Origin of the sequence: Streptomyces sp. NBC_00400, from assembly GCF_036048035.1 — a bacterium.
In the GTDB taxonomy this organism is placed as follows: domain Bacteria; phylum Actinomycetota; class Actinomycetes; order Streptomycetales; family Streptomycetaceae; genus Streptomyces.
Window position 1 is genome coordinate 686,452 of sequence record NZ_CP107940.1, and the last position, 57,671, is coordinate 744,122.

47 protein-coding genes (1 of these 47 running past the window's edge) are annotated in these 57,671 nt (G+C 71.0%); 20 read left to right on the top strand and 27 right to left on the bottom strand.

The annotated features are described in order from the left end of the window. The first annotated feature begins 64 nt into the window (after window positions 1–64). A complete protein-coding gene (locus tag OHS81_RS03080; protein ID WP_328382187.1) occupies window positions 65–1,570 on the top strand; it encodes a PepSY-associated TM helix domain-containing protein in 1,506 nt (501 codons plus the stop codon). Between the two features lie 188 nt (window positions 1,571–1,758). On the opposite strand, the gene OHS81_RS03085 is transcribed toward OHS81_RS03080, so the two are convergent. Continuing rightward, a complete protein-coding gene (locus OHS81_RS03085) occupies window positions 1,759–1,914 on the bottom strand; it encodes a DUF6131 family protein (RefSeq protein WP_328382189.1) in 156 nt (51 codons plus the stop codon). Between the two features lie 433 nt (window positions 1,915–2,347). Here OHS81_RS03085 and OHS81_RS03090 point away from each other — a divergent pair, with 433 nt between their 5' ends. From OHS81_RS03090 to OHS81_RS03125, 8 genes are all read left to right on the top strand, one after another. Next, on the top strand, window positions 2,348–4,363 hold the full coding sequence (locus OHS81_RS03090; RefSeq protein WP_328390865.1) for a SpoIIE family protein phosphatase: 2,016 nt from the start codon (window positions 2,348–2,350) through the stop codon (window positions 4,361–4,363). Window positions 4,364–4,524: 161 nt separating this feature from the next. Beyond that, complete coding sequence (gene asnB, locus OHS81_RS03095; protein WP_328382191.1) at window positions 4,525–6,369, top strand: asparagine synthase (glutamine-hydrolyzing); 1,845 nt, start codon at window positions 4,525–4,527, stop codon at window positions 6,367–6,369. A 126-nt stretch (window positions 6,370–6,495) separates the two neighbouring features. Then, a complete protein-coding gene (locus tag OHS81_RS03100; protein WP_328382193.1) occupies window positions 6,496–7,464 on the top strand; it encodes a cyclase family protein in 969 nt (322 codons plus the stop codon). Window positions 7,465–7,657: 193 nt separating this feature from the next. Continuing rightward, window positions 7,658–10,576, top strand: a complete 2,919-nt coding sequence (locus OHS81_RS03105; RefSeq protein ID WP_328382195.1) for a SpoIIE family protein phosphatase — start codon at window positions 7,658–7,660, stop codon at window positions 10,574–10,576. 48 nt (window positions 10,577–10,624) lie between these two features. Further along, window positions 10,625–12,169, top strand: coding sequence for a sugar ABC transporter ATP-binding protein (locus tag OHS81_RS03110; RefSeq protein WP_443058644.1), 1,545 nt, complete (start codon window positions 10,625–10,627; stop codon window positions 12,167–12,169). Further along, window positions 12,166–13,206 carry an ABC transporter permease gene (locus OHS81_RS03115; protein WP_328382196.1) on the top strand — a complete coding sequence of 347 codons (1,041 nt, stop codon included), beginning with the start codon at window positions 12,166–12,168 and terminating at the stop codon, window positions 13,204–13,206. The genes OHS81_RS03110 and OHS81_RS03115 overlap by 4 nt, the downstream gene beginning before the upstream one ends. A gap of 44 nt (window positions 13,207–13,250) precedes the next feature. Then, window positions 13,251–14,402 (top strand): substrate-binding domain-containing protein, encoded by a 1,152-nt coding sequence (locus OHS81_RS03120; protein ID WP_328382197.1) that lies wholly within the window; start codon window positions 13,251–13,253, stop codon window positions 14,400–14,402. A gap of 284 nt (window positions 14,403–14,686) precedes the next feature. Continuing rightward, window positions 14,687–15,826 carry an RICIN domain-containing protein gene (locus tag OHS81_RS03125; protein ID WP_328382198.1) on the top strand — a complete coding sequence of 380 codons (1,140 nt, stop codon included), beginning with the start codon at window positions 14,687–14,689 and terminating at the stop codon, window positions 15,824–15,826. 126 nt (window positions 15,827–15,952) lie between these two features. Here the strand turns inward: OHS81_RS03125 and OHS81_RS03130 are convergent, their stop codons facing one another. Further along, window positions 15,953–18,781 carry a helix-turn-helix transcriptional regulator gene (locus OHS81_RS03130; protein WP_328382200.1) on the bottom strand — a complete coding sequence of 943 codons (2,829 nt, stop codon included), beginning with the start codon at window positions 18,779–18,781 and terminating at the stop codon, window positions 15,953–15,955. Between the two features lie 294 nt (window positions 18,782–19,075). Here OHS81_RS03130 and OHS81_RS03135 point away from each other — a divergent pair, with 294 nt between their 5' ends. Next, window positions 19,076–19,870 (top strand): oxidoreductase, encoded by a 795-nt coding sequence (locus OHS81_RS03135; RefSeq protein ID WP_328390869.1) that lies wholly within the window; start codon window positions 19,076–19,078, stop codon window positions 19,868–19,870. 121 nt (window positions 19,871–19,991) lie between these two features. Here OHS81_RS03135 and OHS81_RS03140 read toward each other — a convergent pair whose 3' ends face one another. The 8 genes from OHS81_RS03140 to OHS81_RS03175 form a co-directional block, all read right to left on the bottom strand. Further along, complete coding sequence (locus OHS81_RS03140) at window positions 19,992–20,612, bottom strand: L-threonylcarbamoyladenylate synthase (protein ID WP_328382202.1); 621 nt, start codon at window positions 20,610–20,612, stop codon at window positions 19,992–19,994. A 111-nt stretch (window positions 20,613–20,723) separates the two neighbouring features. Continuing rightward, a complete protein-coding gene (locus tag OHS81_RS03145; protein ID WP_328382204.1) occupies window positions 20,724–22,445 on the bottom strand; it encodes an acyl-CoA dehydrogenase family protein in 1,722 nt (573 codons plus the stop codon). Between the two features lie 125 nt (window positions 22,446–22,570). After that, entirely contained in the window at window positions 22,571–23,146 is a 576-nt protein-coding gene (locus tag OHS81_RS03150) for a PadR family transcriptional regulator (protein WP_328382206.1), read from the bottom strand. A 139-nt stretch (window positions 23,147–23,285) separates the two neighbouring features. After that, window positions 23,286–23,669, bottom strand: coding sequence for a hypothetical protein (locus OHS81_RS03155; protein WP_328382207.1), 384 nt, complete (start codon window positions 23,667–23,669; stop codon window positions 23,286–23,288). A 39-nt stretch (window positions 23,670–23,708) separates the two neighbouring features. Then, complete coding sequence (locus OHS81_RS03160; RefSeq protein WP_328382208.1) at window positions 23,709–24,095, bottom strand: hypothetical protein; 387 nt, start codon at window positions 24,093–24,095, stop codon at window positions 23,709–23,711. A 44-nt stretch (window positions 24,096–24,139) separates the two neighbouring features. After that, window positions 24,140–24,835: a hypothetical protein gene (locus tag OHS81_RS03165; protein ID WP_328382210.1), complete on the bottom strand. Its 696-nt coding sequence runs from the start codon at window positions 24,833–24,835 to the stop codon at window positions 24,140–24,142. A 91-nt stretch (window positions 24,836–24,926) separates the two neighbouring features. Further along, entirely contained in the window at window positions 24,927–25,307 is a 381-nt protein-coding gene (locus OHS81_RS03170; protein ID WP_328382212.1) for a hypothetical protein, read from the bottom strand. 315 nt (window positions 25,308–25,622) lie between these two features. After that, complete coding sequence (locus tag OHS81_RS03175; protein ID WP_328382214.1) at window positions 25,623–28,541, bottom strand: helix-turn-helix transcriptional regulator; 2,919 nt, start codon at window positions 28,539–28,541, stop codon at window positions 25,623–25,625. A gap of 386 nt (window positions 28,542–28,927) precedes the next feature. On the opposite strand from OHS81_RS03175, the gene OHS81_RS03180 reads away from it, so the two are divergent. Further along, window positions 28,928–29,353, top strand: a complete 426-nt coding sequence (locus tag OHS81_RS03180; protein WP_328382216.1) for a DUF779 domain-containing protein — start codon at window positions 28,928–28,930, stop codon at window positions 29,351–29,353. Window positions 29,354–29,556: 203 nt separating this feature from the next. Here OHS81_RS03180 and OHS81_RS03185 read toward each other — a convergent pair whose 3' ends face one another. Both OHS81_RS03185 and OHS81_RS03190 read right to left on the bottom strand, forming a co-directional pair. Further along, the gene (locus OHS81_RS03185; protein WP_328382218.1) at window positions 29,557–30,504 is read right to left on the bottom strand and encodes a hypothetical protein; all 948 of its coding nucleotides are present in this window, start codon (window positions 30,502–30,504) and stop codon (window positions 29,557–29,559) included. A gap of 267 nt (window positions 30,505–30,771) precedes the next feature. Beyond that, complete coding sequence (locus tag OHS81_RS03190; protein WP_328382220.1) at window positions 30,772–31,833, bottom strand: LacI family DNA-binding transcriptional regulator; 1,062 nt, start codon at window positions 31,831–31,833, stop codon at window positions 30,772–30,774. 347 nt (window positions 31,834–32,180) lie between these two features. On the opposite strand from OHS81_RS03190, the gene uriH reads away from it, so the two are divergent. Continuing rightward, a complete protein-coding gene (gene uriH / locus OHS81_RS03195; protein WP_328382222.1) occupies window positions 32,181–33,128 on the top strand; it encodes a uridine-preferring nucleoside hydrolase UriH in 948 nt (315 codons plus the stop codon). Beyond that, complete coding sequence (gene uriT / locus OHS81_RS03200) at window positions 33,125–34,567, top strand: uridine transporter UriT (protein WP_328382224.1); 1,443 nt, start codon at window positions 33,125–33,127, stop codon at window positions 34,565–34,567. Before uriH ends, uriT begins: the two co-directional genes overlap by 4 nt. Window positions 34,568–34,730: 163 nt before the next feature. On the opposite strand, the gene OHS81_RS03205 is transcribed toward uriT, so the two are convergent. Beyond that, window positions 34,731–35,870: a baeRF2 domain-containing protein gene (locus tag OHS81_RS03205; RefSeq protein ID WP_328382226.1), complete on the bottom strand. Its 1,140-nt coding sequence runs from the start codon at window positions 35,868–35,870 to the stop codon at window positions 34,731–34,733. Window positions 35,871–36,196: 326 nt separating this feature from the next. On the opposite strand from OHS81_RS03205, the gene OHS81_RS03210 reads away from it, so the two are divergent. The 3 genes from OHS81_RS03210 to OHS81_RS03220 all read left to right on the top strand — a co-directional run bounded on the left by OHS81_RS03210 (window position 36,197) and on the right by OHS81_RS03220 (window position 38,759). Further along, a complete protein-coding gene (locus OHS81_RS03210; RefSeq protein WP_328382228.1) occupies window positions 36,197–36,613 on the top strand; it encodes a DUF2795 domain-containing protein in 417 nt (138 codons plus the stop codon). Between the two features lie 118 nt (window positions 36,614–36,731). Continuing rightward, complete coding sequence (locus OHS81_RS03215) at window positions 36,732–37,214, top strand: DUF5709 domain-containing protein (protein ID WP_328382230.1); 483 nt, start codon at window positions 36,732–36,734, stop codon at window positions 37,212–37,214. 237 nt (window positions 37,215–37,451) lie between these two features. Further along, on the top strand, window positions 37,452–38,759 hold the full coding sequence (locus tag OHS81_RS03220; protein ID WP_328390871.1) for an NAD(P)/FAD-dependent oxidoreductase: 1,308 nt from the start codon (window positions 37,452–37,454) through the stop codon (window positions 38,757–38,759). Window positions 38,760–38,845: 86 nt separating this feature from the next. Here the strand turns inward: OHS81_RS03220 and OHS81_RS03225 are convergent, their stop codons facing one another. From OHS81_RS03225 to OHS81_RS03240, 4 genes are all read right to left on the bottom strand, one after another. After that, a complete protein-coding gene (locus OHS81_RS03225; protein ID WP_328382232.1) occupies window positions 38,846–39,256 on the bottom strand; it encodes an Asp23/Gls24 family envelope stress response protein in 411 nt (136 codons plus the stop codon). Window positions 39,257–39,578: 322 nt separating this feature from the next. Then, window positions 39,579–39,932, bottom strand: a complete 354-nt coding sequence (locus OHS81_RS03230; protein WP_328382233.1) for a hypothetical protein — start codon at window positions 39,930–39,932, stop codon at window positions 39,579–39,581. A 12-nt stretch (window positions 39,933–39,944) separates the two neighbouring features. Next, on the bottom strand, window positions 39,945–41,678 hold the full coding sequence (gene ctaD / locus OHS81_RS03235; RefSeq protein WP_443058645.1) for an aa3-type cytochrome oxidase subunit I: 1,734 nt from the start codon (window positions 41,676–41,678) through the stop codon (window positions 39,945–39,947). Between the two features lie 166 nt (window positions 41,679–41,844). Next, window positions 41,845–42,057, bottom strand: a complete 213-nt coding sequence (locus OHS81_RS03240) for a hypothetical protein (RefSeq protein ID WP_328382234.1) — start codon at window positions 42,055–42,057, stop codon at window positions 41,845–41,847. A gap of 99 nt (window positions 42,058–42,156) precedes the next feature. On the opposite strand from OHS81_RS03240, the gene OHS81_RS03245 reads away from it, so the two are divergent. Continuing rightward, the gene (locus OHS81_RS03245; protein ID WP_328382235.1) at window positions 42,157–42,480 is read left to right on the top strand and encodes a hypothetical protein; all 324 of its coding nucleotides are present in this window, start codon (window positions 42,157–42,159) and stop codon (window positions 42,478–42,480) included. Then, window positions 42,461–43,318, top strand: coding sequence for a hypothetical protein (locus OHS81_RS03250; protein ID WP_328382237.1), 858 nt, complete (start codon window positions 42,461–42,463; stop codon window positions 43,316–43,318). Before OHS81_RS03245 ends, OHS81_RS03250 begins: the two co-directional genes overlap by 20 nt. 700 nt (window positions 43,319–44,018) lie before the next feature. Here OHS81_RS03250 and OHS81_RS03260 read toward each other — a convergent pair. From OHS81_RS03260 to OHS81_RS03285, 6 genes are all read right to left on the bottom strand, one after another. Then, complete coding sequence (locus OHS81_RS03260) at window positions 44,019–44,393, bottom strand: DUF2267 domain-containing protein (RefSeq protein ID WP_328382238.1); 375 nt, start codon at window positions 44,391–44,393, stop codon at window positions 44,019–44,021. Window positions 44,394–44,590: 197 nt separating this feature from the next. Continuing rightward, window positions 44,591–45,712 (bottom strand): NADH:flavin oxidoreductase, encoded by a 1,122-nt coding sequence (locus OHS81_RS03265; RefSeq protein WP_328382239.1) that lies wholly within the window; start codon window positions 45,710–45,712, stop codon window positions 44,591–44,593. 201 nt (window positions 45,713–45,913) lie between these two features. Continuing rightward, complete coding sequence (locus tag OHS81_RS03270; RefSeq protein ID WP_328382241.1) at window positions 45,914–46,600, bottom strand: DUF5825 family protein; 687 nt, start codon at window positions 46,598–46,600, stop codon at window positions 45,914–45,916. An 87-nt stretch (window positions 46,601–46,687) separates the two neighbouring features. Continuing rightward, entirely contained in the window at window positions 46,688–48,616 is a 1,929-nt protein-coding gene (locus OHS81_RS03275) for a RiPP maturation radical SAM C-methyltransferase (protein WP_328382243.1), read from the bottom strand. A 268-nt stretch (window positions 48,617–48,884) separates the two neighbouring features. Further along, entirely contained in the window at window positions 48,885–50,732 is a 1,848-nt protein-coding gene (locus tag OHS81_RS03280; protein ID WP_328382245.1) for a S9 family peptidase, read from the bottom strand. After that, window positions 50,729–52,252, bottom strand: coding sequence for an MFS transporter (locus OHS81_RS03285; RefSeq protein WP_328382246.1), 1,524 nt, complete (start codon window positions 52,250–52,252; stop codon window positions 50,729–50,731). Before OHS81_RS03285 ends, OHS81_RS03280 begins: the two co-directional genes overlap by 4 nt. Before the next feature lie 350 nt (window positions 52,253–52,602). On the opposite strand from OHS81_RS03285, the gene OHS81_RS03290 reads away from it, so the two are divergent. Further along, window positions 52,603–53,322, top strand: coding sequence for a DinB family protein (locus OHS81_RS03290; protein WP_328390875.1), 720 nt, complete (start codon window positions 52,603–52,605; stop codon window positions 53,320–53,322). A 112-nt stretch (window positions 53,323–53,434) separates the two neighbouring features. On the opposite strand, the gene OHS81_RS03295 is transcribed toward OHS81_RS03290, so the two are convergent. The 4 genes from OHS81_RS03295 to OHS81_RS03310 are packed head-to-tail and all read right to left on the bottom strand — an operon-like array spanning window position 53,435 to window position 57,124. Continuing rightward, window positions 53,435–54,631 (bottom strand): ABC transporter permease, encoded by a 1,197-nt coding sequence (locus OHS81_RS03295; RefSeq protein WP_328382248.1) that lies wholly within the window; start codon window positions 54,629–54,631, stop codon window positions 53,435–53,437. After that, window positions 54,628–55,401, bottom strand: coding sequence for an ABC transporter ATP-binding protein (locus OHS81_RS03300; protein WP_328382250.1), 774 nt, complete (start codon window positions 55,399–55,401; stop codon window positions 54,628–54,630). The genes OHS81_RS03295 and OHS81_RS03300 overlap by 4 nt, the downstream gene beginning before the upstream one ends. Beyond that, window positions 55,398–56,504 carry a peptidoglycan-binding protein gene (locus OHS81_RS03305; protein ID WP_328382252.1) on the bottom strand — a complete coding sequence of 369 codons (1,107 nt, stop codon included), beginning with the start codon at window positions 56,502–56,504 and terminating at the stop codon, window positions 55,398–55,400. The genes OHS81_RS03300 and OHS81_RS03305 overlap by 4 nt, the downstream gene beginning before the upstream one ends. Next, entirely contained in the window at window positions 56,501–57,124 is a 624-nt protein-coding gene (locus tag OHS81_RS03310; protein WP_328382254.1) for a hypothetical protein, read from the bottom strand. The genes OHS81_RS03305 and OHS81_RS03310 overlap by 4 nt, the downstream gene beginning before the upstream one ends. A gap of 134 nt (window positions 57,125–57,258) precedes the next feature. Here OHS81_RS03310 and OHS81_RS03315 point away from each other — a divergent pair, with 134 nt between their 5' ends. Next, window positions 57,259–57,671, top strand: the 5' portion of a protein-coding gene (locus tag OHS81_RS03315; RefSeq protein ID WP_328382256.1) for a response regulator transcription factor. Its footprint extends 274 nt past the window's final position; only the first 413 of its 687 coding nucleotides appear in the window; it begins with the start codon at window positions 57,259–57,261; its stop codon lies off the right edge, out of view.

The following is a 57,671-nucleotide window of genomic DNA, read 5'->3' on the forward strand; positions in this document are numbered from 1 at the left end:
CCGACTCCCTGAAGCGGCACGGCAGAGGACTGGGCCACACCGCCTTCGAGCTGGGAGCATCCGGGTGACCACTGAACAACGTCTCGCATCGGGCCGTGCCGACGATGCCCCGGACGCCGTCGGCTCCGGTGCGCAGCGGGCCGCCGCACGGCGGACCGGGTGGTCCGTCCTTCGCCCGCTGGTGTGGCGACTGCACTTCTACGCCGGTGTGCTCATCGCGCCTTTTCTTCTGGTCACCGCGGTCACCGGACTGCTGTACGCCGGAGCGTTCCAGGCGGAGAAGGTGGTCTATGCGCATGAGTTGAACGTCCCGGCCGGTGAACACACGATGCCGCTGTCGCGGCAGGTCGCCGCCGCCCGCAAGGCCCACCCGGAGGGCAAGATCGCTGCCGTACGCCCGGCACCGCAGCCGGGCGACACCACGCGCGTCCTGCTCGCCGGCGCGCCAGGGGTCTCCGCCGAGCACCAGCTCGCCGTCTTCGTCGATCCGCACACCGGCAGCATCCGGGGAGCACTGCCGACGTACGGCGCCACGGGTGCGCTGCCGCTGCGCACCTGGCTCGACGATCTCCATCGCAACCTGCATCTGGGCGAGAACGGCCGCCTCTACAGCGAACTGGCCGCCAGCTGGCTGTGGGTGGTCGCCGGCGGCGGGCTCGCGCTGTGGATCGGCCGGAAGCGTACGAGCCGCAAGCTGCGGGCTCTCACCCTGCCGGATCGCACCGCCACCGGACGGCGCCGGACGCTGTCATGGCACGGCGCGGTGGGTGTGTGGGCGGCGGTCGGCCTGTTCTTTCTGTCCGCAACCGGCCTGACCTGGTCCACCTACGCCGGAGGGAACATCGACGAGCTGCGTCAGGCCCTGGGGCAGGCAACACCGGCGGTCTCGACGGCAGTGGCGCAGGACCATGCGCACCACGGTGGCGCCGGCGGGACGGCGGGGATGCCCGACATGCCGGGGATGGACGGGAAGAAGGGCGGCGCGTCGGGCGGATCGGCATCCGCTGACGTGGGCATCGACAAGGTACTCGGGGCGGCCCGCGCGAAGGGGCTCTCCGACCCCGTCGAGATCGGCCTCCCGACGGGCAAGGGCACTGCTTATGTCGTCAAGCAGGTCCAGCGCAGCTGGCCCGAGAAGCAGGACGCGGTGGCGGTGGACCCGGGCACGGGCAAGGTCACCGACGTCTCGCGCTTCGCCGACTATCCCGTCCTGGCCAAGCTCACCCGCTACGGCATCGACCTGCACACCGGCACCCTCTTCGGCATCGTCAACCAGCTCGCGCTGGCCGCGCTCGCCCTGGCGCTGATCTTCCTGATCCTCTGGGGATACCGGATGTGGTGGCAGCGTCGTCCCACCCGCGAGGGCACCCTGTCCTTCGGACGGCCGATTTCTCGGGGCGCCTGGCGGCAGGTTCCGCTGCCCCTGCTGGTACCGCTCGCGCTCGTCGTCGTGGGGGTGGGCTGGGCGGTGCCGCTGCTCGGCATATCGCTCGCCGGGTTCTTGGTCGTGGACATCGTTCTGGGCGCGCTCGCACGCCGCCGGGCTCCCGCTCCGGCCTCCGTGGACTGACCGGTCTCGGAGACCGGAGGCCGTCAGTACGCGGGGGCGGGGCCGGAGGCCGGAGGCCGGCACGTCGCCGGGAAGCTGGTGGTCGTCGCCGCGCGGCGGGCGCGTGGCGTTAACCGAAAGTGCGGTGGCGCTGCCCGAAGTGCCATGGCGCTGCCCGTAGTGCGGTGGTGCTCCGTGGTGCGGTCGCGCTACCAGTAGTGCTTTCGGCCGGCGACCGCGTGCCCCATCGCGCCGAGGAGCCACAGAATCGCGCCGATAACGGCAAGAATGACCCCGATGGTCCACAGGATGGAAATGCCGGTCACAAATCCGATGACGAGCAGAATGACTCCGAGAACGACCACGGTGCGCTCCGATCTCGCATGGGTGTGGCTTCAACTTTGATCCTCGGTTGCCGGATCGGCAAGTCTTGGTGATGCGGCGATAAAGGTGGATCGGGGCAGCTCGGCCGCCGCTTTCCTTTCTCACGGATTTCCCGGGGACCTGAGCGGCGCGGGCTGCTTGAGGCGCGTAAGCCGTTCGGGACGCGTGGACACGGCGGCGACGAGTGTGCCGACGAGTATGCGGGCGGACGATCCGGGGGGACCATGGAAGCCACAGCACTCACCTGCCAGGGGCAGGCCACAAAGGCACGTGGGCAGGTCAGGCCACGGAACGGGGTGTGGGCACACCCCACGTGGTCCGGCAGACGGAAGGAGTGCCGGGGTGAGCGCAGACGAGGCGCGGCCGGCCGGCGCCGGTGGACCGGTGGGTAAGTCGTCGCAGCCGAGCGGGCTGATGGACCTCCTCGCCGTCGCCGCGGTGCTGGTGGATGCCGAGGGACGGATCGTGCTGTGGAGCCCGCAGGCCGCGGATCTGTACGGCTACTCCGCCGAGGAAGCGCTCGGGCAGTACGCGGCGCCGCTGCTCATCCACGAAGAGCACCGGGATCTGGTGATCAAGAAGTTCGCCGAGGTCATGGAGACCGGCCGGAGCTGGGGCGGCACCTTCCCCGTCCGCCACAAGGACGGCGCCGCACGGCAGGTGGAGCTGCGCAATATGCGGTTGATGGACGACCACGGCGATTTCTACGCCCTCGGGCTCGCCACCGACTCACCGACGCTTCGCGCGGTGGAGCGGGATGTCGCACTGTCCACCCGGCTGATTTCCCAGTCCCCCATCGGGCTGGCGATTCTCGACACCGAGCTGCGCTACGTGGCCGTCAATCCCGCGCTGGAACGGATGCACGGCATTCCCGCGGAAGACCACCTCGGCCGGCGCTACCGCGAGATCATGACCGCCGCGAAGTTCGAGGTGCCCGAGACCGCGATGCGGCAGGTGCTCGAAACGGGCGTCCCCATGGTCGACCAGGCCACGGTCGTCGGCCGCAGTCCCTCCGACCCGGACCAGCAGCGCGCCTGGTCCATCTCGTTGTACCGGCTGGAGGACCCCCAAGGGCGGGTTCTCGGGGTGGCCGACCTGGTGGTGGACGTCACCGACCGGTACCAGTCCGCCATGGAGGCCAGCGAGGCCCGTCGGCGCCTGGCCCTGATCGCGGACGGCTCGGCCCGTATCGGCACCACCTTGGAGGTGGAACAGACCGCGCGGGAGCTGGCCGAGGTCACCGTTCCCGAACTCGCCGACGTGGTCACCGTCGATGTGCTCGACTCCATCCTGGCCGAGCACCGCCCGGCCCGTGACGAGGGCCCCGCGGTCTTCCGCGCCCTCGCCGTGAAGGGCGCCTATCCCACCGAAGCCCTCCAGGCCGCCGACCCTCCCGGCCAGACCGCCGCCTACGAAGCCGACCGCCTGGCCACCCGGTGCGTACGCACCGGCCGCCCGATCCTGGTCTCCCACGCGGATGACGACGATCTGGCGCGCATCGCCCGCGACGGCCACGCCGCCACGCTGCTGGCCCGCGCCGGGGTGCACTCCTACCTGCTGGCCCCGCTCACCGCACGCGGCCAGATCCTCGGCTGTCTGGGGCTCACCCGCGCCCGCAATCCGCTGCCCTTCGACGAGGACGACCTCGCCCTCGCCGCCGAACTGGCCTCCCGCGCCGCCGTCTGCATCGACAACGCACGGTCGCACCAGAGCGTGCGCAACGCCGCCGAGACCCTGCAGCGCAGCCTGCTCCCCGACCATCCGCCCCACCTTCCCGGCCTGCAGATCGCCTCCCGGTACCGGCCCGCGCAGGCCACCTATGAGATCGGCGGCGACTGGTACGACGTCCTCCCGCTCGAGGGGGACAAGACCGCACTGGTCGTGGGCGACGTCATGGGCAGCGGTATCGACGCCGCCGCCACCATGGGCCGCCTGCGCACCGCCACCAGCGCCTTCGCCGACCTCGATCTCGACCCCGCCCAGGTCCTCCAGCACCTCGACAAGATCACCTCAGGGCTGGAGCACTACATCGCCACCTGCGTCTACGCCGTCCACGATCCGCATCGCGCCGAATGCCATATCGCCACCGCCGGCCATCTGCCACCCGTCCTCGTCCGCAGCGGCAAGCGCCCCGAACTCCTCGATCTGCCCACCGGCACCCCGCTCGGAGTCGGCGGCGTCCCCTTCGAGACCACCACCTTCCGGCTCGGCCCCGGCGACCAACTCGTCCTGTACACCGACGGGTTGGTCGAAACCCGGCATCACCCCATCGACGAACGCCTCGACACTCTGCTCTGCCTGCTCGACGCCCCCGGCCGCTCCCTGGAAGAGACCTGCGACCGGCTCCTCAGCGACCTCCGGCGGCCCGACGACCCGGATGACGTCGCCCTGCTCATTGCGCGCACACGGCCCTTCACCGCCGGGTCGTAGCATGCCGGCCGGGTTGACGGAGTGGCGGCCGAGGACCACGCTCGTCATATAGGTGCTCGATACAACTGACTCGTCGCGGGACCGCCCGACCGGGAAACCGGGCACCGGCGCTCGCGCCCGTGCTGTCCGGCGGCTTGCGGGCCGGACCGGGAGGACATGGCATGTGTGGCATCACCGGCTGGGTTTCCTTCGACCGTGATCTGCGCTCCGAGCGGGAAACCGTGGACGCGATGACCGAGACGATGTCCTGCCGCGGGCCCGACGACCGTGGCACATGGGTGCAGGGGCCGGTCGCCCTCGGGCACCGCCGCCTCGCCATCATCGATCTGCCCGGTGGGCGTCAGCCGATGACCGCCGACCGGGCGGACGGGAGCCCGGTCGCCCTCGTGTACTCCGGCGAGGCCTACAACTTCGGCGAACTGCGTGACGAACTCGCCGCCAGGGGTCACCGTTTCACGACCGCCTCCGACACCGAGGCCGTCCTGCGCGGATACCTCGAATGGGGGGAGGCGGTCGCCGAACGGCTCAACGGGATGTTCGCCTTCGCGGTCTGGGACGAGCAGCGCCGGCGGCTCGTCATGATCCGCGACCGGATGGGCATCAAGCCGTTGTACTACTACCCCACCCCTGATGGCGTGCTGTTCGGCTCCGAGCCCAAGGCGATCCTCGCCCATCCGCTCGCCGCGCGGAGGGTCGGCCCCGACGGCCTGCGCGAGCTCTTCGCCTTCGTCAAGACGCCCGGCCACGCCATCTGGGAGGGCATGCACGAGGTGGAGCCCGGCACGGTGGTCACCGTGGACCGCGACGGGCTGCACCGGCACGTCTACTGGTCCCTGCGGACCCGGGCCCACCAGGACGACCCGGACACCTCGATCGCCCGTGTCCGTGAACTGCTCGACGACATCGTCCGGCGTCAGCTCGTCGCCGATGTCCCACGCTGCACCCTGCTGTCGGGCGGCCTGGACTCCTCGGCGATGACCGCGCTGGCGGCCCGTCAGCTGGGCGAGGCCGGCGGGAGGGTACGGAGCTTCGCCGTCGACTTCGCCGGCCGGACCGAGCACTTCGTGGCCGACGAGCTGCGCGCCACCCCCGACACGCCCTTTGTGCACGACGTGGCCCGTCTCGCCGGCACCGACCACCAGGACATCGTGCTGGACTCGGCCCACCTCGCCGACCTCGGTGTCCGCGCAAAGGTCATCGGCGCACGGGACCTCCCGATGGGCTTCGGCGATATGGATGCCTCGCTCTACCTGCTGTTCAAGGCGATCCGGCAGCATTCGACGGTCGCTCTGTCCGGCGAGTCGGCCGACGAGGTGTTCGGCGGCTACCAGCAGTTCTTCGACGAAGAGGCCCGCACGGCCCGCACCTTCCCCTGGCTCGTCCGGGTCGCCGAGCGCTTCGGCGCCGACGGCAACATCCTCACCCCCGCCGTCACCGACGCCCTCGATCTCGGCTCCTACATCCAGGACGGCTACCGCTGTGCCGTCAAGGGCGTCGAACGTCTCGACGGGGAGAGCGACTTCGAGTTCCGGATGCGCACGATCTGCTATCTGTACCTGACGCGCTTCGTGCGGATCCTGCTCGACCGCAAGGACCGCGCGAGCATGGCGGTCGGGCTGGAGGTGCGGGTGCCGTTCTGCGACCACCGGCTGGTCGAGTACGTCTACAACACACCGTGGTCGCTGAAGTCCTTCGACGGCCGGGAGAAGAGCCTGCTGCGCGAGGCCACGGCGGATCTGCTGCCGCAGTCGGTGTACGACCGGGTGAAGAGCCCCTACCCCTCCACACAGGACCCGCAGTACGCGGTCGCGCTCCAGCAGCACGCCAAGGACCTGCTGTCCCGCCCCTCGCACCCCGTCTTCGAACTCGTCGACCGCACCTGGCTGCAGCGCGCGGCGCACCACGATGCGCCGCGGATCACCCAGGCGTCCCGGAGCGGCCTCGAACGGACACTGGACCTGGCCCTGTGGTGGGACATGTACTCCCCCACGGTGACGGTCGCCTGACCGGGGCGGGCGGCCCTGGTGGCGTCGTCACATACGGGGCGACGCTGAGCCATACTTCAGCCGACCGGACACGGTGACGACGCCCGGAAGCAGGGCGTCCCGTCCCCCCCATGGAGCGCTGCGCAGATGACCGGCAACCCCAGCGAGTCACCGGCTCCCCCGCCTGCCGGTACGGGCAACGGGCCCGCCGTCTCCCGCGAGGAGTTCGACACAGTCTTCGAGACGGTGCGCACATGGGGCCGCTGGGCCCGCGCCGGCCGCGGCGCCTGGAACCGGGTGACCCCGGACCACGTACGGCGGGCCACCGCTCTGGTCCGGTCCGGAACCACCGTCCCTCTGGGGCGTCCCTGGAACACGGTCCCCGGACCGGACAACAGCAGACCCGCCCTGCACTACATGTCCGACCTCGGTGACATCGAGCCCCCGGAACCCTCCACCCACAAGGACTTTCTCGCCGTCGACTACCACGGCAAGGCCGTCAGCCATCTGGACGCGCTGTCCCACGTCGCCTACCGGGGGAAGCTCTACGACGGCCGCACGGCGCACGAATGGGTCGATGCCGGCGGGGCCCGCTTCGGTGCCGTCTCGGCGCTGGGCCCCCTCGTGACCAGGGGTGTGCTGCTCGACCTGCCCACCGTGCTGGGGTGCGCATGGCTGGAACCCGGGCGGGCCGTGCACGCCGCGGACATCGTGTCCGCGGAGCAGGCACTCGACGTGACCCTCGGCGAGGGCGACGCGGTGCTGCTGCGGTCCGGCAGCGTCCGCCGGCGCCGGGAGCTGGGCGCCTGGGACCCCGGCACGGCGAGCGCGGGCTTCCACGTGGATGCCATGCCGCTGCTGGCCGAGCGGGGTATCGCTCTGCTCGGTGGTGACGGCGACAGCGATGTACGGCCCTCACCGGTCGACGGCCTGCATTCTCCGGTCCATGCGCTCGCCCTCGCCGCAATGGGGGTGCCGCTCCTGGACAACCTCGACCTCGAAGCGCTCTCGGTCGCCGCCGCGGCGGCGGGCCGTTATGCGTTCCTCTTCGTGGTGGCCCCGCTGGACATCCCGGGCGGCACGGGCTCGCCCGTCAATCCGGTCGCGGTCCTGTGACCCGGTCGCGGTCCTGTGACGGCGTTCCCGGCCGTGACCGTGTGTGACTGCCGGGAGCTGCCGGGGTCCGGCTTCCCCGGTCCACGATCGGTACCGCTCTCCACACAGAGATCTACAATGAGACGGGACGGTGTGGTTTGCCCATGCCCGGGCGGCCGGAGAGCGGCACCTACCGATGTGGGAAGTGGTCGGGATGGGGCTCGTGGGAGAGGACATCGGCCCCGCGCGCGCCCGTGAGCAGTTTCTCCGCGGTGGGGCGGTCGAGGGGCCCGTGCGCAGCCCGATCCTGAATTCGTGGCAGCGCTCCCGGTCGCTGGGGCTGTCGCCGGAGGAATGCGAGCTTCCGTTCCGTCAGGATCTCGATCTGGACGGGCGGCTCGTCCGCGCCGCCACCCCCGTACTGGACCGTCTGCAGTCCAGGTTCGCGGGCAGGAACATGAACGTGTCCCTCGCCGACGGCCGCGGGGCCGTACTGCAGCGGCGTTTCGGCGACGCCTCGCTGGTCAGGCATCTGGCCGCGATCCAGAGCGTCCCGGGTTTTGTGTTCGCCGAGGAGTTCGCGGGGACCAACGGCATCGGTCTGGCCCTCGCGGAACGGCAGCTGATCAACGTCTACGGCGCCGAGCACTTCGCCGAACGCTCCCAGTCCAATGCGTGCGCGGCCATTCCCGTCCGGGACCCGCTCAGCGGACGCATCGAAGGCATCCTGTGCCTCGGCTTCCCGCCCACCGATGCGGATGTGGCGCTGAACGACGTGATCAGCAGGGCAGCCGGGGCCATCGAACGGCGGCTGCTGGAACAGAGTTCGACGCGCGAGCGCGCCTTGCTGCAGGCCTACCTCGACGCCAGGAGCCGGGCACCGGCCGGTGAGGCGACGGACAACGGGCAGCCGCGCGGGCCTGCCGAGAGCCCGCCGGCCGAAAGTGGGCTGGCCGAGAGCGGGCTGGACTGGCGTGACCAGATGATCCTCAAAGAACGGGCCACCGATCTGATCTCCTCGGCGCAGCGAGCCGCCGTCGAGGTCCCGCTGCCCGGCGGCCGGCGGATCACCTTGCTGAGCCGGCCGGTGACCAGTCCCTCCGGCGTGGAGGGCGTCGTCATCGAGGCGGTCCTTCCCGCACCACATCAGCACCTCGCCGTCGTCAGCGCCGCCGGCGCCGCGCCCGGCCCGGCGCCCGTGCAGCTTCTCGCCCCCGGCGTCCCGCTGCACGGGCAGCTTTCCGGCACCGGACCGGACCGGGCGGCGGCCCAGGACCGCCCACCGGGCGCGCCCGGTCCCGCCGAAAGCCCCTCCGGCCGTCACACCGAAGGGCCCGCCGGACCTCGCTCCCGCCGCACGGCCGGTGGGCTGGTGCTGATCGGTGAGCCGGAAGTGGGGAAGTACGCCGTGGCAGCCCGGCGCCGCCTGGAGCTGCTGTCCGAGGCCAGCACCCGCATCGGCACCACACTGGACGTGAGCCGTACCGCCCGGGAACTCGCCGAGATGGCTGTCCCGCGCCTGGCGGACTACGTCACCATTGACCTTCCCGAGGCGGTGCTGCGCGGCGAGGAACCGACCGATCCCCGCACCGGCCTCTACCGCACGGTGGTCCACGGGATCCGGGACGACTGCCCCTTCTACCCCGCCGGTGAGCGGGTGGACCTGCGTCCCTCCACGCCCCAGCTCCGTTGTCTGGACGACCGGCAGCCCATCCTCGAAGCCGACCTGAGGACGGCCGGCGGCTGGATCGCCCAGGATCCCGCGCACGCCCGGCGCCTCCTTGGCCATCATGTGCACTCGCTGATCGTCGTCCCCCTCCTCGCCCGCGGCATCGCCCTGGGCACGGCGAGCTTCTACCGCTCACGGGATCCCGCCCCGTTCGGGGACGACGACCTTTCGCTGGCCCAGGAACTCGGCACCCGTGCCGCCATCTGCATCGACAACGCCCGCCGTTTCACCCGCGAGCACACCATGGTCCTTGCCCTGCAGCACAGCCTGCTGCCGCAGAGCGTCCCCGAGCAGAACGCCGTCGACGTCGCCTACCGCTATCTGCCCGCCGAGTCCGGCGTCGGCGGCGACTGGTTCGATGTCATCCCCCTCTCCAGCACCCGGGTGGCCCTCGTCGTCGGGGATGTCGTCGGCCACGGTCTGCACGCCGCCGCCACGATGGGCCGGCTGCGCACCGCCGCGCGGAACTTCGCCGAACTCGACCTCGCCCCGGACGAAGTCCTCACCCATCTCGACAACCTCGTGGGACGCCTCGACCGGGACGAGGGCACCGAGGGGTCAGCGGCCGACAGCACCGGCATCATCGGCGCCACCTGTCTGTACGTCATCTACGACCCCACCACGCGGCAGTGCGTGATGGCCCGGTCCGGGCACCCTCCGCCCGCGCTGGTCCACCCCGACGGCACCGTCACCTTCCCGGACCTGCCGGCCGGCCCGCCGCTGGGCCTGGGCGGCCTCCCCTTCGAGACCGCCGAGTTCACTCTTCCCGAAGGCAGCCGGCTCGTCCTCTACACCGACGGGCTCATCGGGGACCGCGACCGCGACGTCGATACGGCTCTCGACCTGCTGCGCCACGCCCTGGCGCACCCGGACCGTCCGCCCGAGGACACCTGCGAGGCGGTCCTCCGGGCCGTGGCGCCCCGGCACCCCGCCGATGACATCGCGCTGCTCGTCGCCCGCACCCGTGCCCTCGCTCCCCGGCGCATCGCCACCTGGGACCTGGCAGCCGACCCGGCGCTCGTCTCCGGCGTCCGCGCCGCCGTGACCCGGCAACTGACCGAATGGGGGCTGCACGAGGTCGTCTTCGCCACCGAACTGCTGCTCAGCGAGCTGGTCACCAATGCCATCCGCTATGGCACCGCCCCCATCCAGGTGCGCCTGCTCCATGACCGCACGCTGATCTGCGAGGTCTCCGACGCCGGCAGCACCGCCCCGCATCTGCGCCATGCGGCCAGCACCGACGAGGGCGGCCGGGGCCTGTTCCTCGTCGCACAGCTCGCCCAGGCCTGGGGCACCCGTTACACGGCGGGCGGCAAGGTCATCTGGGCCGAGTGCGCTCTGGAGGCACCGGCAGGAAAATCCGACGCCGCCGAAGCATTTGTCGACACCATCCCCGCCCTCTGACAGGCCCTCCGGCATCTGGGCCACGACGGGCCGTACCATGTCGGAATTGTGGTAATCGGTACGGATAGCGCTGACAGCCCCCCTCCCCTGGGCCACACCCCCCGGCCTCTCGTCCGGGTACGCGGCCTGTGCAAGCGGTTCGGCGGCACCCTGGCGCTGGACGCGGTCGACCTCGACATCCGCCCCGGCCGCATCCTCGCCCTGCTCGGCCCCAACGGTGCCGGAAAGTCCACCCTCATCAAGGTGCTCGCGGGCGTCCACTCCGCGGACGCGGGCGAGGTGAGCGTCGCCGGGCACCCGCTCGGCACCGAGGCGGCCTCCCGCGCCCTGTCCTTCATCCATCAGGACCTGGGTCTGGTCGACTGGATGACGGTCGCCGAGAACATCGCCCTGGGGGCCGGCTATCCCCGCCGCGCGGGACTGCTGTCGTGGCGGGGGATCCGCGGACAGTGCACCGCGGCCCTGGACATCGTGGCCGCGCATCTCGACCCGGACATCCCGCTCGCCGATCTCCCGCGCGCCGAACGCTCCCTGGTGGCGCTCGCCCGCGCACTGTCCACCCGGGCCGCCGTCATCGTCCTGGACGAGCCGACCGCCAGCCTCCCGGCAGCCGACTGTGCCCGGCTGTTCGACGTCCTGCGCACCCTGCGCGACCAGGGTCGTGCCCTCGTCCTTGTCACCCACCGGATCGACGAGGTGTACCAGGTCGCCGATGACTTCGCCGTCCTGCGGGACGGACGCCTCGTCAGCCAGGGCCCGGTAAGCGGCTACCGGCCGGCCCGGCTGGTGCGCGACATCGTGGGCCACGAACCGGCCGGCTTCCGGATCGCCCCCGCTTCGGGTCCGGCCGTACTGCGCCTCGACCGGGTGCGGACCGAGAGCACGGCGCCGGTCAGTCTGGAGGTGCGCGCCGGGGAAATCCTCGGCATGGTGGGCCTCACCGGCGCCGGTCACATGGAACTGGGCCGCGCCCTCGCCGGATCCCGGCCGGTCGCCGGCGGACGGGCCCTGCTCGACGGCCTGCCGTACGCTCCGCACACGGTCATGGCCGCCGTCGGCTCCGGCGTCGGCCTGGTGACCAGCGACCGTCAGGAAGAGGGCTGTGCCCCCGAACTGACGGTGCGGGAGAACTTCCTGGCCAACCCCCGGGCGAGCGGTGTGCCGCCGTGGCGCCGGATCGCTCCCCGGCGCGAGCGCGCCGAGGCCGCGGCCCTGGTCGAGCGGTTCTCGGTGGTCCCCCGGGACACCGAGGCGCCGATCGCCACCCTGTCCGGGGGCAACCAGCAGAAGGTCATGGTCGGCCGGTGGCTCAGGACGAGCCGGCGTCTGCTGATCCTCGAAGAGCCGACCGCCGGGGTGGACGTCGGCGCCAAGACGGCGATCTACCGCCTGCTCCGGGATGCGCTGGCCGAAGGCCTCGCCGTCCTGCTGCTCTCCACCGACTTCGAGGAGGTCGCCCACGTGTGCCATCGCGCCCTGGTGTTCGTCCGCGGGGCGGTGACGGTGGAGCTGAGCGGCGGGGCTCTCACGGTCACCGAACTCGCCCGTGCCTCCTCGGCGATGAGCGCGCTCACGGGGACGGTGGAACCATGACCCCCTCCCCCCGCCTCCTGCCGGGACGCCGGTTCGGGCACTTCCTCGGCGCCTATGGCCTCCTGGCCTTCGCCGCCCTGCTCTTCCTGGCCTTCTCCCTCGCGCTGCCGGACACCTTTCCCACCCTGGACAACATCTCCGAGGTCCTGTCCAACCAGTCGATCCCCGCCCTCCTCGCGCTGGGCGCCATGATTCCCATCGTCACCGGCAAGTTCGACCTGTCCCTCGGCTACGGTCTCGGCCTGGCGCACGTCATGACGATGCAGCTCCTCGCCAACGAGGCGTGGCCCTGGCCCCTCGCCTGCCTCGCCGTGATCGCCGGCGGGGCGGTCGTCGGCGTCTTCAACGGGATCGTCGTCGAATTCGCAAAGATCAACTCCTTTATCGCCACGCTCGGCACCGGCAGCATCCTGTACGCCCTCACCGGCTGGATCACCAACGGGGCCCGGATCGTCCCCGGCCCGCAGGGCCTGCCGACGGCCTTCACCGATCTCTACGACTCCAGGTTCCTCGGCCTGCCGGTGTCCGCCTTCTACGTCCTCGCGCTGACCGCCGTGCTGTGGCTGCTCCTGGAGCGGCTGCCGCTCGGCCGCTACCTGTATGTCATCGGCTCCAACCCGCGCGCCGCCGAGCTGGTGGGCATCCCCACCCGGCGCTACGTCGTCTACGCCTTCGCCGGTTCGGGACTGGTCGTCGGCATCGCCGGTGTCCTGCTCGCCGCCCAGCAGCGGATCGGCAATCCCAGCGTCGGCCTGGACTATCTGCTGCCCGCTTTCGTCGGTGCGCTGCTCGGGTCCACCGCGATCAAGCCCGGCCGCCCGAACGCCCTGGGCACCCTGGTCGCCGTCGTCATTCTCGCCATCGGCCTCGCCGGAATCGGCCAGCTCGGCGCCGAGTTCTGGGTCACCCCGCTGTTCAACGGCGCCACCCTGCTCCTCGCCGTCGGCATGGCCGGCTATGCCGCCCGCCGCCAGCTGCGCCAACGGCGGACACCACCGTCCCGGCCCCGCCATGACGCGGTCCGTATCAGCTCGTGACCTCCGGCCGTCTCCACCGTGTCGTCCCCCCGCAGGGAGCGCCCGTGCACGCGCACCGCAAGACCGCCCTCGGCGGCGCAGTCGTCGTGGCTCTGGCAGCCACTGTCCTCGCCGGCTGCGAACGCGGCGCCTCGACCGGCGCCGCACCCTGGTCGCCGGGTCCGGCGAAGACCGGCTGTCCCGCCGTCCTGGCCCGGGCCCGGGCGGCCGTGGTACGGGCCGAGCAGCCGCACACCGTGTGGGACGGCCCCACCAGCGGCCCCCGGGCGGTCTTCGGCAAACGCCTGGTCTATGTCGCGCAGACCATGACCAATCCCGGTGTCGCGGGCGCCGCGCAGGGCGTCCGGCAAGCCGCGAAGACCCTCGGCTGGTCCGTCCGGGTGATCGACGGTCAGGGCACCCCCGCCGGGATCCAGGCGGCCTTCAGCCAGGCCATCGCCCTCCGGCCCGCGGGCATCGTCATCGGCGGCTTCGACCCGCGTCTGACGTCGCGGCAGGTCGCGACGGCCAACGCGGCGCACCTCCCGCTGGTCGGCTGGCACGCGGTCGACGCCCCCGGCCCGAGCAAGGACCCCGACCTCTTCAGCAACATCACCACCAACGTCCAGGACGTCGCGAAGATCAGCGCGGACTGGATCATCACGCGCTCCCGGGGGCACGCGGGAGTCGTCGTGTTCACCGATGCCTCGATCCCGTTCGCCAGGAACAAGTCCGAACTGATCAAGAAACAGCTCGCCACCTGCTCCGGCGTGCAACTCCTGGAGGAGGAGAACATCCCGCTCCCGGACACCAGCAGCCGCACACCCCAGGAGGTCTCCGCACTCCTCTCCCGCTTCGGGGACCGCTGGACCCACTCCGTCGCCATCAACGATGTGTACTTCGCCGATGCCGCCCCGGCCCTGCGCGCGGCAGGCAGGAAGGGCGGCGGCGCCCCCTTCAACATCGGTGCGGGCGACGGCGACCCGTCCGCCTTCCAGCGCATCAACAGCAGACAGTTCCAGGCGGCCACCGTTCCGGAGCCCTTCTCCCAGCAGGGCTGGCAGATCCTCGACGAGTTCAACCGCGCCTTCTCGGGCAGACCCGCCAGCGGTTATGTCGCCCCCGTGCACATCGCCACGGCCGGCAACAGCCGTGGGGCCACGACATGGGACCCGTCCGGCTATCGCGCGGCGTACCGGAAGATCTGGGGCAGGTAGGGCCCGGGCCCGGGTGAGCACGGCGTGAGTGCGCTGGATGCTCCCCGGTTCATGGTCCTGCCGGGCAGAGTGGGAACACCCGCCGCGAGCGCCCTCGTGCGCAAGTCCTCCGTCAGTTGACGGATGTAACGCCCCGCCGGGCCCCGTACGTTGGCACCGCCGCAGCAGGGGCCACAGCCAGGGACGGGGCGCTTCCTCCCCTGTCCGGGCGGCGTTGCCACGGCAAAAGGGCCGGTTGCCAACCGTCCCACAGGCAAGAACTGCCCAAGGAGAACCGAATAACCATGATCACCGAGCCGACCCCCTACAGACCGGTGCGACGCACGATGGCCGCATTTGCCGCGGTCGCCTTCGCCACCCTCGCCACGTCAGTGTCTCCGCTCACGACCGGAACGGCTCACGCGGACACCCCCGCCATGACCGGCCTGTCCCTGTCGCCTCGCCTGCCCCAGGGCGACGGTCTTGCGCCGTCATTGGATCTGGCGAAGGACTCGCCGGACTACGGGACCGAAATGGTCATCAACAAGTCGCCGATGGCGAATTGGAGCATCCTCCCCAACGGGGACGGGAGTTTCCTGATCCGCAATGACAAGACGCAGAAGTGCATCGACTTCAACACCGACAACGGCCACCTTGTCGAGCCGAGGTACTGCGACCAGAAAAACAGCAAGCAGAATTGGTACCTGCAGCCCTCGAACGGTGGTGACGGCTACTACCTGATCCGGAACGTCAACACCAATAAGTGCATGGATGTGTTCGGCGGAAGCAGTAACGACGGCACGACCGTGGGTATCCACGACTGCAACGGTGCCGGCAATCAGGAGTGGACCATCGGCCCGACGCCCGGCCCGGAGTACACCGGCCCCAGCCTCTCGGACCTGGCCACCGCGTACGCCCTGAAGCAGTGCAGCAACGGTGCCGGCACCGTCAAGTCGTGCGATTACGAGGTCACCGGCGACAGCGTGGCTTCCGTGGGGAACCTGAAGCGGGTCAGCTCCAACGTGTGGAACAACAGCACCGACCCCGGGGACCGGACCATCACCTGGACCCAGACCACGTCCCAGACCAATACGGTGGGCACCTCCCTCACCGTCACCAGCGAGGTCGGGGTCAACGTCGAATTCGTCACGGCCAAGGTCAGTACGGCGCTCACCGCACGCTACGAGCACTCCTGGACCCAGACCGACGCCGTGAGCGACGCGAACAAGATATCCGTGAAGCCGGGCAACTACAGCTGGGCGATGCGCGGCCAGCTGATGAAGACCGTGACGGGCAAGTGGACGTTCACCAATGATCTCGGTGACACCTGGTCCGGCGACGGCACCGCCACCGTCCCCGCCAAGGACGGCACCGACAGTCTCAGCAGCAACCTGGTGCTGTGCACGAGCGACAGCCCCGCTCGTGAGTGCGTCGACAACCGGTGACCGGTGACCGGTGCACTCCCCGCGTGATCCGAGTGCACTCCGCCGCGTGATCTGACGGCACGCCGTCGGACCGTTCCCCGGCCTCCGCGAACGGAGCCGGGGAACCACGCGTCGAGCGCCGAGGGGTCAGTCCTGCGGAGGTGACCAGCCGGACTTCTGCCGGCGGGTCACCTCCGCGGCGATTTCGACCCGCGAGGTCATCGCCAGCTTTCTGAGGATGCCGGACACATGGGTGCTGACGGTGCTTCGGGCGATGGACAGCCGAGCCGCGATCTCGGGATTGGAACACCCTTCGGCCACGTGCTCCGCCACCAGGCGTTCGGTGTGGGTGAGGGCTTCCCAGCCGTCGCGAAAGCCGGTCCGGGTCCTGTGTGAGCCCCGGCGGACGGCGACCGCACGCAGCCGGGACGTCGCCTGGGCCACGTCCCAGACCGCGCCCAGCTGCGTGAACGTGTCCAGTGCCTGATCGAGCAGGACGCGGGCATCGTCCAACCGTCCTCTACGGGCCAGCATTTCCGCCGCATCGGTCAAGGTGTGTGCCGCATTGAGCGGCCGCGGAGCGTTGCGGTAGCAGCGGACCGCTTCCATGAGCAGATCCGGGTCCCCGCTCAGCAGACCTTCACAGCGGTAGGCGTCACCGAGGTGGTAGAGGCCGCCGCTGTGGTCGGCGCGCCGTTGCGCGGCGGCGGCGTATCGCTGTGCGTTCGCATGGTCTCCCCGGGCCAGGGCGAGGCGGACCAGATCAGGTGTCAGGAAACTGAGGATCAGCTGGCCCGGCAGATGGCCGACGCCGCTGTCGAACGCCTCGGCGAGTCGGGAGTAGGCGCGCCGGGCATCGCCCTGGGCCTCGTCCAGAAGGACGCCGGCGCACAACGGCAGGTACTCGTAGAAGGCAGCGACCGTCGAGTTGTCGCCCTCGGGCAGCAGAGCGGTCAGATGTGCTTCGGCGAGGGGGCGCCTGCCTCTGTGCACGGCGATCAATGCCGCCAGCGCCCGCAGCGCCCGGCTCAGCGCGTCCTGGCCTCCGCAGTCGAGACCTGAGGTGATCTCCGCCAGCGCATCGTCCCAGCGCCCCGTGTGAAACGCGAGGAGCGCGCAGGACAGGTGGTACCAGGGCAGAAACATCCCTGCGGTCTGCTCCGCCGGGATGCGTATGGCGGCGAGGGTCCGCTGGGCGTCGTGCCCGAGATCGAGATCGACGTAGTAGTTCACCAGGGCGAGTTGCAGCCCCATCCACTGCGCCGGGTGCATGGTCTCGGGCGTGAGGCGGGACGCCTGCCGCGCAAGTGCCACCGCTTCGGCGTCAGGCGTTTCGAGGAACCGCTTGGCTGCCAGTACATGCAGGGCGCCGGCCAGGGCGTGGCTGTCGCCGGCCTGGTCAGCGGCGCGCCGGACACGTGAGGCGACCGCGCCGGCTTCGGTGATGTCGCCCAGTGCGAAGAGACATACCGCGCCGAAAGCCTGGAGCCGGACCGCCTCGACCGCCGGTACGTCCGGGCTCCGGCATCCGGCCCGCGTCTCCGCCAGCGCCAGGTCAGGCCGGCCACGGGCGAACGCGGCCTGGATGACGATCCAGCGCATCAGGCATTCCCACCCGGGGTCGGGCGCCTTGGCCAGGGCGCAGCGGGCACTCTCCTCCGCCTCGGCGAGGAGACCGCAGGAAAGCTGCGCAAGGGCGTGGTGCAGACGGAGGCCGGCGTACCCGGCATCCGTGGGGTCGCCGAGTTCCAGCGCCGTGGTGAGCAGCCGCAGAGCCATGGCGGGCGCCCGCGTGGTGAGCCGTGCCGCGGATCCTTCCAGCCACGTGATCAGGAAGTCCGGGCTCGGCAGCCCGTTCAGGAGGTGCTCGGCAACGCGTTCGGGAGCTGCCCCGGCCCCGGCCAGACACTGCGCCGCTCTCATGTGCAGCATGGCCCGGACCGACCCCGGCACGGCGTCGTACAAGGCGTGCCGGATGAGCTCATGCCGGAAGCGCAGGTGTTGGCCGGTGTCCCTCAGCACCCCGGCTGCCTCGGCCTCCGCCATGACGGCCAGCAGGTCGCGTAGCGGAAGGTCCACCACCGCTGCGAGTTCGGCGGTGGTGCAACTGGCGCCCAGTACGGAGGCGACGCGCAGCACCTGCAGCACCTCGTCGCGCAGGTAGCGAAGCCGGTGCGTCACCAGCGTGGTCAGCGACGGCAGCGTGCAGCCGGCGGCGACGTCCGCCGTGGCCGCACCGGTCTCGATGGCCTGCTCGCGCCTCAGCGCGGCGATCAACTCGGTGAGGTACAGCGGGTTGCCGGCGGCTCCCTCGGCCATGCGGCGCAGTCGCGGACCGGCCGGCCGGCCGCACAGGTCCGCCAGCAGAGCCGCCACGGCCTCCGTATCGAGGGGAGCCAGCTCCAGCAGGGTGCGATTGCCGGCGATCGGGCTCCGTGACAGCTGGTCGACTTCCCCGACTCCGGACACGGGCCGGTGAGCACCCACCACCAGAAGCGGCAATTGATGCACCGAACGCACCAGTTTGTGCAACACCGCCACGCTTGCCGAGTCTGCCCACTGGAGGTCGTCGAGGAACAGCGCCAGCGGCCCCTGTGCGCACAAGTCCTCGACCAGCCCGACGATCGCCTCGATCGTCGCGGCATACGCCCCTGCCGTCTCGCTCTTGGCGCCCGGCAGACCGTAGCGGGCATCGCCACGCAGCACGTCGGCGACCCGGGCACGCCGGGCATCCGAGGGAGACTCCTCCAGCCCCAAGCAGCTTGACATGAAGGCGAACGGACAGGCCTGCTCCCGCTCCTGGGCACCCCCCTGCAGCACCCGCAGGCCACTGCGCCCCGCGGCCGCCGCAGCCCGCTCGAGCACCGCGGTCTTCCCGACACCGGCCTCCCCCACGACGAACGCGGCCCGCCCCTCGCCCGCGAGCGTGGACTCCACCAGCCTGGACAACTCCGCCAACTCAGCCGCACGCCCCACAAGCCAACCTTCGAATGAAGCCATCACTTCGCCCCCAAGCCATGCAATGCCAGGTGCTTCTTAGCACATGTCTTGGATGTGCGTATTGAACGACCGTCACCCGGACAAGTCCGCTCGTCGATCAAGGCAACCGTGGAACCCGGGCGTATGCGGGAGGGGGCGGTGGTTCGCGGGAATCCGCGGCACGGGCCGCGTGGCGAGGACACTGCTCCGAGCCGGGGGCCGATACTCGCTCAATGCGGCCGTGCAGGCGCATGGAGCCAGGTGGGAAGCGTGACGGAGGAGGAGTTCCCGGTGGAGCTGAATCTGACGGACAAGGTCGCCGTGGTCACCGGAGGCAGCAAGGGCATCGGCCTGGCCGTCACCGAAGCACTCGGCCGTGAGGGTGCGCGCGTGGTGGTGGGCAGCCGCACCGAGACCACCGAGCTGGCGGCTCTGCGCAAGCGGTACGACGTCACCTTCCACCCCGTCGATCTGGCCGACGCCGATGGCGCCGACACCCTGGCCCGGGCGGCAGCGGACCGACACGGCCGGATCGACGTGCTGGTCAACAACGTCGGTGCCACCACCCCGCGCGCCGGCTTCCTCGACGTCGATGACGCAGCCTGGCTGCACGCCCTCACCATGACATTCCTGAGCGCGGTGCGCGCCAGCCGTGCGTCGTTGCCCCACCTGCTGGCCCACGGCGAGGGCGCGATCGTCACCATCAGCTCGGTCAACGCCCGGCTGCCGTTCCCCATGGTGGTGGACTATTCAGCGGCCAAAGCCGCCCTGAGCAACCTCACCAAAGCTCTGTCGGAGGAGTTCGCTCCCCGGGGTGTCCGGGTCAACGCCATCGCCCCCGGCCCTGTCCGCACCCCGTTCTGGACCGCCCCCGGCGCCTTCGCCGACACCGTCGCGGCCCGTTCAGGCGGCACGGCGCAAGAGGCCCTGGACCAGGTCGTGCCCCAGCAGATGGGCATCTCCACCGGACGCATCACCGAACCCCAGGAGGTGGCCGACCTCGCGGTCTTCCTGGCCTCCCCGCGCGCCGGCAACATCACCGGTGCCGAATTCGTCATCGACGGCGGCCAGATCAAGACCACCTGACACACGGCGCGGCGCGCCTCCGGTACACAGGACTTCTTCCTGTCGGTCCCGGTCGGGCGGCGCCGGACGGCAGGGTGTACGGGCCCTGGCCGGCGCCGTCGGCCGTGATGGCACCGGACCGCTACTCGAAGCGCGCGGGGTCGCCGGCACCGCGGCGTACGATCTCCAGACCGTCACCGGAGAAGTCGATGACGGTGGTCGGCTCGGTGCCGCAGTCACCCGAGTCGATCACTGCGTCCACCACGTGGTCGAGCCGTTCCTTGATCTCCCACCCCTGCGTCATCGGCTCTTCCTCGTCGGGCAGCAGCAGGGTGCTGGAGAGCAGCGGCTCACCCAGCTCCGCGAGCAGGGCCTGGGTGACCACATGGTCCGGGATCCGGACTCCGACGGTCTTCTTCTTGGGGTGCATCAGCTGGCGCGGCACCTCCTTCGTCGCGGGCAGGATGAAGGTGTAGCTGCCGGGTGTCGCCGCCTTGACCGCGCGGAACACATCGTTGTCGACGTGCACGAACTGGCCCAGCTGCGCAAAGTTCTGGCACACCAGGGTGAAGTGGTGACGATCGTCGAGGTTGCGGATCGACCGGATCCGGTCGATGCCGTCGCGGCTGCCCAGCTGGCATCCCAGCGCGAAACAGGAGTCCGTCGGATACGCGATGAGCGCACCGGAGCGGATGCTCTCGGCCACGGTGCTGATGGTGCGCCGCTGGGGATTGTCGGGGTGCACATCGAAGTATTTCGCCATCCATCGAGCCTACGGGATGCGGCCTCCGGTGCTCGGGTGGCAGGAGCGGCGGGCTCGGCCGGCCCTGGAGGCACCGGCCGAACCCGCTGGTCCACAAGCGGCTGGAGGGGGTTACGGCGCCATCTCGTACGCCCCGGCCAGTGCCTCGACACGCTCCCAGACGCGCGTCGAGCGGGCCTCGTCGACGACCGGCCGCCGGACCGCGCCGAGCGCCCACTCCTGCTGCGCCGCGGTGGCCGAATCCTTGCCGTGCAGTTCGACGGCGTGCGCGGAGAAGTCGCGGACGAGGACGGCGAACAGCTCGTCGAGGACATCGGCGTCGAGGCCGGTCAGGCGCGCCTGCTCCAGGATCAGCTGGCCGTGCACGACCAGCGCGAACAGCTGGCCGACGGCGAGCAGGAGGTCGAGGTCACGGCTCTGGTCCTCGCCGGGGGCGGCGGTGGTGACGAACTCGCACAGGGCGTCCGCCTGCTCCCGGAAGCGGGCGACGTTGGACACCTCGGCGTAGGCGTCGAAGGCGGCGCGCCAGTCGTGGAAGCGGACGGAGCCCAGGCCGCGGGCCGGTCCCTGCCGGAAGAGGAACGCGTCGTCGGCCGCGTCGAGGCGGGTGGGCACCTCGTCGTACTCGGCCGGGTTCAGCAGGTGGTTGCCCATGAACTTGAGGATCAGGGCGAGGTTGACGTGGACCGTGCCCTCCAGCTTCGGCAGGCCGCGGATCTCGGTGGCGGCCTGGGCGAAGTAGGTGTCCTTCTCGAAGCCCTTGGCCGCGATGACGTCCCACATCAGGTCGATGACCTTCTCGCCCTCGGTGGTCACCTTCATCTTCGTCATCGGGTTGAAGAGGAGGTAGCGGCGGTCGTCGGGTCCGGCGGAGCGGAAGTAGTCGACGGCGCGGTCGCTGAACAGCTTCATTCCGACGAGGCGGACATAGGCGTCGGTCAGCTCGCGGCGCACGTGCGGGAAGGCGGTGACGGGACGGCCGTAGAGGATGCGGTTCTGTGCATGGGTGACGGCCTCGTACATCGCGTGCTCGCAGATGCCGATCGCACCGGTGCAGAGGTTGAACTTGCCGACGTTGACGGTGTTGAGGGCGGCGTCGAAGGCGGCCCGGCCGGTGTGCAGGATGTCGTCCGGGCCGACCGGGTAGTCGTCGAGGCGGAACTCGCTGACGTACTTGGAGGAGTCGACGACGTTCTTCACGAGGTGGTAGGCGGGGTGGCGGCTGTCGGCGGCGAAGAAGACATAGCCGTCCGGGCCCTCGATGTCGGTGCGGCGGCCGAAGACGGAGACGAGTCCGGCGGCGTTGCCGTTGCCGATGTAGTACTTGGAGCCGCCGGCACGGAAGCCGCCGTCACCGTCGGGCTCCAGCAGCATGTCCGTGGAGTAGATGTCGGCGCCGTGGGCCTTCTCGGACAGGGCGAAGGCGAACACCTCGCCCTGGGCGAGGAGTTCGGCCGCGCGCGCACGCACGGTGGCGTTGTCGCTCTGCCAGACCGGGCCGAGCCCGAGGATGGTGACCTGCCAGGCGTACCAGTAGTCGAGCCCGTAGAAGCCGAATATCTCGTTGAGGGCGGCGATCCGGGCGGTGTCCCAGCGCTTGTCGGGCTGCCCGTCGGCGGCGGAGGCCGGGGTGAGGAAGGTCGCGAACAGCCCTTCCTTCGCGGAGAACTCAAGGAACTCCGCCAGCCAGGCGCGGGAGCGGTAGTCCTCGATCAGCTTGCGCTTGCCGCGGTCCTCGAACCAGGCGACGGTGGCACGCAGCAGCCTGCGGGTCTCGGGGTCGAAGTGCGCCGGGTCGTAGGTGCGGGGGTTGAACAGCAGCTGGTCGGCCATGGATGGTCGCCTTTCCTGATCGGGTTGCGGGTGGTGGCGGGAAGCTTCAGGGGCGTGCCGGAGGTCGGCGGGGCGGTGGACGGCTGGGCGGTGGACGGCTGGGCGGGTGGTACGCCGGCGCCGGTTCAGCGCCCGGGGCCGCCTCTGTCGAGTCCGGCGAGTCGGTGGAGGGTGGCGAGCACGTCGTCGAGCCAGGCGAGGGTCATCCGCTCGTAGGCGATGCCGCCGCGCAGCACGACATGCTGGAGTTCTTGCCCGGCGTCGGGCGTGGCGGGGGCTTCGGGACCGGTGAAGTCCCGCCGCTCCCCCGCGAGATAGTGCGCGAGCCGGTCGGTGTGCGCCTGGTGGTGGCGCTCGACCTCACGGATCAGCGCGGCCGGGTCGTCGAACGCCGCGCCGCGGATCTTCACGGCGAGGTCGTGCCGGACGCTCTCGGGTTCGATCGGCTCGTGGAGCCACCCGGAGAGCGCGGCCCGGCCCGGGGCGGCGACGGAGTACTCCTTCTTGTCCGGCCGGGCCTGCTGCGGCACCTCGCGGACATCGACCCAGCCGTCGCTCTCCATGCGCTTGAGGACACGGTAGATCTGCTGGTGGGTGGCGGTCCAGAAGTATCCGATGGACCGGTCGAACCGCCGGGCCAGCTCATAGCCGGAGCCCGGCTTCTCCAGCAGGGAGACGAGGATCGCGTGGTCGAGCGCCATGCCCCGAATCCTTCTATGCAACTTGTTGCATAGACAAGTGGGCACCGCCCGGGTGAGACGCGGCTCACCCCGTGCACCCGTGCGCGGGCATGCGGCGGGGCCCGCCGGCGGAATGCGCCGACGGGCCCCGGGAAGTCGCTCAGCAGGCGACGTCGAGGACGTGAATCCCGGACACCAGAGTGCCTTCGAGCTTGTAACAGTGGTTCTTGTCGGCCTCGTTGATGTACAGGGGCTTGGAGCCGCCCGTCCAGTAGACGGTGACCGTGACCCCGGTCGCTTCGGCGGGGAAGTACCCCTTCCAGCTGGTCCCGATCGGCCGGTCGTGCTGGCAGTAGTTCTTGCTCGCTATGCCCGCCGGGCCTTTCCACTCGTAGCAGGTGTCGATGAGAGACCCGGCGTTGTGCTCGAACGCGATGTAGTTGTCCGAGGCGGCAACGGCGGACGGCGCGGACAGTACCGCGCCGGCCAGCGCCAGTCCGAGTGCCGCGGCACCACAGGTCAGGGAACGCTTTCTGCTTCGCATACGGGAATGCGCCTCTCGCTTCACTGATCCGGACATGCTCTAACAGGTCTTTTCGGCGATCTTCGGGTCGAAGGTGTAACCGCTCAGCTCGTAGCAGTGGCCGCGCTTGAGGTCCGTGATCTGCGGCGTCACATTGCCGCCCCCGATCTGGGCCGCCACCTTCACTTCGAGCTGGACGCCCTGGGCGTCGGCGGGGATTTCCACCCGCCAGTCGGTGCCCTTGGGCTTCGCGTAGTCGCACGAATCCGAGGTCGACGAGCCCTGCCAGTGGTAGCAGGTGTCGACCAGGAACCAGCCGTTGTTGGTGAACCCGATGTAATTGCCCGAGCCCGCCGCGGCGGCCGACGGTGCCGTCATGACGGCTCCGGCCAGCGCGAGCCCCAGGGCGGCGGCACCATACGCCGCCGACTTCTTGATTTTCCGCACGGAGTGCTCCTTCAGGGAGGGTTGACGAGGGGGGGACCGGCGGCTCAGCTGCCGTTCATCAGCTTTCCGCCGTCACACGAGACCTCGTCGGTGTCCGCCCGGGCCGCCGCACTGAGGGGTATTTCGGTGCGCAGACCCGTGATCTTCGCGCCGCCGAACTCGCCGCCCTGGATCCGCACATCGGAGACGCGCTGCTCCATGTCGTGGCCCAGCTTCAGCATCCCCTTCCGCCCCGGCTTGATGGTGATCCGGACGTCACCGCTCTTCGACTCGGCATTGGTCTCGCTGTACTGCGCGGATGCCCCCACTCCCAGCCTGTCCTTGACGAGGGTGATATCGACGTTGACGCCGACGTTCCAGCCCCAGGTGAAGGTCTTGCTTCCGCTGAGCGTCTGGTTTATTTCCCCCTGCCCTCCGCTGCAGTTCTGAATGGGACCCACGCCCATGACGGTGTTCTCCACGTCGAACCACTTCGTGACGTTCTTGGACTCCACGGTCGTCGCCGAGCAGGACACACCGCTGCTGTTGCACTGGTCCATGGCACGCTTGACTTCGTCAGCGGAGTTCACCTGGTAGCCGTTGTCATAGGTGACGGAGGGGCTGCCTTCCTGCAGCCACGTGTTCGTGTGGCCGTTGATGTCGGTGGAATCGGCGGCCGATGCCGTGGGCGCCGTCAGGGCAAGCGCGACGGTGACGGCACCGAGGGCAATACCGATGCGGGATGCGGATGTGGAGATCAACGTTTTCCTCGCTCTGTGGGTGGGGTGACCCGGGGCAGTGGAACCCGGTTCACGGGAGAGCGCGACGGCAGCACTCCCGCGATTACTGCGTTCAGCAGCCGATTTCCGTGAGCTTGGGCCGGTCGACGAGACCCGTGATTTCGAAGCAGTGGTTCTTGCTGGTGTCGAATACCGCGGCACTGTCTCTCGTGGCGTAGTCCACGATGCTGGTGCTGAGATCGATCTTTGCGCCGGTCGCCCCGTCGGGGAAATACGCCTGCCAGGTGGTGTTCACACTCCGCATGTTGTGGCAGTAATCCTTTCCCTCGACATCACGCCACTTGTAGCAGGTGTTGGCGAGAATGCCGGCGTGATTGGTGATCTGAATGTAGTGACTCGAATCCGCTTGGGCGGCGGGGGCGGTGAGTACCGCCGACAGGCTTGCGGCGCCCGCCGCGAGAAGACCGAATACGGCCCGATGGTTGAACCTCACGGTTGCCACTCCCTCTTGAACTCTCCTGCGACATCGGAAGAATGCGACGTCGTGAGATCTGAGTAAGTCATGAGGAGACGGCCGAATCAATTGGTTCGGGCTAAGACTTCGGTACCCGGAGAAAGGGACCGGGGGTAACCACGAGAAGCGCCCCGGGAAACGGGATACCACGGCACCGGACCACGAGAGCCACGGCTCTTTGCCCCTGCCCGACCACAGGGCCGGCGACGGCCCGCCGGGATACCGAAAGGCCCCTCGCCAGAAGGTGAGGGGCCTTTCGGATCCGGCCGGGCACACGCGTCCCGGGACCGCGCCTCAGGAGTCCGCCGTGCCGCTCCCCCGGCGGGAGCGGTCCGCAGCCGCCATGGCCGCCGCCAGATACGGCCGTCCCGCGATCCCGAGCTTGCGGTAGGCGCCGGTCAGATGGGTTTCCACGGTCCGCAGCGAGACGACGAGCAGTTCGGCGATCTGTTTGTTGCTGTATCCCTGCGCCGCCAGGGTGCCGACGCGCTCCTCCCCCGCGGTCAGCGCCCCGGCCCCCGCGCTCCCGGCTCTGCCGACCCGCCCGCCGGCGAGGTGCAGCCGCTCCTGCAGTCGCGCGGTGAGCACCGTGGCACCGCACCCCACGGCGAGGTCCAGCCCGCGGCGCAAGGCGCTCCTGGCGCCCCGCTTGTCGTCCCGGTGCAGCAGGGCGGCCCCGAAGGCGTCCAGCGCGCGGGCGAGTTCGAGGCGGGCGGGGGTCGGCCCCAGTACGTCGACGGCCTCGGCCAGCAGATCCAGCCCCCGAGGACCGCTCGTGGCGAGTCCCGTCCCCCGCAGCGCCACCCCGAGGGCCCGGGGGATCCGGCAGCGCCGGGCGAGGTCGAGCTCCTGCTCGGCCAGCGTACGGGCCGACGCGGTGTCCCCCAGGGCGAGATGGGCGGCCACGGAGCGGGAGCGCCAGGGTGCCATCGCGGGGCTGACGATCCCCGCGGCCTCGCAGTGGTGGCCGCACTCGCGCAGCAGCGAGAGCCCCGCCCGCGGATTGCCCTGAGCGATCCGCAGCGCCGCCAGACTCATGAGGAAGCGGGGCCGCTCCCAGGCCACTTCCGCCTGCCCGGCCACGGCATGGGCGCCCGCGATCCGCTCGGCCGCCTCGGTCCGGCCCTGTGCGAGGAGGCCGTCGATCCTGAGGGTGTCCAAGGTCAGTGCGTACGGGAGCCGCCCGGTGGAGGACGCCTGGTCAACGGCGGTTTCAGCGGTGGCGAGAGCTTCGGTGACGTTGCCTCGGCGCAGCGCCAGCCCTGCCTGGTAGAGCATCAGGGAGGACACGAGCAGTTCCATGCCCCTGCCCGAGATCTCCCGTGTCAGATGGCGGTTGAGCTGGTCGGCCGTATCGAGCTCGTCGAGGTACAGCAGCGTCTGGGCGACGAAGTAGTGCAGCGGGAACAGATCGTGGGAGAACGCCGGCAGATTGACGGACGCACGCTCGATGAGACCGGCGACGTACGGGGCGGGCAGGGCGGCGCGCAGGGCGCGGAAGGCACGGATCGCGAGCAGTTGGCGTTCTCCCGCGGTGCGGTCCGCCGGGTCGTCGTCCGTGCCGGGGGACGGCGGCGGTGCCGGGCCTGTGACGGACGGCCGCTCGAACTCCATCCATGCGCGCAGCGCCCCCATCCGCAGCGCCAGTTCACGGTCGGCGCCCCCGGAGTCCGCCGTGCGCCGGTCGCACAGCGCCGCGATCTTCCGGTCCACATTCGACAGGTCCGTACGGGAGCCGCGGGAGAGGAGCAGCGAGTAGGCGAGCACCCCCAGCGCGTCGCTGCGGGCCGTTTCGTCGGTCAGCTCTTCGAGCGCGCCGGTGACACAGGAGATGGCCAGCGCGGCATCGTAATGGCTGGCCGCGGTGCCCAGTTCCAGGAGCACCCGGGCGCGCTCGGCATCGTCCAGCGGCTGGTGCAGGGCGGAACGCAGATAGGTCACGGCCGTCTCCGGTGCGCCGCGGTGCAGGGCCTGGCCGGCCGCTCTGCGCAGCACCGGCAGGACCCAGGAGCCGTGTACCGGACCGGCCGCCAGCAGATGGGCCGCGACTTCCTCGTCGGGACGCCCGCTGAGGCAGGACACCTGGGCCGCCCGCGCATGACCGGCACCGAGTTCCTCGGGCGACAGCACCCCGAGCACCGTGTCGCGGACGACCGGATGGGTGAAGCGGAGGTCGCCGTCCGCGCGCAGCAGGCCCAGCGACCGCAGGTCCTGGGCCGCGGAGAGCACCACCGCACGCCCCGTTCCGCAGTACGCGGCAAGCAGCTCCGGCGGTTTGCGGTCGCCCAGTAACGCCAGTGCCCGCGCCAGCTCCACCACCTCGCCGGACGCCTGGCAGAGCCGGTGCGAGATCTCCCCCGCGAGCGTCGACAGCGTGACCGTGGGGACCCGGTCCCGGAAGTGCGCGGTCGGCCGCACCCCGCTGCGCTGAGCCTGGTGGAGCAGGGCCCGGACGAACAGCGGGTGCCCGCCCGTGGCGGCGTGACAGGCGGCGCAGAAGGCGTCATCCGGTTCCTCCGCGCCCCAGAGCGTCCGCACCAGCCGTCCCACACCGGCGATGTCCAGGGGCTCCACCACCAGGGTGTGGCAGTTCGCGGGACGGACGAGCTCGGCCAGCAGCGGATCGAGCCGTCTGACCTCGGCGCTCCGCGTGGTCACCGCGATCAGTACGGGGTGGCTGTCCGCCCGTCCGGCGAAGTGCACCAGCCAGCGCAGTGACGGCTGGTCGATCCACTGCAGGGCGTCGACCGCCAGGAGCAGGGGCTCCCGGCGGGAGAGCCGGGCGACGAGGGTGTCGAGTCCCCGCAGCGTCGACGCCGTCACATTGGCCGCCTCCGGCAGCGGTTCCGTACCGGCGGCGTCGTCCAGCGCCCGGAGCGTAGCCGCCGCGGAGCCTTCCAGGAGACGGGCGCGATCGGTCTCGGACACCGCGGCCAGAAGGGGCCGGAACAGCTGTCGCACCGCGCCGAAGGCGAATTCACGCTCCAGGGGGTGACAGCGGGCCCGCAGCACCCGGAACTGCTCGTTCCGCTCCCACCAGGTGCTCAGCAGAACGGACTTGCCGACCCCGGCCGCCCCTTCGAGCTGTACGACGCGGGACCGGCCGGACAGGACCTCGGCGGCCACGGCATCGAGGGCGGCGAGCTCGCGTTCGCGCCCCACCAGCGGCCAGTCGTCACCGCATGCATCGCGGGAATGTCCGAACGTCACCACTTGCTCAACTCTCGTCTTGCGCATCTGCTGTTCGAGACGTTGCCATGCCCACCGCGGTTGCCTGAGCTGGGCATGCGGATCCGGGCCGCCGCCCCTTGGCACGATCGCGGGGGATCTTCGGCGGCCGGCGGTCCCCGACGGATCCGCGGCCCGCCGTCGTGTGCAACCACCTCGCAACGTTGCAGGGGGTTAACTGAGGCACTGCCTCCGTGGCGGCTCGGTGACCATGATCTCGGTGACCGTGATCCGGCCCGTGCCGGGCCGGCCCGCCGCCGTCCCCGGAGCACTGTCCGTTGTGGCCGGTCAGGAGAGGAACCGCACGTGTACCGACAAGAGACCGACAACTCGCAGGTCAACGGCTCCGCGACACAGCCGGGGCGGTGGTGATGAGCGGCGGCGAGGAGCCGCCTGCGGCCGCCGGGAGCGCCGCTGCGGAGGGAACTTCACGGATCGCGCTCAGCGCGGCGGCGACCGAACTGCTGCGTCTGCTGCACGACCAACACGGCCCGCTGATGTTCCACCAGTCCGGCGGCTGCTGTGACGGCAGTGCCCCCATGTGCTATCCGGCCGGGGAGTTCCGTACGGGATCGTCGGATGTGCTGCTGGCCCGGCTGACCGTGAAGGGTGTGCCGGAGCCGGTGGGGTTCTGGATGTCCGGGGACCAGTTCGAGCGCTGGCGGCACACCCATCTGACGGTGGACGTCGTACCGGGGCGGGGCAGTGGCTTCTCCCTGGAGGCGCCGGAGGGCGTCCGCTTTCTGATCCGCTCGCGGCTGTTCACCGACGAGGAACGGGCGGGTCTCGGCGACTGAGGCCACGCGGCGCCAGGGGAGACCCCTCCTGGGGAGGGGCCGAGGCGAGCCGGAGAACACAGTGAGGCCCCACGCACGGGGGAGAGCGTGGGGCCTCACTCTTTAAAACGGGTGGATGGCGTCCCGGGTTCCCTCACGGTGAAACTTCCGCAAGAAAATTTTGTGCGTGCTCTGCACGGTCGTGCCCCGCCTCGTGTCGACGTTCAGGCGTCGTCCTGCACCAACCGCTCCAGCATCGCCTGGAAGTCCGCGTCCGCCACCACCCGCAGTCCGCCGCCGGACGGCTCGCTCAGCGGAGTCATCACACCCCGGCGCCACCAGAAGACCCTGGGGCTGATGGCGCCCGCCGCGTCCTCGTGGCCGGCCGCCGCGAACTGCGCCATGGCCTGCAACGCCGGGACGACCTGGGCATCGTGAATACGGTGGAAGGCCAGCTGATGGCGGAAGGGCAGGGCGACCAGCGCGCCGTCCGGGGTGAGCTCGGTGCCCATCAGCCGCTGCACCAGTTCGTCCAGCACCAGCACCCGGCTCGCGGTGAAGAAGGAGTCGCCGAGCAGCACCTCGAACGCCGAGCCGTCACCGCGCCGCACCGTCTCATGCCCCTCGACCGGCAGCGCGCGCAGATTGTTCATCGCCCGGATCCGCAGCTCCGCCACGTCCCCGAGATCGGTCAGCGAGTCCTCGCTCAGCATCTGCACCGCCTCGGGCAGATCGAGGGCGAGCACTTCCCGCAGCCCCGGCGCCGGTGCGCGGCCGTAACGGAAGGAGTCGGAGGCGGGCAGTGTCTCCTGGGCGACCACACGGGGGTAGAGGCAGGCCCGGATCTCGTCGGCGCTGAGGATTTCCAGCGGCTGCGGGCCGTCCATCGTACGGAGCACCTTGCCGACGTGATCCCGGATCAGGGCGGGCCAGCTGCGCTCACCGCGCCGGTCGCGGTGGCACACCGCGGCGAGGTTGCCGAGGCCGAACTGCCGGCCCGCGGAGTCGGTGACCACACCCGCATACGCGGTGACTTCGAGTCCCTGTTCCGCGAAGGCCTGCCGGACCTGCGATCTGAAGACGCCGCCTTCGCGCTCGGAGAAGAAGCCGAACTCCCCGTCGCGTGCCAGGTCGCGGGGATCCCGCTTCGGTCCTCGGCGGAACAGGCCCATCTCTTCCTCCCGGCAGCGGCCACGAACGACGGCCTCGAATGGGCCGATCGTAACGGGTGCGTCGCCGCCCACGTCGCCCTGCTGTCCGCCGCCCCGGGCGGTGACCGGGCGCAGGGTGGCCAGGTGGCGGGGCCGGCGGGACGAGGGGGACGAGGAGGGGCCGGGGAAGCGCAGGGAGGGATGGGGGAACGGGCGGACTTCCGGAGAAATACGGCCGGGGGCCGACGGTATGACGTGTCACCAGGTCTTCAGCTGAAGCAGCATCAGCTACGGCCGGGATGGTCTCCCCGCCCTCGCGTCGCTGCCGCTGCCGGGCCCGCCGGGCGCGCCGACGGAGGCGCTGGAGGCCCGTACGACCAGCCGCGGCGCCAGCCGGACCGTGCGCCGCGGCCCCGGCTCCGCTCCGGCCGGGCGGCGGTTCAGCAGGCGGGCGGCTTCGGCGGCCAGTTCGCCGACCGGCTGGCGGACGGTGGTCAGCGCCGGGTCGGCGAGGCCCGCGAGCGGGATGTCGTCGAAGCCGGTGACCGCGACCTCGCCCGGTACCTCCGCGCCCAGCTGCCGCAGCCGTTGCAGCGCACCGGCGGCGATGAGGTCGTTGGCGCAGATCAGGGCGTCCGGGCGGGACGGCCAGAGGCGGTCGACGGCAGCCCGCCCCCACTCCACCGAGAAGTCGCCGAGTGCGATGCGTCCAGGCGCGGTGGGGTCCAGCGCCGCGGCGCCCGCCTCGTAGGCCGCGCGCCGTTCGACCGCCGCCGACGCGGTCCCGGCCGCACCGACGAAGCACGGGCGGCGGCGGCCGGTGGCAGCCAGGTGATCGAGCACCAGGGCCATACCGGCCGCGTTGTCGACGGCGACGGAGTCGGCGACACCGGGTCCGCAGCCGCGGTCGAGCAGCACCAGCGGCACCCGGGCGGCCGCACCGGCCACCGCTTCCCGGCTGCGCCGCTCGTCGACGGGTATCAGCAGCAAGGCGTCGACCTGCCGCCCCAGGAACGCGTTGATCCGGGCCGCCTCGACCGCCGGGTCGTCGTCGCAGTCGGCGAGGAGCACGGCCCGCCCCTCGGCGTGCAGGGCGTGCTCCAGCTCCCGGACGAGGGAGGGGAAGAACGGGTTGGTGATCTGCGGCAGCACGAGTCCGACGGTGCCGGTGGAACGGCTGCGCAGGGCTCGGGCCACCTGGTTGGGCCGGTAGCCCAGGCGCTCGGCCGCCGCGCGTACGGTGCGTGCGGTCTCGGCGCCGACCGGGCGGGTGCCGGCCAGGACGCGGGAGACCGTGGCAATGGAGCAGCCCGACGCCAGCGCGACATCCCTCAACGTGACTTCGGCCACCGTCTCCCGGCTCCCTCCGGTTCGGCCCGCCCGAACCGGAGGGAGCATACGCCCCCTTGTCCGCCCGGCAAACGTTGTCCCGTCACAGGCGGACCCCCCGGCCATCGCCTCCGCTCTTCGTCCCGATAACGTCCGGATGACCAGAGATTGAACCATTGACAACCCGCGGGCCCATGGGTCAAGTTTCCGGAGAACGTTTTCCATGCTGCTCGCTCGCCGGCTGACTCCACGCCCGGGCTCACCATGGGTGACCGCCGGGCGCGCTGTGCGCCGGAGCCCATACCGGCCCGCACACACCACACCTTCATCACCGCTTTTCCGAGCAGCAGAGCAAAGGGGCTCCTCCGTTGGCCAGAAAGATCATCCTCGACTGCGACCCGGGGCATGACGATGCGATCGCCATGCTCCTGGCACATGGCAATCCCGACGTCGAGCTGGTCGCCGTGACGACCGTGGTCGGGAACCAGACGCTGGAGAAGGTGACCCGCAACGCCCTGTCCGTGGCGCGCATCGCCGGGATCACGGGCGTGCCCTTTGCCGCCGGCTGCCCGCGTCCGCTGGTGCGGGCCATCGAGACGGCGCCGGACATCCACGGCGAGACCGGTCTCGACGGTCCGGACCTGCCCGAACCGGCCTTCGGGCTGGACCGCCGGCATGCGGTGGACCTGATCATCGACACGGTGATGTCCCACGAGCCCGGCGAGATCACCATCGTCCCGACCGCGGGTCTGACGAACATCGCCCTGGCCGTACGCAAGGAACCGCGGATCGCCGAGCGGGTCCGCGAGGTCGTCCTGATGGGCGGCGGCTACCACGAGGGCAACTGGAGCGCGGTCGCCGAGTTCAACATCATCATCGACCCCGAGGCCGCGCACATCGTCTTCAACGAGCGCTGGCCGGTGACCATGGTCGGCCTCGATCTGACGCATCAGGCACTGGCCACCCCGGCCGTCGAGGAGAAGATCGCCGCCGTCGGCACGGCGCCCGCCCGCTTCGTCCTGGAGCTGCTGGACTTCTTCCGCGAGGCCTACCGCGAGAACCAGGGCTTCGACCACCCGCCGGTGCACGACCCGTGCGCGGTCGCCTATGTCATCGACCCGGACGTGATGACCGTACGCAAGGCCCCGGTGGACATCGAGCTGCGCGGCGCGCTGACCGTCGGGATGACCGTGACGGACTTCCGTGCGCCCGCCCCGGAGGACTGCACCACCCAGGTCGCGGTCAAGCTCGACCACGAGCGGTTCTGGAACCTCGTCGTGGACGCGCTCGAGCGGATCGGTGACATCGAGGCATGAACGTTTCCACCTCCCGGCGCCCCGCCGAGGCGACGGACGGCGGCGGGTCCGGCGTCCGGATAGGTGTCCTGGTCGCGGCGCTGCTCGCGGCGTGCTTCGCCTTCCAGCTCAACGCCAGCATGCTCAGCCCCGCGCTGAAGAACATCGAGGACTCCCTCGGCGCCAGTTCCGCCGAGATCGGCCTCACCCAGACCGCGTTCTTCACGTCTGCGGCGCTGTTCTCCCTGTTCCTCCCACGGCTGGGCGATGTCATCGGCCGCCGCCGGGTACTGGCCGGCATGCTCGGCCTGATGGTCGTCGGATGTGTGGTCGCCGCGCTGGCGACCAGCGTGCCGATGCTGTTCGCCGGGCGCGTCATCCAGGGTGTCTGCGGTCCGGTCGTCCCGTTGTGCCTGATCATGCTGCGGGTCGAGGTGAAGGAGCCCAAGCGGTACGGCACCCTGCTCGGTGTGATCACCGCCGTCAACGGCGGTATCGCCGGTGTCGACTCCCTCGCGGGCGGCTACCTCGCCGACCGGCACGGCTTCGGGTCGGTCTTCTGGGCGATGGCGGCCGTAGCGGCCCTGGCCACCGTGCTGGTCGCGGCCCTGACGCCCGAGTCGAGGGCGCCGGCGGCGACCCGCATGGACTGGCCCGGGGTCGCGCTGCTCGTCGTCTCCGTGGGCTCGCTGCTGATCGCACTCAACGAGGCGGGCAAGCTGGCCGCCGCCGACTGGCCGCTGATCGCCGTCCTCCTCGTCCTGTCCGCGGCCGCCTTCGCGCTGTTCTGGCGGACCGAGAACCGCAGCGGGCACCCCCTGGTCGCCACCAGGCACCTCAAGCAGCGCGCGACCTGGGCGACGCTGCTGACGACCGTGCTCACCATGACCGGTGTGTTCGCCGTGATGAACGGTCTGATCCCGGCCTTCGCCCAGGACGCCCAGGCCGGGCTCGGGATGAGCGCCGAGGCCTCCGCATGGTGGACGCTGTCGCCGTACGCGCTCGCCGGGCTGGCCATGGGCCCGCTGGCCGGCCGTCTCGCCGCCACCTTCGGCTACGGCCGCATCCTGCGGTGCGGGCTGGTCGGGTCGGTGGCGACGGTCGTGCTGATGCTGCTCACCATGCACAGCCATGCGCAGGTCCTGCTGCTGGTGACGTCCGTCCTGGTGGGCATCGCCTACGCAGGCGTGGCGAACATCGTCCTCAACGGGCTGGGCATCGTCCTCTCCCCCGCCGAGAACCCTGGCTTCCTGCCGGGCCTCAACGCGGGCGCGTTCAACCTCGGCGCGGGCCTCAGCTTCGCCGTCCTGTACGCGGTCAAGACCGCCGCCACCCCGGCGGACCCGTCGTCACCCGGCGGCTACACCGCGGGCATGATCGCAGGCGTGGTCATCCTCGCCGCGGCCATTGCGACGTCCTTCCTGATCCCGAAGCCGGTGGCCGCCGAAGCCCAGGACTGAGGGCACACGCCGACCACCGCTCACTCGCCGCCCGCCGCCGGACTCCGGCCGGCGGGCGGTGCCGTGCCGGCATCCCGGGTACGGCGTCCCGGGCGCGGCGCGCGGGGAGGTGGTGCCGGCGTCCCCGGTACGGCGTGCCGAAAGGGGCCACCCGGCACTCGGATCACTCCGGCCCCGCGTCCGCCGTCCCCCGCAGGATGGCGCCGAGCCCGCCGGTCGGTGCCCGGTCGGGGTCCCGGACCACCACGATGTCGGCCCCGGTCGCGGCCGCCGACCGCACCAGGGCGTCGTCCGCCCGGGCGACCGCGGGATGTTCCTCTCCCAGGTACGACAACTCCGTTCCGCGTACGGCGAGTTGGTCGGCGTCGGAGCCCACCCAGACCTGCCGGGCGATGTCCGAGCCGTGCGGGCTGACCAGCAGGGTGTCGATCCGGTGTTCCCGCGCCGCCTCGATCAGGGCGGGGATACCGGCCGCGGCATGCGGGGCGCTCTCGTTCCCGGGCCCTGCGCCGGTGCGGAAGCGGTCCGCCACCTGTGCGATGTGTTCGCGCTCCTGTACCGCTCTGACCTGGGCGATGTCCCGGTCCACCAGGGCGCTCTCGGCACCGGGCGCACGTCCGCCGTGGGCACTCTCATAGGTGAGGGCACGCAGCGGTTCGGGCAGCTTCTCGTGCACCAGGTGCCGTTCGCGCGCCTCACCGATCAGGACGACGGCCTCGGCGCCGCTCTTCTCGAAGGCCTCGCGCACCGCGCCGGCGATCTCCCCGGCGTTGTGTTCCCAGGTGTTCTCCGTCGTGGTCCGGAAGTGGCGTTCGCACGGGTCGCCCGCGGCGGTGCGGGGCAGGGGCGATGCGCTGCGGCTGTGCCGGCCGGTGTTCCCGGCACTCCGTTCGCCGACGAGGGCGAAATCCGCCCCGGTCCGGTCGAGACGGACCACGAGGCAGACGGGGTCGTCGCCGATGGCCGCCAGCAGCGGAGTGACCCTGGGCACCGGGCCCCAGGCCGCGAAGGGAGTGGCCGGGGGCCCGGGGAGCGGAGTGTCGAGCACGATCTCACCGTGGGCGGCGAACAACACCCGTCCGGCGTGCGCCCCGCGACTGCCCTCCTGCGGCATGAGCAGGGCCTCGTGCACGGCACCGCAGGTGGCCTCGTCCGCGCCGAGCGCGAACAGCTGCGCCGTGGTGGCACTCGCCGTCAACTCTTGCTGCTTTGCGGCGTCCTCGGTGCTGAGCGGGACGGTGGCATAGACGGATGCCCAGGGGCCCGGCCGGTTGATGACCGGTTTCAGGAGCGAGAGTCGCATGGCGCTGCCTCCTTGGCTTCCTCGGATTCCGCGGATTCTCCCGTGGTGGTGGGCTGTCATCGGTGTGCGGCCGGTGTCATCGGTGTGCCGTTATGGGGCTGGGTGCCTTACGAATTCCCGTTCCCGAAAACCATATGCATGGCGGGCATATGCATCTGCCGTCACGTTGCGCGCATGCCCGGATGATTTCCGTGTGCGCGGGGGAAAAGGCCACCGCCGGGTGGTACCGGGTGGTGAAGGGCGCCGTCGGGTTGTTACGGCTGGGGGACCAGGGAAACTGGGAGTAACGCGTCGGGTCTGTACGACTCGTAGAGCCGGAGGCACCCATGGTCATGGAACACGGCACGGACAAGACCGGCCCCGCCCGGGATGACGTGATGAAGAAGCAACTGCGGGGGCAATTGACGGCGGAGCGCTCCCTGCGGACCGATGAGGAGCACGAACTCCAGCCTGCGGGAGAGGACCAGCCGGTGGCGGCGTGGTCCCCCGAGAGCGACTTCAGGGGCGGCACGCCGAGCGGGATGAGCGAGCGGGATGTCGGGCTGCGTTCCGAACTCGCCCAGCACCTCGGGCGGAGCCTGTATCCGGCCGACAAGTACGCGATCATCGAGACCCTGCGGCGGAACAACGCTCCGGACCGGCTGGTCTCGATGGCCGAGCGGCTGCCCGCACACGAGCGGTTCGGCAATGTGCAGAGCATCGCCGAGGCCGTCGGCATCGCGACGGAACACCGACGCGCCTGAGACGGACGGGGCGTGCCTCCTGGCGCTGCCGCCGGACGCCAGGAGGCGGACAATCGGTTGTACACGCACCGGCCGCACCCCGCGGCCGGGCCGGCGAAGGCGGAGAAGGAGGGCGGTTATGTCCGACGACGCAATGGGCGACGAGGTCTATCAGCCGCCCAGATCCGACCCCCAGGACAACCCCAACGAGCTCGACATGGAGGACGCCCTGGACGAGCCGGATCTCGACGAGACGCTGGACACGGGCTATTCGCCTCCGGAGCGGCCCTTCGTGGTGAACCACGAGGGGACCACCGCGCGGGAGCTGCACGACCGCGAGACGCTCGACCACCGGCTGGCGGTGGAGGTACCGGACGTCTGCGCGCCCGACGGCGACGGCATCGGCGATGTGCCGGGCGGGGTGGGGGAACCCACGGACCTCGAATGCGGCGAGGAGCGGGCCGGCCGGCTCGTGGGCTCCGACGAGGGATTCTGGCGCGGGGGCAGCAATGACATCGCCGCCCGGGACGTCGGGATCGACGGCGGTGCCGCGTCGGCGGAGGAGGCGGCGGTGCACATCGCGCGGGACAATGCGGGGGACGGGGAGCGGGAGAGCGGCTGATTGCCCGCGGGGGTTCCCTTCCGGTGGCCCGCAGGCATTCCCTTCCGGCCGAACGGCGGAGCGGCACGGTACCACCGTGTGTATCCGGCCGCTCACCGGTTGGCCGACAGGGCACCACACCCTCGGTGTACCTGCGCGGGCCGTCCGTCACACCGGACCGCAACCGCCGTGCCCGGTCCGGCGCCGGAGCACCCCTCGACCGCAGGAGTCCACGTGAAGCGACGTCGTCCTCGGATCGTGATCGTCGGAACCGGCTTCGCCGGGTTCGCATGCGCCCGTACGCTCTCCCGGCTGGCCAGGGGAGCCGCCGAGATCGTGCTCCTCAACCCCCATGACTACTTTCTGTACGTTCCGCTGCTGCCGGAAGTGGCGGCCGGAATTCTCGAACCCCGCCGGATCGCGGTATCGCTCACCGGGAACCTGCCGGGCACCCGGCTCGTCCTCGGACAGGCCCACGACGTGGACCTCGACGCCCGTCAGGTGCGCTACACCGGCCCCGAGGGCGAGAAGGGCACGCTGTCCTACGACCGGCTGGTCCTGACGGTGGGCAGCGTCAACAAGCTGCTGCCCGTCCCCGGCGTCGCCGAGCATGCCCACGGCTTCCGCGGTATGCCCGAAGCGCTGTACCTGCGCGACCACATCACCCGCCAGATCGAACTGGCCGGTGCGGCCGAGGACCCGGCCGAGCGGTCCGCCAGGACCACCTTCGTGGTGGTCGGTGCCGGGTACACCGGCACCGAAGTCGCCGCCCACGGAGTGCTGTTCAGCGCCGACCTGGCCCGGCAGAACGCGGGACTCAAAGACGGTCCACGCCCCCGCTGGCTGCTGCTGGACGTCGCCGGCCGGCTGCTGCCCGGACTCGACGAACGGCTGTCGCACACCGCCGACCGGGTCCTGCGCTCTCGTGGCGTCGATATCCGCACCCGCACCTCGGTCAAGGAGGCCACCGCCGACGGGGTGCTGCTCGACGACGGCGAGTTCATCCACAGCCGTTCCCTGATCTGGTGTGTGGGCGTACGGCCCGATCCGCTGGTCGGCTCGTTGGGGCTGCCCACCGACAAGGGGCGCCTGTGCGTGGACACGTTCCTGGGCGTACCCGGCAGGCCGGAGGTGTTCGCGTGCGGTGACGCGGCGGCCGTACCGGACCTGACGCGCCCCGGCGAGGTGACGCCGATGACCGCCCAGCACGCCCAGCGGCAGGGCAAGGTCGCGGCGCACAATGTCGCGGCGTCCTGCGGCCAGGGTTCACCGCGTGCGTATGAGCACCACGACCTGGGGTTCATGGTCGACCTGGGCGGTGTGCAGGCCGCGGCGAATCCCCTGCACCTTCCGGTCTCCGGCCCGCTCGCCGCGGCCGTCACCCGCGGCTATCACCTGATGGCGATGCCGGGCAACCGCGTCAGGGTTGCCGCCGACTGGATCCTTGACGCCGTGCTTCCGCGCTCCGGTGTTCAGCTGGGTCTGCTCAACTCCTGGTCGGTGCCGCTGGACACGGAAGCCCCCGAGCTGCCGCGCCTGCCGGGAGGCGAGTCCGCCACGACGTAGGGAGTGTTTTCAAAGGGGGAGTTCAAGGGGGATTCCAAGGGGGAGGTCAAGGGGACTTTCACAGCGCCCCCTCACAGGGCTCCCCCCTACTGCACCCTTTCCTCTTCCTCCTCTTCGGGGAGCCACACATCGCTCACCGCGATATTGACTTCCACGACCTGGAGACCGGTCATCACCTCGACCGCGGAAATCACGTTCTGGCGCACGGCTCTGCCCACCTCGGGGATGACCTCGCCGTAATCGACGACGAGGTCCAGGTCGACCGCGGCCTGTTTCTCGCCGACTTCGACCTTGACGCCGTGCACGGTGGTCGTACCTCCGCCGGGTACGCGTTTGCGCAGGGCTCCCACCGATCTCGAAAATCCGCTGCCGAGGGCATGGACCCCGTCGGATTCAGCGGCTGCCAGAAAGGCGATTTTGGCGACCACACCGTCGGCGATGGTCGTCCGCCCCAGGTTCCCGGTGTTCCGCGCCCCGCGCTCTGCGGACTCGGTCATCGCGCCTCACCTCTTCGCTCCATCGAGGGGAAGTCTTCGGACCCTCTCTTCACGCTATGGCCGTACGGGTGACGCTGCCTCCCGAAGCGGGGCGGGACGGCGGCGGGGCAGGCACCGGTACCCCGGCGCCAGCCCGGCGCCATCCCGCCCTTTGCCGGTCCGGCAAGGAATTTTGTCCGCTTGCGGGCCCTCGGCGGGCCCCCGGCACCTCACGCGGCCATGCCGTGCTCGGTCCGGGCCGGCCCGTCGTAGTCGGCCGGTCTCCCGCGGGGCCCGGCCGGGGCGGATTCCCGGCCACGCCCCTGCCGGGTCACGGCACCGCTCAGCACACGTCGAGCAGCAGGAGGTTCAGCAGCACCAGGGCCGCCAGCACGGCCAACACGGCCGCCAGGACACGGCGTTTGAGGCAGTCATAGCGCTGCTGGTACTCCCGGCGGAGCTGGAGCGCCCGGCCGGCGATACGGGTGACGGCCCGCTGCGAGAGATCGAGCTGCCGGAGGGCCAAGAGGCGAACCAGCTCCTGCCGTTGGGCGGTGGTCGGCCAGTCGAGGGCGTCGACGAAGGCTTCGGCGTCGGCGCGGGCGCGGTCGGTCTCTGCCTGCCAGAGCAGGTACCCCTCGATGTCGGCGATACCCGCCCGGACGGTGCGGCTGTCCGGCGTGCTGCGGTCGGTCATGGCGTACCCCGCTCAGCGCGGCTCGTCCCCCGAAGGGCGGTCGGTGCGGCCCGGCACGTGCGGTGCGGACACGTCGCGCCGCGCGCCCTTCCTGGCGTCTTCGAGGGCGGCGACGTCGGGGTGGTGCAGGTCGAAGGCCGGGGACTCCGAGCGGACCCGGGGCAGCGTGGTGAAGTTGTGGCGCGGCGGCGGGCACGAGGTGGCCCACTCCAGGGAGCGGCCGAAGCCCCACGGGTCGTCGGCCGCTTGCTTCGGGGCGTACTTGGCCGTTTTCCAGACGTTGTAGAGGAACGGCAGTACCGAGAGACCCAGCAGGAACGCGCCGATGCTGGAGATCGTGTTCAGCGTGGTGAAGCCATCGGACGCCAGATAGTCCGCGTAACGGCGCGGCATGCCTTCAACACCCAGCCAGTGCTGGATGAGAAAGGTGAGATGAAAACCGATGAACAGGGTCCAGAAATGGATCTTTCCGAGCCGTTCGTCGAGCATTCTGCCGGTGAACTTGGGCCACCAGAAGTAGAACCCGGCGAACATCGCGAAGACCACGGTGCCGAACACGGTGTAGTGGAAGTGGGCCACGACAAAGTACGAGTCGGAGACATGGAAGTCCATCGGCGGTGAGGCCAGCAGAACGCCGGTCAGGCCGCCGAAGAGAAAGGTCACCAGGAACCCGATCGACCAGAGCATGGGGGTCTCGAAGGACAGCGAGCCGCGCCACATCGTGCCGACCCAGTTGAAGAACTTCACCCCGGTCGGGACCGCGATGAGGAAGGACATGAAGGAGAAGAACGGCAGAAGTACCGCGCCGGTCACGAACATGTGGTGCGCCCAGACCGTGACCGACAGCCCCGCGATGGTGATCGTCGCCGCGATCAGTCCGATGTATCCGAAGATGGGCTTACGGCTGAAGACGGGGAAGATCTCGGTGACGATGCCGAAGAACGGCAGCGCGATGATGTACACCTCGGGGTGGCCGAAGAACCAGAAGAGGTGCTGCCACAACAAGGAGCCCCCGTTCGCGGCGTCGAAGACCTGCGCACCGAATTTCCGGTCCGCCTCCAGCACCAGCAGCGCGGCGGCCAGCACGGGAAAGGCGAGCAGCACCAGCACGGCCGTCAGCAGGATATTCCAGGTGAAGATCGGCATCCGGAACATCGTCATGCCCGGCGCGCGCATACAGATGATCGTCGTGATGAAGTTGACCGACCCCAGGATGGTGCCGAAACCGGAGAAGGCCAGGCCCATCACCCACAGGTCGCCGCCGGTTCCGGGGCTGCGGAGGGGGCCGGACAGCGGGGTGTAGGCGGTCCAGCCGAAATCGGCGGCCCCGTCCGGTGTGATGAAGGCGCTCACGGCGATCAGGGAGCCGAACAGGTAGAGCCAGTAGGCGAACATATTGAGCCGCGGGAAGGCCACGTCGGGCGCGCCGATCTGCAGCGGCATGATCCAGTTCGCGAATCCGGCGAACAGCGGAGTCGCGAACATCAGCAGCATGACGGTGCCGTGCATCGTGAAGGCCTGGTTGAACTGCTCGTTCGAGAGGATCTGCAGCCCCGGGCGGGCGAGCTCCGCCCGGATGGCGAGCGCCAGAACTCCGCCGACCATGAAGAACCCGAACGACGTGCCCAGGTAGAGCGTGCCGATCGTCTTGTGGTCGGTGGTCGTCAGCCAGTCCACCACCACGCGCCCGGCATGCCGCCGCCGCTTGACCGGTTGCAGGGATTCCGTCTGCTGAACGGCTGTCACGGTCCGCACTCCTCATCGCCCGCGGTCGCCCCCCTGCCGAGCTGACGGTACAGACACCCAGGAAGACGCCAAAGAGGCTCGCCGCCGCAGACCATCAGTCACATCAAGGGCACGGTGTGCGGCCGCGGGCGGCGGCGCGGCGCCTTTGCACCCCCGTCGCCACCGCTCACCCCACCGCCACCGCTCGCTCCGCGACGCCCAGAGCAGCGGCCAGGATGCGGGAACGGGCGCGCGGCGCGGTGGGAATGCCGGTCAGTACCTCCCGGGCACCGGCGGCGAAGAGCAGTTCGCCCATGGCGCGTACCGCGGTCATCCGACGGCCGGCATCGCGGGGATCAAGGTCGTAACGGAGCAGGGTGCGGTCCCGGGGTTTCCGCACGACGCCTTCTCGGTATCCGAGCTCTCGGGCCTGGCCATCGAGGCCGCTGGTTCGGGTGAACATCATCTGCGGGCCGTCCAACAGCCGGTCAGCCTCGTCATGGCAAGGCCGATCGCCCTCGCCCTCGACGGCAGGGGCCCCCTCGTCCTGGCCCGTGCGGCGGGCCTGATCACCTTCGGCTCCTCGCCTCTGCACGGCGGCGAACCGCCTGGCCTCGTCACGCCTGAACTCGCCGAGTTCATCCGCCCGGGCGCCTCGCCGGGCACCGCCTGTCTCCTAGCTGCGGCCTCCTGCCCGAGCCTGGAGGTGGTACTGCTGTCTGCTGGCACCGCCCCCCATTGGGCCGCCGCAAAGGCCACCACTGCCGCCCCGCTCGATCCGGGCCACCTCAGGAAGGTCACCGATGTACTCGCCCAAGGATGAGGCCACCAGGGCACGCATGGAGGACGCCCTGGCCCACGCCGCAGCCCGCCTGTCCACCACGACGACGGGGGCGCCGGCCTGGGGATGGCTCGGCCGCACCATCGGCAGCCGCACCGCAGGCGGCCACTGGCTCCGCGTCCACTGCGGCGAGGCAGCCAAGACCCCCGCCCCCCGGAACGAGGGGATCGCCCTCGCCGAGGACCGGGTGTCCGACAAGGTTTCCCGCCCGCACCTCCACGACCTGTACTGCTGGGACGGCGGCGAGTACGTCTTCGAAGCGGAGCTGATCGACTACATCGCCCAGCCCGTCATCTCGCCGGAAACGCCCGACCTCACCGAGGATCCGGGCCTGCCGGACTCCTGGTGGACGACCCTGCGGGAGAGTCTGGACGCCCTCAGCACCGCGGAACCGCCCCGCGAGACCATCCGCCAGTCCTGGGCCGACCGGGTCTTCCCCGAGTTCCTGGGGATCCCCGCCCCGGCCATCACCGAACGCGTTACCGGCCACGCCGACCTTCAGTGGGCCAACCTCACCCACGACCCCCTCGTCATCCTGGACTGGGAGCGCTGGGGCGCCGTCCCCGTCGGCTACGACCCCGCGATGCTCTACGTGAACAGCCTCCGTGTCCCCGCCGTCGCCAACCGCATCCGTGCCGAGTTCGCCCACGTCCTCGACACCCCCGCCGGCCGGATCGGCGAACAGATCGCCCTCGCCGAGATGCTCCAGGCCGTCGGCCGTGGCTGGTACATCGAGCTGGCCCCGCTCCTGCGCCGACGCGCGGAGGAACTGACGGGGGTCCGTCCTCCGACCCCGGCCCTCGCCCAACCGACCGACTGATTGGCACCTCCCAAACGAGCCCCAGCGCACCCCTTCGGCTGCTTCGACCGGTAGGGAGTGGGCTATTTTGCCATGATCTGCACGATCCACCCGCAGAATCTCCCTTTCACCCGTTCTGGTCCGGCCTGTTCGCGGAGTCGCGTTCCCTTATCCACAGGCTTGGCGTGGTTGCCTGCTCTTCGCACAGAGTTGCCCACAGGTGGGAGGGGTGCGGCATGGCTGTTCGGGAGGGGCGTCCGCTTTCGCTGATTGCGTGCGGCCGCCTGGTCGCCAACGCCACCCTCGGATGGTCCTGGGCTGACCCCATCGCGGCCCTCGTCATCGCTGCCGTTGCGGTCAAGGAAGGCCGTGACGCGTGGCAGGGCAAGGGCTGCTGTGCGGCCCCCTCCCCCTGGAAGAGCACGTGCCGAAGACTGCCGACGCCTCGGACGCGTGCGGCTGCCGCCCTGGATGCGACTGCTGCAACTGACCAGGTGAGAGCACGTGTCCGCCATCACAGGCCCGCCGGAATCCGGTCCACGCCTGGTCCACACACGATGATCCAAAGCGGCACAAGGGTGATTCAGAGTGAGACAGGACCATGGCGAAGGGGTGCCCCTGAATTGGGACGCCCCTTCTGAACTGCCAGTTCTCTGACCTGGCGGTGGGTGTGGGATTTGAACCCACGGTGACATCGCTGCCACGACGGTTTCACAGACCGTCAGCCGGTCTCCACCAACTGCGCATACTTCTTCCCGAGTTGCGACATGGCGTGGTCGAACTCCTTCTGCGAGATGGCCTCGTGCAGCGTGCCGAGCACTGCGCGCAGACCGCGGCCCGCTTCCGGCCGGGTCAGGCCGGTGCGCTCACGCACCCTGCGGATCGACTCGTCCGGCCCGAAGGTCTCCGTCTCGCCGCTCCCTCGCTGGAGCGAGACACGCAGGGACTCGGGAAGTTCGAGCGCCAGATCGCGGACTTCGCCGTCGCTGAGCCGGACGCCGAGCGTCTCAAGAGTGGCACGGGTGAGATCGGCCGCTTCCTGCCGCGAAAGTCCCGCACGAACGGCCACCAGCTGGAAGAACTCCTTGTCGTCCATGCGAGCCTCCACATCGGAATCGAGGGGTGGGCGAGGGAGGCAGCCTCACCCACCACCTTGCCACGCCCGCATCCCACGTGCGAGGCACCGCAAGCCCGCCCCTCGCGGGCGGCGGATCACCCACCACTACCGGACACCCGATGTGACCACCTCACCACCGGGAGTGCCAGGTGGGCGCCGCCCCCCACCGCGCCGCGTCAGCTCAGCGTCCCCAGCAGCGACGCCTCGAACGGCTGGAGTTCGCCGGTGCGGCCTTCGAAGACCTTGGCCGCCCACTCCGGGTCACCGAGCAGGGCCCGTCCGACGGCCACGAGGTCGAACTCGTCGCGCTCCATCCGGTCCAGCAGCCGGTCGATACCGGTGACGCCTGCCTGTCCGCCCCGGAAGGTCTCGGTGAACTCGTTGTCGAGACCGACGGAGCCGACGCTGACCGTCGGCTTGCCGGAGAGCTTCTTGACCCATCCGGCGAGGTTGAGGTCCGAGTCCTCGTACTCCGGCAGCCAGTAGCGGCGCGTCGAGCAGTGGAAGGCGCTGACCCCCGCGTCACTGAGCGGCCCGACGACCGCCTGGAGCTCGTCCGGTGTCTCGGCGAGACGTGCCTGGTAGTTGCCCATCTTCCACTGGGACATCCTGAAGAGCACCGGGAAGTCCGGCGAGACCGCCTCTCGGCAGGCCGCCACGATCTCGGCGGCGAAGCGCGTACGGGCACGGAGGCTGCCGCCGTACGCGTCGGTGCGCCGGTTGGTGGCCGACCACAGGAACTGGTCGATCAGGTAGCCGTGCGCACCGTGCAGCTCGACCCCGTCGAAGCCGAGGCGTTCGGCCGCTGCGGCCGCGTCGGCGAACGCCGCGATGACGTCGTCGAGGTCCTGCTGGTTCATGGCGTGACCGGACGCGGTGCCGTCGAGGGCGATGCCGGACGGGCCGGAGGGCGGGGCGTCCGGGAACGGCGGCGCGCCCGCCGCGCGGGCCATGCCGACGTGCCACAGCTGCGGCATGATCGTCCCGCCCGCCGCATGCACCGCCCCAACGACACGCTCCCAGCCCGCGAGGGCGTCCTCGCCGTGGAAGCGCGGCACGGCCCCACTGGTCCCGGCAGCCGCGTGATCGACGTAGGTGCCCTCGGTGATGATCAGCCCGGTCCCGCCGGCGGCCCGGCGGGCGTAGTAGTCCGCGACATCGGCACCCGGGACACCGCCCGGCGAGAACTCGCGGGTCATCGGCGCCATGGCTATCCGGTTCGGCACGGTGAGGCCGCCCAGGGTGAAGGGGCGGGAGAGCACCTGGGCCGCGCGGGCGGCGGAATCGCTGGAATGCACGTGTGGGCTCCTAGGACGAGACGGCGGTCGCGGAGCGCCACGGGTGGACGCTCCGCTGTGCGCAACACGTGGGAGCGGAGCCGTCATCCGCTTTCGGCTGTCGTCTGCGCCACAGTGCTCTCGCCCGCTCGCGCCACAGAGCCCGCGCTTGCAGCACGGCGCTCGCCCGCTCCGGTCGGGGGGCGGCCCGCGTGGGAGTCCTCAGATGGCCATCGCCTCCTGGATCCACCGGTTCACCCGGTACGGCAGCCACCACAGCAGCGGCCCGGTGCGGGAGACCAGGCGCTCCTCCAGGAAGTCGGCGGCGATCGCCTCGGGTACGGCCGACAGCGGTGCGCCGTAGGACAGTTGGCCGATCGCCTCCCGGTACGCGGGCTCGTCCGTGGTGAAGCGGCGCAGATGGCCCCATCGGCGGTCGCGGATCTGGACGAAGCCGGGGCCCTGGCGCCACACGCACTTGCAGAGGTAGTGCTCGTCGCGCCACCGGGAGAGCGCGGCCGCCTCGTCGGCGGGGCCGCTGAGGGTCCGGGGCGGCTGGAGGTGGCAGAGCTCGCGCCAGCCGTCGGCGGGCTCGGCCGGCAGCCGCAGCTGCCACTGGACGAGCACGGCGTGTGCCGTCAGATCACGGATCAGGCACAGCTGCCGGACCGCATGCGCGGCGGCGTCGGGGGCTGCGCCGGGGTCGTCGACCGCGGTCAGGTCGATCTCCTCGGCGAGCCGCACCCGCCGTACCCCCAGCTCCCACAGCCGGGCGGCGTGCTTCTCCGGCGGTCCGGCCAGGTCGAGTTCGCCCAGGCTCATACCCGGCAGGGTGCAGGCTTCCTCGTCGTAGTCCCGCCATGCGGCGAGCGTCAGTGCCCGGGGGGCGGGGGTGGTGGTGCAGGTCATGGATGTCTCCTCGTGGGCCGGACGACGTGGGCCGGACGACGGCGGGGCTTGGAAGACAGGCCCCAGGGGGTGTCTGGGGCGTCTCCCCTAGGCGTGGACGACGTCCCGGGGTGTCTGCGGCGTCTCGTGGTGGGCGGGCGCGGCGTGGCGGTGGCGCATGAAGTCGAGCCGCAGCAGGTCCTCGTTGACGGCCGCCGGCGCCAGGTGGACGTACTGCCCGCCGTCGGTGAAGACCAGCCCGAGCGTCACCCAGCGCTGGAGGAGGGTGTGCACGGCGGCCGCGTCGAGCCGCTGCCCGGGCAGCCGTGCGGCGAGCTTGCGGGTCAGTGCGGCGGGCGCGTGCGGCTGGTCGAGCAGCTTGAAGGCCGCGATCTCCGTGGGATCGGTGAGCTCCATGGTTCCCCAGTCGAAGGCGCGTCTGCGGCTGACCAGCACGATGCGGTCACCGAGGTCGGTGTGGGTGAGCCTGCTGTCCACGTGGTGTTTGCGCCAGGCGCCCAGGGCGTCGTTGAGGGAGGTGACGGTGGGTTCCCCGATGCCGCGTTCGGGTGCCTCGAAGACATAGGCCAGGTCGTACAGTTCGGACTCGGGCAGGTCGTAGGTGAAGCGGTAGTGCTCCTCGGGCCGCAGACCGGTGAAGCCGAGTTCGGGCCGGTTGAAGTACGGGCTGAAGCGTTCGATGGCGATGCGCGCGGAGAGGTCGACCGGCGGGTCGAGGTGTTCCAGGGCTGGCAGTTGGGCGATGACCGGCTCGTAGTCGGCGGCACTCTCGCCGGGGAAGCCGTGGAGGTAGTTCCAGGAGACGGAGAGCCCGGTCTCGGCTCCGTCGCGGAGCATACGGACGTTCTGGCAGCCGCTCACGCCCTTGTCCATCAGGTCGAGCACCCGGCTGTTGAGGCTTTCGATGCCCGGCTGGACGTAGATCATCCCGGCGTCGGCGAGGGTGCGCAGCTGGGTCCGGCGCATATTGGCCTTGATCTCGATGTGCAGGCGCAGGTCGTAGCCGCTGTCGATGATGCGGGGCAGGACGGTGTTGAGGTAGCCCATGTCGAGGATGTTGTCGACGACGTACATGTCCAGCACACGGTGGCGGCGCGCCAGGTCCATGATCTCTTCGTAGAAGGTCTCCGGGCTCTTGCTGCGGAACTGCATGAAGGAGCCGTTGAGGCCGCAGAAGGTGCAGTGGTGCTTCTCCCCCCACCAGCAGCCGCGGGCGCCCTCGACGACGAGTTTGGGCTCCACCCAGTTGCGGGCCACGGAGGACGCCAGCCGCTCGAAGTAGCCGCCGTAGTCGGGCGGCAGGATGGTGGCGGGAGGCAGCGGGCTGGTGCTCATCGGGTTGGCGGTGCTGGTGCCGTCGGGGCTCCGGTGGCACAGCCCGGGGACGGCGGACAGGTCACCGCCCTCGTCGAGGGCGGTGAGCAGCTGGGGGAAGACGGCTTCACCCTCGCCGCGGACCACGAAGTCCAGGAAGGGGAAGTTGCGGTGGCCGGCCGCGCCCTGTTCGGCGTCGCAGTTGGCGCCGCCCATGACGGTTTTGATGTGCGGGGCGAGGCGTTTGACGTACTTGGCGGCGGCGAGCGCGGCGGTGTTCTGCTGGAAGGTGGAGGTGAAGCCGACGACGTCGGGGCCGGCCGCGACGATCCGCTCGGCGGTCTCCTGGACGAACTCCGGTACCACGCGGTGCAGTTCGTGGGACATCCGCAGCCGCTCCTCCCGCAGCTTGCCGCGCATCGAGGCGCGGAACTCCGGTACCCGCCACTCGGGATCGTCGTAGAGGGCGGAGGAGAACACCCAGTCGCCGCAGCCCATGAAGTAGGAGGAGAGCGCATAGAACTGGTAGTCGTCCGCGGTGAACTCGGTACGCCGGGTGATCCAGTCGGTGAACTCCAGGTTGGCGTGCAGGACATCGGCGTGACCGGAGGTGCGCTCGTCGACGCTGCGTCGGAGGATTCCGAGTGCGAGGGACGGGAGGTCGATCGGTGACCAGGGCATGTTGACCAGCAGGACGCGCATGTCGGCTCCTCGTAGGCGGCGGGGTGGGAGGGGAGGCGGCCGGGCGGCCGGCCGGTGACGTGCGGCGGTCCGGCCGGCCCGGTGGTGTACCGGGCCGGCCGGGGAGGGTCAGTCCTCCTCGGTGTCCTCGGCGTTGCGGAACGGGACGGTCACCGTGATGCCGATGCCCGGCTTGCGGTTCTCCTCGTCACCCGCGAGCGGGTCGTTGTGGATGATGTCCTTCTGCATGGCTGTGTCTCCTGTTCTGCCGGTATGGCGGGAACGGTTCTCACATTCCCGGGGGCGCCGGACGGGCCGGTGCTCCCCAAGGCCCCGTCCGCTGCGGGACGGGGGGTTCGGTGGGCCGCGGGGTGCGGCGCAGGTGCCGGCCGAGGAAGCCCATGGCGTGCTGCAGGGCGGCCACATGGTGCGTGCCGGTGTAACCGTCGTGGCCGGTGTCCAGCCACCGGGACTCGTGTGCGACACCGGCCCGGTGCAGGGCGGCCAGGTAGCTCCGGACCTGCCCGGGCGGGCATTTGGCGTCGCGGGTGGCCGCGATCACCAGGAGCGGGGCGCGGACCTCGGACGCGTAGTGGACGGGCGAGCTGCGCGCGTAGCGTCCCGGCACGGTGTCGGGGGTGCCGCCGAACAGCCGCTCGTCCAGGGCGCGCAGCGCGGGGGTGCCGGTGCGGTGGGCCGCGGCGCAGTCGGCGACCGGTTTGACGGCGACGCCCGCCTGCCAGAGGTCCGGCCGGGTGCCGAGCGCGAGCAGGGTCAGGTAACCGCCCCAGGAGGTGCCCCACAGGCCGATCGCGTCCTTACGGGCCAGGCCGCGGCGGAGCAGGTCGGCCCGGACCGCGACGAGGTCGGCGACCTGGGTGAGCCCCACCCCCTCGCCGTACGCGGCGCGCCAGGTGGGCCCGTAGCCGGTGGAGCCGCGGTAGTTGACCCGCGCGACGGCGAACCCGGAGGCGATCAGCGAGTGCACCTGCGGGTCGTAGGCGTCGCGGTCGTGATCGGCGGGTCCGCCGTGCACCAGGAACACCAGCGGGGGCCGCGCGCCGCGGGTCGGTTCCGGTTCGCCGAGCAGGGTGTGCACGGGGCCGTCCGGGCCGGGGGTCCACAGGTCACGGTGCCGGCCGGGTGCGGGGGCCGGCAGGGCGGGGAGCGCCGGCAGCCGGGTGCCGGCGGTGGAGCCCATCCGCGGCGGGGTGGCCGTATCGGTCCAGAGGTAGTGCACGTCGTCGCCCGGGTGCGGGACGGCGTCGAGCAGGGTGCCCGGCGGGGAGGGCACCGGGGTCAGGGTGCGCCGGTCGAGGTCGGCGGTGGTGAGGGCGGAGCGGCCGTGGCGGTCGTGGCGGATGAGGACCCGTCGCCCTTCGGGGTACCAGCGTGCGGTGATCTCGGTGTCGAAGCGGCACCAGCTGTGCGGCCGCAGTCCGGCGCCGGGCCGCCAACTGGCCAGGTGGTAGCCGTCGTTGTGCTCCTGGACCAGCAGGAGTTCGGTGGTGGAGGGGGTCGGCGCGAAGCCGAGCGCCCACAGCCGTCCGCGCCGTCCGGAGAGCTGGTCGAGGACCGCCCCGGAACAGGTCACAAGGGTGACCGCACGGTCGGATCCGGCCGCCCCCGACAGCGCCAGCAGCCCGCCCGACGGCGAGATGCCGGTCAGCAGCGCGGGGCCGTCGACGGTGCGCACCGGCCGGGCCGGGCCGCCCGGTGTGCCGAGGTGGACGGTCATCCCGCGGCCGTCCCCGAGGCCGAGGGCCACGGTGCCGGCGTCGCTGAGGGCGAGCCCGCACGGGAGGCCCGGGCGCAGGCCGGTCAGACCGGGGCGGTGCGGTCCGCCCTCGAAGTCCTGGAAGTACCAGAGCCCGAGGCCGCTGCGGTCCTCGGTGAACCACCACACCCGGGCGTCCGCGTCGAGCGCGCAGTGCACCGTGCCGTCCGGGCTGTCGGTGACCTGGCGTGCGGTGCCGGTGGCGGCGTTCCAGGTGAAGATCTCGCAGCGGCCGTCGGCGTCCGCGGCCAGGGCCATCCGCGCCGGGTCGCGCGGGCAGACCTCGGGGAGCGCCGGCCGGTAGACCCGGAATCCGGTGCCCGGCGGCGGTGCGGCGGTACCTGCCGCGGTCGCGGTCATACGGTCTCCTCCTTCGCGCCGTGGGGCAGTCTCGGTGCCCCGCGGGTCGCGTACAGCGCGAGCACGGCCAGCAGCACCGCACAGCCCAGGAAGGTGGCTCCGGCCCCGGCGCGGCCGGCCGACAGCCCGGCGAGGGCCGGGGCCAGGGCCGCTGCCGCGCCCGACGCGGTGGCCAGGACGGTGCCGGTGCGGGCCTGCAGTCCGGGCGGTGTGATCCGGAGGATCCGGGCCTGCAGCGCCACGGTCGCCGGCGGCGTCAGGAAGCAGAGCAGCCCGAGGAGCAGTCCGAACTGCCAGGCCTCGCGGGCCACCGCCAGGGCCACGGCGGGCGGCACCATCAGCCAGGACACCGCCACCAGCACCGTCGCCGTCGCGTGCCGGCCGGCCAGTCGCGGTGCGGCCAGCGCACCGGCCAGGCCGGCCGCCCCGGACAGGGCGAGGACCAGGCCCAGCGGAGCCGCGCCCCGGCCGTGGTCCTGGAGGGCGAAGACCGTCGTGTAATACAGCGCGACGAGCAGGGCGTTGACGGCCGAGAGCCAGACGAGCGCCAGCCGCAGGACGGGCTCCCGGCGCAGCAGCGCCACCCCTGCCCCGGCCTCGGCGAGCAGGACCCGCCAGGTCCGGAGCGAAGTACCGCCCGGCGACCGCTGCTCCGGCCGCGGGGACAGACCGGAGCGCATGGCGCGGATGCCGGCCGCCGCGACGACGTACGACAGGGCGTCCACGAGGAACGGCAGCCAGGCGCCGGCGGCGAAAAGCAATCCGCCCAGTGCGGGCCCGACGACGAGGGCTCCCCGCTCCCCCGCCTGTAATCGGGACAGCACCCGCCGGTGCTCCTCCGGGGGACAGACCAGCGCCACGGTGCCCAGCGACGCCGCCTCGTAGCAGGCGGTCGCGCACCGCTCGACGAGTACGGCGCCCAGGAGAACGGCCAACGGGACCCGGCCCGCGGCGACCACCACGGTGACCCCGGTCATCGCCGCGGCGGACACCAACGCGGCGACCACCATCACCCGCTTACGGGCCCCGCGGTCGGCGGGCACGGCGGCGAGCGGGCCGAGGACCAGCGTGGCGGCCGCGAAGAGCCCGGCGAGGGCGCCGACTTCGGCGGGGGAACGGCCGAGCCGCAACAGCAGCAACGGCAGCACGAACCCGGCCACCTGACTGCCGAGTGCGTCGCAGGTGCCCGCCCACCAGAACAGCCGGACGTCGCGGCGGGCGTGCGGCAGGGGAACGGCGGAGGCCGGCGCCGGAGCGGGGTACGTCATCACCGACGGCCCGCGGCCGGTCTCGCGGCGCCGCGGGCGGCGCGGCCGGTGCAGGCGGCGCGGCCGGCCCCCGTCCGCGCCGGGCCGTTCCCCGGACGGGCTGCTGCGGGACGGGCTGCCGCGGGACGGATTGCCGCCGGACGCATTGCTGCCGGACGAGTCCCCGGCGCACTCCGGAAGAACGCCGGCGGTAAGCCGTGCGGTGAGTCGTCCGCGCGCGGGGTCGCTGCTCGCCGTTCCATGCGAAGCCACCTCACGTTCGTGGGCAGATCGTGAAGATTGCCACACCAATAGGTCAACTTGCGGAGGAAATGTGCCAGAAGCGTGCTGGAGCTTAACCAGCCAGTGACGCAGGCCACAAGGTGTCGGGCAGTGAGCCTTTTCCGGCCTCGGCGTGAGCGGGTCACGTGGAGGGTGCGGACGGTCTGAACGAATGCGGTGAGGCGAGTGCTCCCGCACCCCTTCGTGGGCGGGGAATTCGGTCGCGCCCCGTGCGGTGAGCCGTTAACTTCCGTCTGAGCACGGTGAGATGCGAGACGCGGCGACCGGGGAAGTCAGACATGGAGACCGAGGAGTTGCCCATGGGCACCGAGGGGCAGGGCATGGCGAGCGAGGGCGCGCGGACCGACCGCTTGGGGTTGCTCCTCGACCAGTTCGACCAGGCCAGGGAGATGGCCCAGGTGCGGCTGACGGGGCTCGGTGACGAGGAGTACCTGTGGGAGCCGGTGGCCGGTTGCTGGTCGATCCGGCGCCGGGGCGAGGCGGCCACTCCCAGGGCGTACGGGCCGGGCGAGTGGGTGCTCGACAAGGGCGCCCCGGACATCCCGGCGAGCGAGTACGCCGAGGTTGCCCGGCAGGCCGCCGGCGGTATGACCGTCGCCAAGATCGCCGATGACTGGAGTGTGAGTGCCGAGCGGGTCGAGCAGGTCCTCGCCCACACCGGTACGCCGGAGCCCGACGAAACGCCGGTGGCCACCATCGCGTGGCGGCTGGCGCACCTGCACTCCTGCTTCGCGGGCCAATGGGAGTGGACTTTCGGCGAACGACGGCAGGAGCCGAAGCAGCTGGTCGACTTCACCCCCTCCGCCGCCTTGGCACTGGAGCGGTTCTGGGCGCTGGTCGACCGCTGGCGCGGCAGCGTCGCCGCCGTCACCGACGCGCAGCTCGACACGGTCGGCTTCTCGCAGTACCCGTACGGCTCCGATCCCGACAACCCCTTCATCGCCGTGCTCGCGGGAGCCAACCTCGAATTCATCCACCACATGGCCGAGATCGCGTTGCTCCGCGACCTGTGGCGGGCCCGCTTCACCACCGGCGGGTAGGCCCGGGCGCGGCGCACCGGCGTGTTCCTTGCCTCGCCGGCCCGGACGACCGGCGTAGCTGCCGGTCGTCCGGGGAGGACCGGCAGCTACGCCGAGCGGAACCCGCCGCCGGTCAGGTCGCGCTGAGCGCCACCGTCGGATGCAGCCGGGAGGCCCGTACCGCCGGGTAGAGGCCCGCAATGACGCCGATCACCAGGGTGGCGCCCAGGCCGCCGGCCAGGGACCAGGGCGGTACGACGGCGGTCCAGCCCTGGGCGTGCGCGAAGACGGCCGTGGCGGCGGCGCCCAGTGCGGCGCCCGCCAGTCCGCCGAGTGCCGACAACAGCAGGGATTCGGTGAGGAATTGGAGCCGGATCGAGCCTCTTGTCGCGCCGAGGGCGCGGCGCAGCCCGATCTCCTGGCGGCGCTCCAGTACGGAGATCACCATGGTGTTGGCCACGCCCACCCCGCCGACGAGCAGCGCCACCGCGCCCAGGCCCAGCATCAGACTGGTCATCCCCTTGTCGGTGGCGGCCTTGGCCGCGAGGGCGTCGGAAGGGCGGGAGACCTTCACCGACGCCTCGTCCCCCGGGTTGACCGTACGGGCCAGGACGCCCTGGACCGCCTCCACCGAGGCGTCCGTGGAGCGCTCGAAGAGCATGGTCGGGTGGCCGTCGAAGCCCAAGTAGCGCTCGGCGGAGGGGTAGCCGACCAGGGCGGTACGGTCCAGGGTCGGCACCAGCTCGATGGGCGCGAGGATGCCGGTGACGACGTACCAGCGGTCGTTCAGCAGGATCTTGGCGCCGGGCTCGGTCATTCCGAGGCGGCCGGCAGCCACCGAGCCCAGCACGACGGTGGGCAGGCGTTCACTGGCGCGGTTCAGCCAGCTTCCCTGAGCGGTACGGGCATTGAGTGCGTCGAGCAAGTCGGTGCGGGCCGCCTGGACCGTGATGCCCGCCGCCATCTCCTCCGGCACGGCGTCGCTGCGCCGCACCCGGGCGTCGACCGCGCCGATGGCGGTGGCGTGCTGGACGGGGCCGATCCGCTCGACCATCGGCACGGCGTTCTTGGGGAGTTTGGCGGTGCCGCCCATGGCGTCCTTGCCGGCCTCGGCGGTGAGCAGATTGGTGCCGAGCCGGTCCATCCGGTCCATGATGTCGGCGCGGCTGGAGGTCGACAGGCCGATGACCGCGACCATCGTGGCGATGCCGATCGCGATGCCGAGGGCGGACAGCACGACGCGGGTGCGGCGGCTGCGCAGGCCCTCGGCGCCCACCCGCAGTACATCGGCCGGGGACAGGCGGGCCGCGCGGAGTGCGGGGCCGCTCATCGGGTCACCTCCTCGGTGAGCTCGCCGGGTGAGCCGGGTGCGGCGGACGAGCGAGGTGCGGCGGGTGCGGCGGACGAGCCAGGCGCGGCGGGTGCGGTGCCGGAGTCGTCGACGATCTCGCCGTCACGGAAGCGGATACGGCGGGGCAGCGAGTCGGCGATGTCGTTGTCGTGGGTGATGACGCAGACGGTCGTCCCGGCCGCGTGGAGCTCACGGATGAGGTTCATGACCAGCTCACCGGAGGCGGTGTCCAGCGCGCCGGTCGGCTCGTCGGCAAGCAGCAGGTCGGGGCCGCCGACCAGTGCGCGGGCGATCGCCACGCGCTGCTTCTCGCCGCCCGACAGCTGGTGGGCGAGGTGGCCGATGCGGTGTCCGAGCCCCACCTCTTCCAAGGCCGTACGGGCGCGGGCGCGCCGCTCCCGCAGGCCCGTTCCGCCGTACAGCAGACCGTCCGCGACATTGTCCTGGGCGCTGCGGCCGGGCGCGAGGTGGAAGTGCTGGAAGACGAAGCCGATGTGCCGGGCACGCAGCGCGGAGAGCTGGGCATCGGACAGCCGGCTCACGTCGTACCCGGCCACCCGGACCTCGCCCGCGGTGGCCCGGTCGAGGGTGCCGAGCAGGTTGAGCAGGGTGGACTTTCCGGAGCCCGACGGGCCGACGATAGCGGCCAGTTCGCCGCGCTCCACCCGGAGGTCCACACCCCGCAGGGCGTGCACCCCGCCCGGGTAGGACTTGGTGGCCGCCCGCAGTTCGATCACGGCTGGGGTCATTGCTCGGCCGCTCCGACCTTCATGCCTTCGGTCAGGCCGGAACCGCTGACCTCGATCCGGCCGTCGGCCGTCAGACCGGTCTCGACCGCCACCATGCGGGTCTTGGCGCCCTGGACCAGCTCCAGCCCGTAGCCGCCCTCGCGCAGCGCGACGACCGCCTCGACCGGAACCGTCAGCACGTTCTTGCGGCTCTCACTGACGAACTTCACGCTGAGGGTGCCCTGCCGGTCCTTCTCCTGGAGCTTGGTGTCGTCGTCGAGGGTGATCTCGACCTCGATGCCCCCGTCCGCGGACGGCTCACCGGAGGTGCCGGCCGCACCGCCCCCGCCGGACCCGGATTCCTCGGGTGCCCTCACGCCGCTGACCTTGCCGCGCCGGGTCCCGCCGCTGGGCAGGGCGATCTCCGCCTTGGAGCCCTTGGCCCCCAGTGCCCGGTCGGCCTGGTCGAGCGAGACCCGTACGACCGGCTTGGTGGAGGCGACCGTCAGGACCGTCTTGTCCGGGCCGATCCCGTCGGCGAGGGGGGCGTCGGCGGACACCACCCGCACGGGACCGCGCTGGAAGACGACATCCCCCTTGCCGACCTCCCCCGTGGGATCGGTCACGTCGAGGGACTTCTGCCACGCCTTGACGGCGGCCTTGGTCGCCGCGTCATAGCGGACATCCACATACAGCCCCGAGCCGAAGCCCAGATCACGCAGGTTGCGCTCCAGCTGGAGGACGTCCGGGCCGCGGTCGCCGGCCTTCATCGCGCGGAACATCGGTGTCGAGCCGTAGAGGAGGACCACCGGCCGGGCGTCCCGCTCGTACAGGCGCTGCCCGAGCGAGACGGTCTTCCCCGGCTCGGCGGCCTTGGTGATCGTGCCCTCCACGGGGGACTTCACCGCCCGGCGCTGCGCGTAGTCGAGCCGTCCGTCGACGGTCTTGCTCTGGACGAGGTCGGTCCGGGTGATCTCGGTCGTGGTGGGCGGCGCCTTCGCGTGCCGGCCGGCGGACGGGGTGTCCTCGTTGGTGAGGACCATGACACCGGAGATGCCCGCGGCCGCGGCCACCGCGGCCGCCAGCGCGACGAACCCCCGACGGCGCTTTTGTGCGGTGCTCACTGCATGCCGTCCAGTCCGTCAAGGAGCTTGTCCTTGCATGCCTGCCGGGCCTGCTTGTACGCGGGCGAGTCCGAGGAGATCCCGGGAGAGGTGGGGTTGGCGTCACCGCCGGGGAGGACATTGCCGTCCTGGAGCGTCGGGTTGGTGAATTTCGGAACGCCGTGGGCGCGCATGCACTTGGCGTGCGCGAGCATCGACTCGTATTCCTTCTGGGTGTCGCGGCGCGGCTCCAGCTTCGCGGCGTTGTTCATCTCGCCCGTGCAGACGCCGTCCTTGCCGCCCTTGGAGAGCGCTTCGTTGCCCGGCTTCCCGGCGAGTTCGTCGATCTTCGTCCAGTCGAGATAGCCGCTCAGCTTGGGATCCGGAAAGTCCTTCTCGACGTTCTTGCGCATGCACTGGACGTACTTCATCTGTGCGTCGTAGAACGCGCTCTTGCCCTGGGAGGCGCCGTCGCCGTCCTTGGACCGGCCGGTGGTGGGCGCGTCACTGACGGAGGCGACCCCTTCGTCGGACGACCCGGCGCCACCGCAGGCGGTGGTCAGCGCGAGGGCGGGTACGGCGATCAGCAGCGCGAGGCGCCCGGCACGGGAGCGGGAACGGGAACCTGTCTTCTGTGTCATGCGGCCCAATGTCGGGGCCATAGTTGGTGGTCGTTGCATGGCCGCATGATGAGAACGTAACAATGTCACGGCACCGCGGTTTCGCCCTGTGGATAACCCCTGAGCTGCACAAACCCTCGCCCATAATCGTCAGCATGCCGCATGTGCTGTTGATCGAGGACGACCCCTCCGTACGGGACGGAATGGAGCTGGTGCTGCGTCGGCACGGCCATGAGGTCGAGGGCGTCGCCACCGGCGAGGCGGGCCTGGAACTGCTGTCGCGCCCGCGCGGCGCCGGCATCGAGATCGCGGTGGTCGACCTGATGCTGCCCGGTATCGACGGCTTCGAGGTCTGCCGCCGCATCCGCGGCCGGGGGCAATTGCCGATCATCATGCTCACCTCCCGCGGCGACGATCTGGACGTGGTCAGCGGCCTGGAGGCGGGTGCCGACGACTATGTGGTCAAGCCGGTCACCGCCCGGGTGCTGGAGGCCCGTATCCGGGCGGCGCTGCGACGAGCCGGTCCCGTCACCCGTAAGGACAGCGACGACTTCGCCGGGCTCGTCAT

Bases quoted from the DNA above. Each gene is read 5' to 3' on its own strand.
- OHS81_RS03090 (WP_328390865.1), top strand. From the start codon at position 2,348: ATGGACCTCCTCGCCGTCGCCGCGGTGCTGGTGGATGCCGAGGGACGG.
- asnB (WP_328382191.1), top strand. From the start codon at position 4,525: ATGTGTGGCATCACCGGCTGGGTTTCCTTCGACCGTGATCTGCGCTCC.
- OHS81_RS03100 (WP_328382193.1), top strand. From the start codon at position 6,496: ATGACCGGCAACCCCAGCGAGTCACCGGCTCCCCCGCCTGCCGGTACG.
- OHS81_RS03105 (WP_328382195.1), top strand. From the start codon at position 7,658: ATGGGGCTCGTGGGAGAGGACATCGGCCCCGCGCGCGCCCGTGAGCAG.
- OHS81_RS03115 (WP_328382196.1), top strand. From the start codon at position 12,166: ATGACCCCCTCCCCCCGCCTCCTGCCGGGACGCCGGTTCGGGCACTTC.
- OHS81_RS03125 (WP_328382198.1), top strand. From the start codon at position 14,687: ATGATCACCGAGCCGACCCCCTACAGACCGGTGCGACGCACGATGGCC.
- OHS81_RS03140 (WP_328382202.1), bottom strand. From the start codon at position 20,612: ATGGCGAAATACTTCGATGTGCACCCCGACAATCCCCAGCGGCGCACC.
- OHS81_RS03145 (WP_328382204.1), bottom strand. From the start codon at position 22,445: ATGGCCGACCAGCTGCTGTTCAACCCCCGCACCTACGACCCGGCGCAC.
- OHS81_RS03150 (WP_328382206.1), bottom strand. From the start codon at position 23,146: ATGGCGCTCGACCACGCGATCCTCGTCTCCCTGCTGGAGAAGCCGGGC.
- OHS81_RS03155 (WP_328382207.1), bottom strand. From the start codon at position 23,669: ATGCGAAGCAGAAAGCGTTCCCTGACCTGTGGTGCCGCGGCACTCGGA.
- OHS81_RS03180 (WP_328382216.1), top strand. From the start codon at position 28,928: ATGAGCGGCGGCGAGGAGCCGCCTGCGGCCGCCGGGAGCGCCGCTGCG.
- OHS81_RS03185 (WP_328382218.1), bottom strand. From the start codon at position 30,504: ATGGGCCTGTTCCGCCGAGGACCGAAGCGGGATCCCCGCGACCTGGCA.
- uriT (WP_328382224.1), top strand. From the start codon at position 33,125: ATGAACGTTTCCACCTCCCGGCGCCCCGCCGAGGCGACGGACGGCGGC.
- OHS81_RS03205 (WP_328382226.1), bottom strand. From the start codon at position 35,870: ATGCGACTCTCGCTCCTGAAACCGGTCATCAACCGGCCGGGCCCCTGG.
- OHS81_RS03210 (WP_328382228.1), top strand. From the start codon at position 36,197: ATGGTCATGGAACACGGCACGGACAAGACCGGCCCCGCCCGGGATGAC.
- OHS81_RS03215 (WP_328382230.1), top strand. From the start codon at position 36,732: ATGTCCGACGACGCAATGGGCGACGAGGTCTATCAGCCGCCCAGATCC.
- OHS81_RS03225 (WP_328382232.1), bottom strand. From the start codon at position 39,256: ATGACCGAGTCCGCAGAGCGCGGGGCGCGGAACACCGGGAACCTGGGG.
- OHS81_RS03230 (WP_328382233.1), bottom strand. From the start codon at position 39,932: ATGACCGACCGCAGCACGCCGGACAGCCGCACCGTCCGGGCGGGTATC.
- OHS81_RS03245 (WP_328382235.1), top strand. From the start codon at position 42,157: ATGGCAAGGCCGATCGCCCTCGCCCTCGACGGCAGGGGCCCCCTCGTC.
- OHS81_RS03250 (WP_328382237.1), top strand. From the start codon at position 42,461: ATGTACTCGCCCAAGGATGAGGCCACCAGGGCACGCATGGAGGACGCC.
- OHS81_RS03260 (WP_328382238.1), bottom strand. From the start codon at position 44,393: ATGGACGACAAGGAGTTCTTCCAGCTGGTGGCCGTTCGTGCGGGACTT.
- OHS81_RS03270 (WP_328382241.1), bottom strand. From the start codon at position 46,600: ATGACCTGCACCACCACCCCCGCCCCCCGGGCACTGACGCTCGCCGCA.
- OHS81_RS03275 (WP_328382243.1), bottom strand. From the start codon at position 48,616: ATGCGCGTCCTGCTGGTCAACATGCCCTGGTCACCGATCGACCTCCCG.
- OHS81_RS03280 (WP_328382245.1), bottom strand. From the start codon at position 50,732: ATGACCGCGACCGCGGCAGGTACCGCCGCACCGCCGCCGGGCACCGGA.
- OHS81_RS03290 (WP_328390875.1), top strand. From the start codon at position 52,603: ATGGCGAGCGAGGGCGCGCGGACCGACCGCTTGGGGTTGCTCCTCGAC.
- OHS81_RS03295 (WP_328382248.1), bottom strand. From the start codon at position 54,631: ATGAGCGGCCCCGCACTCCGCGCGGCCCGCCTGTCCCCGGCCGATGTA.
- OHS81_RS03300 (WP_328382250.1), bottom strand. From the start codon at position 55,401: ATGACCCCAGCCGTGATCGAACTGCGGGCGGCCACCAAGTCCTACCCG.
- OHS81_RS03310 (WP_328382254.1), bottom strand. From the start codon at position 57,124: ATGACACAGAAGACAGGTTCCCGTTCCCGCTCCCGTGCCGGGCGCCTC.